Genomic DNA, 54,857 nt, shown 5'->3' with positions numbered 1-54,857 from the left:
ATGGACTACCCCGGATCCATGGCAGCCGTGCGCGCGGTCGCGCGCTACGTCTCCCGGATCCTCGATGAAGGAAACCAGTGACCCAGGACCCCTACGAGATCCTCGGCGTCTCGCGCGACGCGAGCGCCGACGACATCAAGAAGGCCTACCGCCGCCTCGCGCGGCAGCTGCACCCCGACGTCAACCCCGACCCGGAGACGCAGGAGCGCTTCAAGGACGTCTCGCGCGCCTACGAGGTGCTGAGCGACGCCGGCAAGCGGGCGGCCTACGACCGGGGCGGCGACGCCTTCAGCCAGGGCTTCGGCGGTGCCGGCCAGGGCTTCTCGTTCACCGACATCATGGACGCGTTCTTCGGTGGCGGCGCCGCGGCCGGTGGCCAGCAGCGCGGCCCGCGCTCGCGCGCCCGCCGTGGCCAGGACGCCCTGATCCGCCTCGACGTGACCCTCGGCGAGGCGGCCTTCGGCGTCACCAAGGACCTGAAGGTCGACACCGCGCTGCGCTGCGAGGCGTGCGAGGGCCAGGGCACCGCCCCCGGCACCTCGCCCACCACCTGCGAGACCTGCCACGGCCAGGGCGAGGTCGCTGTCGTCCAGCGGTCCTTCCTCGGCGAGATCCGCACGCTGCGCCCGTGCGCGGCGTGCCGCGGCTACGGCTCGGTCATCCCCGACCCCTGCCGCGAGTGCTCCGGCGACGGCCGCATCCGCTCGCGCCGCACGTTGACGGTGAAGATCCCCGCCGGCGTCGACAACGGCACCCGGGTCCAGCTCAGCGGCCAGGGCGAGGTCGGCCCCGGTGGCGGCCCCGCCGGTGACCTCTACGTCGAGATGCACGTCGAGCCGCACAAGACCTTCACCCGCCACGGCAACGACCTCCACACGACGGTCTCGCTGCCGATGACGGCGGCCGCGCTCGGCACCCAGCTCACGCTGCCGCTGCTCGAGGCCGACCTCGCGCCGTCGGAGGAGTCGGAGACCGAGAGCACCTACGAGCTCGACGTGCGTCCCGGCACCCAGTCGGGCAGCGAGCAGGTCATCCGAGGCTTCGGCGTGCCGAGCCTGCGGGGCGGTCGTGGCGACCTCGTCGTCAGCATCGTCGTGGACACCCCGACCCGGCTCGACCCCCGCCAGGAGGAGCTGCTGCGCGAGCTCGCGGCGATCCGCGGCGAGGAGTCGCCCGACGGGCAGGCCGAGGCGCCGCACAAGTCGATGTTCGGCCGGCTGCGCGACGCCTTCCAGGGCTGAGCCGGGGCTGATGTCGCTCCCGGTCCACCTCGTCGAGTCGCTGGCCGACGTCCGCGTCGGCTCCGTCGTCGAGGTGACCGGTGACGAGGCGCACCACGCCGTTGCCGTACGACGACTCCGCGAGGGCGAGCACGTCGTGCTGACCGACGGCCGCGGGACCTCGGTCACCGGCGAGGTCACCTCCACGGGCAAGCGCGTCTTCTCCGTGACGGCCTCCGCCGTCTCCCACGAGGAGCGCCCCGAGCCCGCGATCACCGTCGTCCAGGCCCTGCCGAAGGGCGATCGTGGCGAGCTCGCGGTCGAGGTGCTGACCGAGGTCGGCGTCGACCGGGTGGTGCCGTGGGCGGCGTCGCGCTCGGTCGCGGTCTGGAAGGGCGAGCGGGCGGCGAAGTCGCACGCGAAGTGGCAGGCCACCGCCCGGGAGGCGGCCAAGCAGGCGCGCCGCTCGTGGCTGCCCACCGTGACCCCGCTGGCATCGACCGCCGACCTCGCCGCCGTCGTCGGCGAGGCCGAGCTGGCCGTCGTCCTGCACGAGGACGCCGCCGACCCGCTCAGCGCGATCGACGTACCCACCTCCGGGCGGATCGTGGTCGTCGTGGGCCCCGAGGGCGGCATCGCCCCCGACGAGCTCGCGGCCCTCGAGGCCACGGGCGCCCGCACGGTCCGGCTCGGTGCGGAGGTGCTGCGCACCTCCACCGCCGGCGTCGTCGCGGTCGCCGCGCTGCTGTCGCGCACCGACCGCTGGGCCTGATCACCTCAACCGGCGAGGCAACGGCTACTCGACGACGGTGAACCGACGCGTGTCCGTGGTGAGCGCGCCCGACGGCGTCTGCACCTGGGACATCACGACGTAGTCGCCCGCCGGTGCGTCGGAGAGGTCGAAGGTGGCGGTGAAGGGCACCAGTCCCGCCCCGTCGGCCGCGAGTCGGTCGACCTCCTGGCCGACGACGAAGGTGCCCTCCCATCGCTGGACGCGGGTGGTCACGGTGCCGTCGGTGCCCGAGGCCCGGCCCCGGACAGTCAGCCGGCCCTCGTCGTTGTCGACCTCCAGCCCCTCCGACGGGTCGGAGAGCGACACAGGTGCGAGCACGTCGGCGTCGGGCGCTCCTCTCAACGGCTCCGTCGTCGCGACGCCGAGGATCGTGTCGGTGACCTGCTGCTCGAGCTGGACGTCTACGGGCACCTTGCCGTTGCCGTAGAGCGCCTGGGCTGTGCGGACGAGCTGCTCCAGGGCGAGTCCGGCGTCGTCCTTGCTCATGCCCGCGGGCCGCTCGACCGGGGCGTCGTCGAGGATGACCGTGATCACGTCCGGCTTCGGGATCCACTGCCGGAGCCGGACGCCGGCGGGCCACGCGGAGCGGTAGTCGGGGTCGAGCGCGTCGCCCCGCAGGGCCGCGTCGATGGCGTACAGCACCCCGCCGTCGGGCTCGTCAGTCGGCTGGAACTCCCGGAACAGCCGCGACCCCTCGGCGGTGTCGCCGACGAAGTAGACCGCCACTGGTCCGCCTGCCGGCTCGCCTGCGGGGGCGGTCTCGGACGCTGGTCCCGCGGGATCAGAGCCGTTGGTCTGCGGCGCCCCGCCCGTGGTGAGGGCGAGGGCCGTCACCACCGATGCGGCGAGCAGTCCGGCGCCCCCGGCGGCCCACCACGCCCGGTGCGTACGACGACCAGCGGGCGCGGTGGCGGCCCGGATGGCGTCCAGCCGGTCGCCCGGCTCGATGTCGTCGGCCACCTCGTGGAGGAGGTCGCGGATCAGCTGGTCGTTCATGACGGGTCCTCCCACCAGTCGCCGAGGAGCTCGCGCAGGGCGGCCCTGCCTCGGTGTGCGTGTGCCTTCGTGGCGCCGCGCGAGATGCCCAGCGCGTCGGCGATCTGCGCCTCCGACCAGTCCAGGTAGTGCTGGAGCACGAGGACCTCGCGCTGGCGCTCCGACAGCTGCCTCAGGGCGTCACGTACGGCGTCGCGGCGGGCGCCGCCCACACTGGGCCCGTCGACGGTGCCCTCGCCCGGCGCCGAGGCGCGGACGTGCCTCTCCACGACGGCGCGGTGGCGCAGCGCCGAGCGCGAGCGGTTCACCACGGCCTGTCGCAGGTAGGCGAGCGCCTTGTCGGGGTCGCGCAGTCGCGACCACTTCCCGTGCATCGCGACGAACGCGTCCTGCACGACGTCCTCCGCCGCGGCCTGGTCGTGTACGAGCAGGGCGGAGAGCCGGACGAGCTGGCGCCAGTGGGCGGCGTACAGCTGCTCGACGGCGATGTCCGCGTCGGCACCGACGAGGCTGAGGTGCTCCGCCACGGGAACCCTCCCTCGACGGGGTCTTGTCTGGATGGTCACGCAGTGGGACGCGCCAGGTCGCGTCCCGGTTGACAGCTAGCCGACGTGGATCAGCTTGGTGTCGACGGCCGGGCCGTCGCCCTCGGTGCCGCCGGTCGGGTCGTCGGTCTCGCACTGCACCAGCACGTCGCCGGTGCCCGCGTCGGCGAGCGGGAGCTCGACCTCGAACGGATACAGCTTGTCGTCCATCCAGCCCTCGGACTGGTAGCCCTCGATCGCCACCTCCCGGTCGCCGACGATCAGCCGGCAGGGTCCGGAGGCCTCGAACGAGTTGGCGACACCGGTGACCTTCAGGGTGTCGCCGGTGACCGTGTCGCCCTCCGCGGGCGAGGTGATGTTGACCAGGCTGAGGGTGCGCAGCGGGCTGGCCTGCTCGAACGGCGCGTCCGAGCTCAGCCCGAAGATCCGCGCGTCACCGCCGCTGCGGGTGATCTGCACGGGCGCCCGCTCCTGCTGCACGCCCTGGAGCGTGTAGACGAGCTGCTGGACCGCCAGCTCGGCGCCACGCTCCGTCATGCCGTCGGGGCGCTCGGTGAAGGCGTCCGAGGGGACCTCGACCGTGAGGACGCCGTCGGAGCCGTAGCCGACCGACAGGTCCACCTGGGGCCACAGCGTGCGGTAGTCGGGGTCGTCGGGGGTGCCGGCCGTGACCAGCTTCGCCGCCTCGGTCAGCGGGTCACCGGTGACCTTGTGGAACTCCCGGAACAGCACCGGCTTCCCGCCCGGCCCGTCGCCGACGTAGTAGACGGGCACGACCGCGCCCGAGGGGTCGGAGGTCTCGCTCGGCTCGGCCGGCGAGGTCGGGTCCTGCGTCGGCTCCTGGGACGTCGACGCAGCCGGCTTCTTCGTCGGCTCCTTCGCATCACCGGAGGCCGGCACCGGGTCGTCGGAGGCGCAGGCGGCCAGCGCCAGGGTGCCTGCCAGGAGCGCGGCGGCGCCCGCCCAGCGCCGTACGCGCGCAGGGGTCGGGGAAGGGGGGAAGGTCATGCTGCTCACGGTAGTTGGACGCGTGTCCTCGCCGATCGGTTACACGCCGCGGCGCCAGACCCTAGGCTTGGAGGATGAGTGACACGTCGGACGACTGCGTCTTCTGCACGATCGTCGCCGGGGAGATCCCGGCCGAGGTGCTCGGCAGCAACGACCACGCGATCGCCATCAAGGACCTCAACCCGCAGGCGCCGTTCCACGCGCTGGTGATCCCGCACGACCACCACGAGAACGCTGCCGCCTCGGCTGCCGCCGACCCGGCGAGCATCGGCCACCTGGTCTCGCTGGCCGACGAGGTCGCCAGGGCGGCCGGCAACGCCGACTACCGCCTGATCGCCAACACCGGCTCCGGTGCGGGCCAGACCGTCTTCCACACCCACATCCACGTGCTCGGCGGATCGTCGCGCATGACCGAGTCGCTGATCTGATGCGCCCGCCCCGCGCCGTCGTCGCGCTCCTCGCCGCAGGAGTGCTGGCCCTGTCCGCGTGCAGCGGGTCGGGCGGGTCGGGCGACTCCTCGTCCGACGACCGCGCGACCCAGCCGGCCGAGACGTCGCCGACCGCCTCTGAGGACGCCGAGGCGGCCGCCGAGGGCCACGGCCACTACGCCGAGCCGGCGAAGGCCCGGCCGCTGCGCGCCGGCGAGACGCGTACGACGATCGCGATGCCCGGCAGCTACACCCCGTCGGCCCCCTACGGCACCGGCACCGACGACTACCGCTGCTTCCTGCTCGACCCCGAGCTGAAGAAGGACGCCTGGCTCACCGGCACGCAGGTGCTGCCCGGCAACCCCGACGTGGTGCACCACGTGATCCTGTTTCGGGTCCCGCCCGAGCAGGTCGCCGCTGCGGAGGCCAAGGACGCAGCCGAGGACGGCGAGGGCTGGACCTGCTTCGGTGGCACCGGGCTCGACGCGTTCCAGAACGTCGACGACGCCTCGTGGATCGGCGCCTGGGCGCCCGGCGGCAAGGAGTCGGTGGTCAAGCCGGGCTTCGGCACCCGCCTGGCCAAGGGCAGCCGGATCGTGATGCAGGTCCACTACAACCTGCTCGCCGGCGTCTCGCCCGACACGTCCGCGGCCCAGCTGCGGCTGGCGCCGGGCAAGCGGAGCTACCAGGCGCTGCACACGATGCTGCTGCCCGCGCCCGTCGAGCTGCCCTGCCGCGCCAAGCACGACGACGGGCCGCTGTGCGACCGCGACGCGGCGCTGGCCGACGTCAAGCAGCGGTTCGGCTCCGAGGGCAACACCGCCGACCTGCTCCACGTCCTGTGCGGCACCAAGCCGCAGCCGGGCGAGGTGCAGTCGTGCGTGCGCACCCTCGCCGAGCCGATGACGATCCACGGCGTCGCCGGCCACATGCACCTGCTCGGCCGCTCGATCACGATCGAGGTCAACCCGGGCACGCCCCAGGCGAGGACGATCCTCGACATCCCCGTCTGGGACTTCGACGACCAGGGCAGCAGGCCGATCGACCCGATCCACCTCGACGCCTTCCAGCAGGTCAAGGTCACCTGCCGCCACGTCCAGTGGCTGCGTGACAAGCTGCCCTCCTTCGACGGCCAGCCCGACCGCTACGTCGTCTGGGGCGAGGGCACCACCGACGAGATGTGCCTCGGCATGCTCCAGATCACCCGCCCCTGACGTCCCGCATGTCGTCGTTCCCTTCGTCGGAGGGTGGCGGCAGATTGCTCGGGTGGGCCTCTCGCACGTGCGATGTGCCGCCACCCGAGGCGAGTCCGCGGAGGGTGGCGGCGGACGACATCGGATCGGGGTCCGGGGATGTCGTACGCCGCCAGGGTGGCGGCAGATTGCTCGGGAGGACCTCTCGGACGCGCGATGTGCCGCCACCCGAGGTGAGCCCGCGGAGGGTGGCGGCAGACGACATCGGATCGGGGTCCGGGGGAGTCGTACGCCGCCAGGGTGGCGGCAGATCCCACGTGAGAACCCGCCAGACCCGCGATGTGCCGCCACCCTCCGACGGCAGGCAGCGGGTAACCGGGTGGGCCCGGCGCCACCCGCTCGGTAGCATGGAAGGGCTCTGCCACCGACCCGGAAGGCCGCCCGTCACGGGCATCCATGACTGACACGAACCCACAGGTTCGACCGACCCACACCGTCGTCGTACCCAACAGCATCGACATGGTCTCCGTCCTGGGTCCGGGGGACGAGCACCTCCGGCTGATCGAGCGGGCCTTCCAGGCCGACGTCCACGTCCGGGGCAACCGCATCACGCTGGCCGGCGAGTCCGCCGAGGTCGCGATGGCCGAGCGGCTGCTCGACGAGGTCGTCACGCTCGTGCGCACCGGCCAGGGCGTCACCGGCGAGACGGTCGAGCGGATCATCCAGATGCTGCGCACCGAGACGCAGGAGCGTCCGGCCGACGTGCTGAGCCTCAACATCCTGTCCAACCGCGGCCGCACGATCCGACCGAAGACGCTGAACCAGAAGCGCTACGTCGAGTCGATCGACAAGAGCACGATCACCTTCGGCATCGGCCCGGCCGGCACCGGCAAGACCTACCTGGCGATGGCCAAGGCCGTGCAGGCGCTGCAGGCCAAGGAGGTCAACCGGATCATCCTGAGCCGTCCTGCCGTCGAGGCCGGGGAGCGGCTCGGCTTCCTGCCCGGCACGCTCAGCGAGAAGATCGACCCCTACCTGCGCCCGCTCTACGACGCGCTGCACGACATGGTCGACCCCGAGACGATCCCCAAGCTGCTGGCCGCCGGCACCATCGAGGTCGCGCCGCTGGCGTTCCTGCGTGGTCGCTCGCTCAACGACTCCTTCATCATCCTCGACGAGGCGCAGAACACGACGCCCGAGCAGATGAAGATGTTCCTGACCCGCCTCGGCTTCGGATCGCGCATCGTCGTCACCGGCGACACCAGCCAGGTCGACCTGCCGTCGGGCACCAAGTCCGGCCTCCGCGTGGTCGAGGGGATCCTCGACGGCGTCGAGGACATCTCCTTCTGCCGCCTCACCGGCACCGACGTCGTACGCCACCGGCTCGTGGGCCGCATCGTCGAGGCCTACGAGGTCTTCGACGCCGAGGCCGAGCGCGCCAAGAGCGGTCCGACCAAGGCCCAGCCGAGGAGCCGACGATGAGCATCGAGGTGCTCAACGAGTCGGGCCACGAGCTCGACGTACGCCGTCTCTCGCAGCTGGCGCGGTTCGTCATGGACGAGATGCGGGTCCACCCGCAGGCCGAGCTGTGCATCAAGGCCGTCGACGAGGACACCATCGCCGAGCTCAACGGGCAGTGGATGGAGAAGGAGGGCCCGACCGACGTGCTCGCCTTCCCGATGGACGAGCTGCGCCCCGGCAAGGTCAACGAGGAGCCCGAGGAGGGCGTCCTCGGCGACCTCGTGCTGTCGCCGTCGGTCGCCGAGCGCCAGGGCGTGGAGGCCGGTCACGGGCGCGAGGCCGAGATCGACCTGCTCACCGTCCACGGCATCCTGCACCTCCTCGGCTACGACCACGCCGAGCCCGAGGAGCACGCCGTGATGTTCGGCCTCCAGGACGAGCTGCTCGGCAAGTGGCGCTCGTCCGCGGAGACCGACCCCGAGCCCGTCTGACATGACCGCCGACATCTGGCAGCTCGGGTCGGCGGCCCTGCTGGTCGTGCTGGCCGGCCTGTTCTCCGCAGCCGACGCCGCCCTCAACGGGTTCTCGCGCGCCCGCGCCGAGGAGCTGAGGGCCGAGGGCCGACCCGGCGCCGCGCGCCTGGTCCTGCTCCTCGACGACCCGGCGCGCTACCTCAACACCGCGCTGCTCCTGCGCCTGCTGTGCGAGATCAGCGCCATCGTGCTGGTCGCCACCTGGGCCCGCGACGCCTACCACGGCGACCTGCTGCCGACGGTGCTCACCACGATCGGCGTGATGCTGGTCGTCTCGTTCGTCGCGATCGGCGTCGCCCCGCGCACCGTGGGCCGCCAGCACGACGTGCGGGTCGCGCTGCTCTCCGCCGGACCCCTCTCGCTGGTCACCACGATCCTCGGGCCGATCCCGGCCCTGCTGATCATGCTCGGCAACGCGATCACGCCCGGCAAGGGCTTCAGCGAGGGCCCGTTCTCGACCGAGACCGAGCTGCGCGAGCTGGTCGACCTGGCCGAGGCCTCGGCGGTCATCGAGTCGGGCGAGCGCAAGATGATCCACTCGGTCTTCGAGCTCGGCGACACCATCACCCGCGAGGTGATGGTCCCGCGCCCCGACGTGGTCTACATCGAGCGCCACAAGAACATCCGCCAGACGCTCTCGCTGTTCCTGCGCAGCGGCTACTCCCGCATCCCGGTGATCGACGAGAACCTCGACGACATCGTCGGGATGGCCTACCTCAAGGACCTCGTCCGTCGTGACTTCGAGGCCCCCGACGTGGAGTTCACCCAGCGCGTCGACGAGGTGATGCGCCCGGTCCACTACGTCCCCGACTCCAAGCCCGTCGACGCGCTGCTCAGCGAGCTGCAGGCCCGGCGCCAGCACATCGCGGTCGTCGTCGACGAGTACGGCGGCACCGCCGGCCTGATCACGATCGAGGACGTGCTGGAGGAGATCGTCGGCGAGATCACCGACGAGTACGACGTCGAGGAGGTCGAGGTCGAGCACCTCGAGGGCGGCGCGATCCGGGTGTCCTCCCGCTATCCCGTCGACGACCTCGACGAGCTCGTCGGCTTCGACGTCGAGGACGACGACGTCGACAGCGTGGGCGGCCTGATGGCCAAGCACCTCGGCAAGGTCCCGATCCCCGGCTCCGTGGTCGAGTGCCACGGCCTCCGCCTCGAGGCCGAGCGCGCCACGGGTCGCCGCAACAAGATCGAGACCGTGCTCGTGACGGTGCTGCCGGAGCCCGACGACGACGCCGTCGAGGACGACGCCGCCGCCGGTGTCAGCGCCTCCGGCCGCTGACCAGGACGTACTCCCAGCGCATCCGCCCGGACTCGTCGCGGAACCCCGCCGCGAGGTCGTCGAGGGCCGCGTCGAGCTCCGCGGTCCGCTCCGGCTGGTCGGCCAGTCCCCGGTAGGCCATCAGTGTCGGGCCGTAGTTCTCGCGGAAGTAGGTCCGGAAGTCGGCCGGGCCGGCGAACGCGTCCACGTCGACGTACGCCTTCTCGAGCACGAGGTCCTCGACCCGGTCACCGAGCAGCTCGCGCACGTGCGCCTCGCTGCCCCACAGCGGCGGGGGCTGCACGCCCGCGGGCGGCGGCGGCACGAACTCCTTCATCGTCGCGAAGACCCGGCCGATGAAGCCCTCCGGCGTCCAGGCGACGAGGCCGAAGCGGCCACCGGGGCGCAGCACGCGCACCAGCTCGTCGGCCGCGGCCTGGTGGTGGGGCGCGAACATCACGCCGACCGTGCTGACCACGACGTCGTACGACGCATCGGGCCAGGGCAGCGCCTCGGCGTCGGCGACCGCCCACTCGATGTCGAGGTCGGCGTGCTGGGCGCGGCCGATCTCGAGCAGCTCGGGCGTGAGGTCGGAGGCGACGACCTGCGCGCCGGCGCGGGCGGCCGGGACGGAGGCGTTGCCGTTGCCGGCGGCGATGTCGAGGACCCGCTCGCCGGAGGTGATGCCGAGCGAGGCGACCACGCGCTCGCCGAGCACCGGGATGATCTCGTCGGCGACCCGGTCGTAGTGACCGGAGGCCCACATGGTGCGGTGCTTCTGCTTCAGTGCGGCATCCGCGTCGACGGGTGCCGCAGTGGTGGTGCTGGTCATTCCGTGCTCCTTCCAGAGCTCTCGTCTTCCTGGTGTGTGTGGTGCCGAGAACGCTAGGAAGCAGACGGAGCGCGGACGAGTGAACGATCTGTACCACCCCCCGTCGCAGCGGCGTAACGTGCCGCCATGGGAGCGAGCTACAGCCAGTTCTGCCCCGTCGCCAAGGCCATGGAGCTGCTCGACGAGCGGTGGACGCTGCTCGTCGTCCGTGAGCTGGTGATCGGCAGCGAGCACTTCAACCAGCTGCGCCGCGGCCTGCCGCGGATGTCGCCGACGCTGCTGTCCCGGCGGCTCCAGCAGCTGGTCCGCGCGGGCGTCATCACGCGCGAGGAGACCGACGGGGAGGTGCGCTACCGCCTGACCGAGGCGGGGGAGGAGCTGCGCCCGGTCGTCGAGGCGCTCGGCACGTGGGGCACCCGCTGGATCCCCGACCTCGCCGACCCCGACCTCGACCCGAAGCTGTTGCTCTGGGACATGCACCGCAACGTCGACCACGAGAAGGTCCCGTCGCGCCGGACGGTGGTGGCCTTCGAGTTCGACGACGTCGATCATGCGCTGGCCCGCTGGTGGCTGGTCATCTCGCCGGCCGACGTCGACGTGTGCGACGTCGACCCGGGCGACGAGCCGGTCGCACTGGTCCAGACCTCGCTGCGCACGATGACGGAGGTGTGGCGGGGCGACACGGCCTGGAGCGCGGCGCGCGGGGCGGGCACGCTGCGGGTGATCGCGGGCAGCGACGTCGCCGCCGCCCTGCCGACGTGGTTCCTGCTCTCGCCCTTTGCGGGTGTCCCGCGACCGCTCACTAGGCTGGCGCCATGAACGACCTGTCGGCGGACCTGAGCCCCGAGGACGCCAAGCTGGTGACCCTCGCGCGGGCGACCCGCGCCCGTGCCCGTGCCCGCGAGGGAGCCGCCGTCCGCGACCTCGACGGGAGGACGTACGCCGCCGCGAGCATCCGCCTCACGCACCTGCGCCTCTCGGCCCTCGAGGTCTGCGTCGCGATGGCGATCTCGTCGGGATCCACCGGGCTCGAGGCGGCGGTCGTGCTCACCGACGGCGACCTCGCCGACGTCCGGGCCGCGAGCGAGTTCGCCGGTGGTGGGGTGCCGGTCCTGGTGGGCGACCAGACCGGCAGGATCCACACCCGGTCCACGACGCACGCGACCTGACCTCCATCCTTCGTCACGTGATCCGGTTCACAAGTCACTCGCGACGAGCGGGGACAGCGCGCTAGCGTGGCGAGGTGGGCAAGCCTCTGGGGTGGGACGAGCACGACCGCGGCGTGACGAGGCTCCGGGAGTCGTACGCCGCCCTGCCGCCCGACGCACCCGTCCGTCTGGCCAAGCGCACCAGCAACCTCTTCCGCGGCCGACCCGAGCCCGGGTCGGGCCTCGACGTCAGTGGCCTCGAGGGCGTGATCGAGGTCGACGGCGACGTCGCCGAGGTGCAGGGGATGTGCACCTACGAGCACCTCGTCGAGGCGACGCTGGCCCACGGCCGGATCCCGCTCGTGGTGCCCCAGCTGAAGACCATCACCCTCGGCGGTGCGGTGACCGGGCTCGGCATCGAGTCGACCAGCTTCCGCAGTGGGCTGCCGCACGAGTCCGTGCTGGAGATGGACGTGGTGACCGGCTCGGGCGAGATCGTCACCACCAAGCCGGGCGACGACCTCTTCGACGCCTTCCCCAACTCCTACGGCTCGCTGGGCTACGCCACCCGGCTGCGGATCGAGCTCGAGCAGGTCCCGGCCTACGTCGCCCTCCGCCACGTGCGCTTCGACGACGCGGCGTCGCTGGCCGAGACCATCGCACGGATCGTCGACGAGGGGTCGTGGGCCGGCGAGCGCGTCGACGGCCTCGACGGCGTCGCGTTCTCGCCCGACGAGCTCTACCTGACGCTGGCCCGCTGGACCGACGAGCCCGGCCCGACCAGCGACTACACCGGCCAGCAGGTCTTCTACCGCTCCCTCCAGCAACGGGCCACCGACCGGCTCACGGTGCACGACTACCTCTGGCGCTGGGACACCGACTGGTTCTGGTGCTCGCGCGCGTTCGGTGCCCAGCACCCGCTCGTGCGACGCGTGTGGCCGCGCCGGCTCCGCCGCTCCGACGTCTACTGGAAGCTCGTCGCCCTCGACCGGCGCTTCGGGATCGGCGACCGGCTCGACCGCCGCGCCGGACGACCGCAGGGCGAGCGCGTGGTGCAGGACGTGGAGATCCCCGTCGGTCGCCTTCCCGAGTTCCTCGACTGGTTCGACCGCGAGATCGGCATGCGCCCGGTCTGGCTGTGCCCGCTCCGGCTGCGCCGCGAGGGTGAGGACCGGCCGTGGCCGGGCTACCCGCTCACCAGCGGCACGACCTACGTCAACGTGGGCTTCTGGGGCGTGGTCAACGTCGGGCCCGACGCCCCCAGCTCCCCGCGCAACCGCGCGATCGAGGCCGAGGTCACCGAGCTCGGCGGCCACAAGAGCCTCTACTCCGAGGCGTTCTACGAGCGCGAGGAGTTCGACCGTCTCTACGACGGCGCCAACCTGGCCCGCACCAAGGCGGTCCACGACCCCGACGACAGATTGACCCCTCTCTACGACAAGGTGGTGGGACGACGATGAGCCTCGGCTCCGGCCCGAACCGGGCTACCCCTGCACGCATGTCCATCGGCGACGCCATGGACCGGCTGGTGCGAGGAGGGCTGCCCGTGCGCTTCACGGCGTACGACGGCAGCAGCGCCGGCCCGCCCGACGCGCGCTTCGGGATGGACCTGAAGTCCGAGCGCGGCCTGGCCTACCTGATGACCGCCCCGGGCGACCTCGGCATGGCCCGGGCCTACGTCAGCGGCGACCTCGACCTGCTCGGCGTGCACCCCGGTGACCCGTACGACGCCATGGTGCTGCTCAAGGACCACACCAAGTTCCGGGTGCCGTCGCCCAGCGAGGCCGTCCACATCGCCCGCAGCCTGGGCCTGCAGCACCTCCGCCCGCCGGCCCCGCCGCCACAGGAGCACCTGCCGCGCTGGCGGCGTGCCGTCGAGGGCCTGCGCCACTCGATGCTGCGCGACGCCGGCGCGATCGCCCACCACTACGACGTCTCCAACCGGTTCTACGAGATGGTGCTCGGTCCCTCGATGGCCTACACGTGCGCCCTCTACGAGACCCCGGAGGCCACGCTCGAGGAGGCGCAGGCCGCCAAGTTCGACCTGGTCTGCCGCAAGCTCGACCTCCAGCCCGGGCAGCGGCTCCTCGACGTCGGCTGCGGCTGGGGCACGATGGTGCGCCACGCCGCGCGCGAGTACGGCGTGAAGGCTCTCGGCGTCACGCTCTCGCTCGAGCAGGCGCAGTGGGCCAAGGAGGCGATCGACCGCGAGGGCCTCGGCGACCTCGCCGAGGTGCGCCACCTCGACTACCGCGACGTCGTCGAGAACGGCTTCGACGCGGTCAGCTCGATCGGCCTCACCGAGCACATCGGCGTGCGCAACTACCCGTCCTACTTCGCGCAGCTGCGCGACCGGCTCAAGCCGGGCGGGCGGCTGCTCAACCACTGCATCACCCGGCCGCACAACCGCCGGCAGGAGACGGGTGCGTTCATCGACCGCTACGTCTTCCCCGACGGCGAGCTGATCGGCTCCGGCACGATCATCACCGCGGCCCAGGACGCCGGGCTCGAGGTGCAGCACAGCGAGAACATCCGCCTGCACTACGCCTCGACGCTCCGCGACTGGAACCGCAACCTGGTGGAGAACTGGGACGAGTGCGTCGCCGAGGTGGGGGAGGGCACCGCCCGCGTGTGGGGCCTCTACATCGCCGGCTCGCGCATCGGCTTCGAGCGCGACGAGGTCGAGCTGCACCACGTGCTGGCGACTCGCAACCACGCGGGCGGGCGCTCCGACTTCCCGATGCGACCCGACTGGTGAGTGCTCGATAACGTGACCCCGTGAGCACCCGGGCAGCCCAGTTCCAGGCGCGCGTCGCGCGACGTGAGCCGCTGTCCGACCACCTCGTGAGGCTGGTGCTCGACGGGCTCGACGGCTTCGCCAGCACCGGCGTGCCCGACGAGTGGGTCGGGCTGGTCGTGCCCGGGCAGTTCCAGAGCCGCTACTACACCGTGCGGTCGTGGGACGGCGCCGAGCTGACCCTCGACGTGGTCGTGCACGACGTCGGGCTGGTGACCGAGTGGGCGATGCGCGACTGCATCGGCGACACCGTGACGATCACCGAGCCGAAGGCGTCGTTCGACCCGCCGGCCGGTGCAGGCTGGCTGCTGCTGGTCGGGGACCTCACGGCGATGCCGGCGATCGCCCGCATCGTCGAGGCGCACCCCGACCTGCCGACGTACGTCATGGCGGAGGTGCCGGACGACCTGTCCGGCTACCTCCCCGACACCGCGCAGGTCACCTGGCTCGCGCCGCCCGCCGCCGGGCAGAGCGCGCTCGCCGAGGTGGTCGAGGGCATCGACTGGCCCGAGGGCGAGGGCTACTTCTGGATGGCGGGGGAGTCCGCGCAGATGCGCGCGATCCGCAAGCACCTGATGCGCGAGGTCAAGCTCCCCACCAGCCACTACGACGTGATGGGCTACTGGCGCGCCACCGCCGCCCGGCAGCCGCGCGCGGTCGACCCCGGTCCCATCTGGCGCGCGGGCAAGGCGGCAGGGAAGAGTGACGAGCAGATCTGGGCTGAGTACGACGCGGCGCGGGAGGCGAGCGATGGCTGACAAGGACGACGCGGGCTTCGAGGACGAGGTCGACGGCGAGTTCGACGACGAGGGCGCGCTCGAGGACTTCGACGACGACGATGACGACGAGCTCGACGGCGACTTCGACCTGTCCGGCGTCGCTCCGGCAGGGGCGTTCTACCAGGCGCCTGAGGGCTTCCGGAGCGGCTTCGCGTCCTTCGTCGGGCGTCCCAACGCGGGCAAGTCCACGCTGACCAACGCGCTGGTCGGCCAGAAGATCGTGATCACCTCGTCCAAGCCGCAGACCACCCGCAACGTGGTGCGCGGCATCGTGCACCGCGACGACGCCCAGCTGATCCTGGTCGACACCCCCGGACTCCACCGGCCGCGCACGCTCCTCGGCGAGCGGCTCAACGACCTGGTGCGTACGACGTGGGCCGAGGTCGACGTGGTCGCCGTGTGCTTCCCGGCCAACGAGAAGATCGGCCCGGGTGACCGGTTCCTCGTGACCGAGCTGGCCAAGGTGCGGCGTACGACCCGGATCGCGGTCGCCACCAAGACCGACCTCGTGACGCCCGAGCAGCTGGCGACCCACCTGATGGACATCGCCGCGCTCGGCGAGGAGACCGGGACGACGTGGGCCGAGATCGTGCCCGTGTCGGCGAAGTCGGGCGACCAGGTCGACCTGCTCGCCGACCTGCTGGTCGGGCTGATGCCCGAGGGCCCGCCGCTCTACCCCGACGGCGACCTCACCGACGCGCCCGAGGAGGCGCTGGCCGCCGACCTGATCCGCGAGGCCGCGCTCGAAGGCGTGCGCGACGAGCTGCCCCACTCCATCGCCGTCGTGGTCGAGGAGATGGGCCTGCGCGAGGGGCGTCCCGACGACAAGCCGCTCCTCGACATCGTCGCCAACCTCTACGTCGAGCGCGACTCCCAGAAGGGGATCATGATCGGCCACAAGGGCTCGCGCCTGCGGGCGGTCGGCACGGCTGCCCGCAAGCAGATCGAGGCCCTCCTCGGCACCCCGGTCTACCTCGACCTCCAGGTCAAGATCGCCAAGGACTGGCAGCGCGACCCCCGGCAGCTCCGCAAGCTCGGCTTCTGACCGACCGGGCACTTCGTTCCCGTCCGGCTGGGTGACCGGGCACTTCGTTCCCGTCTGGCTGGGTGAGCGGGCACTTCGTTCCCGTCTGAGCCACCGACCGGGCACTTCGTCCCGGTGCAACTGCCGGGACGAACTGCCCGGTCGGTGGCTCAGACGCGGACGAACTGCCCGATCGGTGGCCGAGACGCGGACCAAGTGCCCGCTCGGCGGCCGAGATGCAAACGAAGTGCCCGGTCGGCGACCCGGACGCGGACGAACTGCCCGATCGGTCAGAGGGAGCGGGCGGCGTCGAGGGCGCGGCCGACGCCGCGCGCCGCGACCTGGAGCGCGGCGACCAGCCGTGGACGGTCGCTCTTGAGCGAGGGCACGACCAGCCCCAGCGCGGCCACGACCTCGCCGCCACGGCGTACGGGCACCGCGACCGAGCAGGCGCCCAGGCTCATCTCCTCGCTGGTCGTGGCGTGGTCGTCGCGCAGCACCTGCCCGAGCTGGCGCCGCAGCCGTCCCGGCTGGGTGACGGTGTACGGCGTCACGCGCGGCAGGTCGGCGAGCACCTCCTGCTGCACCTCGATCGGCGCGTGGGCGAGCAGCACCTTGCCGACGCCGGTCGCGTGCATCGGCAGCCGCGAGCCGACGGTGCTGACCACGGGCACGGAGTCGCTCCCGCGCAGCCGGTCGAGGTAGAGCACCTCGACCCCGTCGCGGACGGCGAGGTGGACGGTGGCGTGGGTGGCGCCGTAGAGGTCGTGGAGGTAGGGCGAGGCGAGCTCGACCAGACCCGCCTGCAGGGGAGCGAGCAGGCCGACGTCCCAGAGCCGGCGCCCGATCACGTAGTCACCCGCCCCGGTGCGGGCCAGCGCGCCCCACTCGACCAGCTCGGCGACCAGCCGGTGGGCCGTCGGCACCGGTAGCCCGGCACGGTCGGCCAGCTCGGTGAGCGTCAGCCGTCGGTGCTCCTCGTCGAAGGCGCCGACCAGGGCCAGCGCGCGGCTGGTGACCGACGCGCCGGGGCTGCTGGAGTTGCCGGCCATGGACGCAGTGTGGCACCGGCTTCCGCTAGACGGAAACGGTGTCGCGCATCTTCGCGGGCACCGTCGCGAGCGCGCCGACGGCGAGCACGGCCGTCACCGCGAAGGCGTAGAAGCCCCACGGGTAGGCGATGCCGGCCGTGACCAGTGCCCCGCCCAGCGACGGACCCACAATCGCGCCGACCCGGCCGACACCGGCGGCCATCCCGAGCGCGGTGCCCCGGATCTCCGGCGGGTAGAGGTGGCCGACGAAGGCGTAGACCAGCACCTGCGCGCTGAACACGAAGATGCCGGCGAGCAGCACGGCGACGTACACCAGCGCGGTGCTCTCGAGCTTGATCGACAGCAGGGCGAGGAACACGGCCGCCAGGGCGAACCACAGAAGTGCGGTCGGCTTGTTGCCACGCGCGTCCGACACCCCGCCGGCGACGAGCAGGCCGATGACCGCGCCGACGTTGAGGGCGAGGAGCAGGCCGATGCCGCCTTCGATCGAGTAGCCCGCCTCGCCCATGATCGTGGGCAGCCAGGTGTTGAGGCCGTAGACCAGCAGCAGGCCGCAGAACGACGCGACCCACAGGCCGATGCTGACGCGGAGGAACGGGCCGCGCACCACCTCGGAGCTGCGGGACACCGGGGCCTCACCCGAGCCGCGCGCCTCGACCGCGCGGAGGTACGCCGTCGACTCGGGGAGCTTGGCCCACATCAGCGGCACGGTCAGCAGGCCCACGATCCCGCCGACGACGAACATCGACTGCCACCCGTGGTCGTCGACCAGCCAGAGCGCGAGCAGCGCGGTGAGCACCGCACCGACGTGGTAGCCGGTCATCGTGCGGGTCACGGCCGACGAGCGGCGCTCGCTCGTCGCGTGCTCGCTCATGAACGCCAGCGCGGTCGGCAGGCAGGCGCCGAGGCCGAGGCCGGCGAGGAACCGCAGCACCGTGAACTGGGTGACGTCCTGCGCAAGCGGCACCGCGAGGGTCAGCAGCGAGAACCAGGTGACGCACCCGATGAGGCTGCGGCGGCGGCCGAACCGGTCGGTGAGCGGGCCGATGGCAACGGCGCCGATGCCGACGCCGACCAGGCCGAGGGTCGCCGCCGTCGTGGCCGACGACGGCGTGAAGCCGAGGTCACCGGTGCCGATCAGGGTCGGGATCACCGCACCGAGCACGACGAGGTCGAAGCCGTCGAGGGCGACCGCGAGCCAGCAGAGGGCGACGGGCCAGCGGGAGCCGGTGGCCGAGGCGGGGCCTGTCGCTAGGGCCGGGGAGGGGGTGGGCATGCACGTGCTCCTTCCGAGGTGCCGGGCGCCGAGTGGCCCGGCCGAGCCCCCACACCGTGACAGTCGTCACTGCACGGCACCGACCTCGTCATTCCGCCCAGCGGAAGCCTCAGGCAGGCACCCAGCAGATCCCGTAGTGCCGTCCGGCGTCCCACTGGTCGGCCGTCGGGATCTCCTGCGACCAACTGAAGTCGAGCGGGTCACCCGCCCGCGCCCGCGCGGCGTCGCGGCACGGCGACTCCATCCGGTCGGCGATCGCCTCGCGCTTGGGCAGCTTGGCCCCCGGGATGTCCACGGTCGCGACCGCGACCCACGAGTGCTTGGCGCCGCAGGTGACCCGCTTGAACGCGGCGGTGCCGGGGGCCGCGGTCGCGCACATCGCGATCGTCGGCGCATCGCCCCAGCCTTGCGTGCGCCGGGGCAGCCGGAGCAGCTTCTTCTCGGAGGCGATCACGACGACGTCGCAGCGGAACCAGTCCGCCCCGGCCTCGGCCCGGTTGGGCCCGGGGGTGAACCACACGGCCTGCGCCATGGTCAGCCGCAGCTCCCGCGGCGTACGTCCGAGGTGCCGTGACAGGCGTGAGGTGCAGGCACTGCGGGCCTGGCGCTGCGCGGCGCGGGAGTCGACGCGGCGCATCTTCCCGGCCTTCGTCTTCAGCTCGAGCCGTCCGACGAGGAACGTCTCCGCGGTGTGCTGCTTCCTGCACGCGATCGGCGCGGTGTTGGCGATCACCGAGACGGCCTGGCGGAAGCTGAGCGCGTGGCACTCGCCGACCTTCGGGCGCGGACCGGGGTCCGGAGGAGTCGTCTCCGTCGGGGTGGGCGAGGTCGACGGCGAGGGGTCGGCGTCGGGGTCGGAGGAGCCCGACGTGCACCCGGCCAGCGCCAGCGTCAGGGCGAGGGCGGCGACGAGGGCCCGGAGCATGCTCATCCCTCCATCACCAGGGCCGCGAGCGTCCCGCCCAGTTCGTACGCCGACTCCTGCTCCGTCTCGCCGACGTCACCCAGCACCTCCAGCACCGGGGCGGCCTGGCGCCAGGGCAGCGCCCCCACGATCGACTGCACCGAGCGCACCGCGCCGGTCGTGTCGTAGCGGCCGTGGACGTAGAGCCCGAACGGTCGCTTGCCACCCTCGGCCGACGCGGCCGACCCGTCGTCGGTGAGCGCGCCACCGGCCTCGAGGAAGATCGTGTCGAAGAAGTGCTTGAGGGCGCCGCTCATGTAGCCGAAGTTCGCCGGCGTGCCGAGCACGAACCCGTCGGCCCGCAGCACGTCGTCGGCGCCGGCCTCCAGGGCGGGCCGGACGAGGACCTCGACGCCCTCGATCGCGTCGTCGGATGCCCCCGCGACGACGGCGTCGGTCAGCGCCCGGACCGATGTGGTCGGGGAGTGGTGGACCACCAACAAAGTGGGCATGACGAGAGCCTAGGAGGCGAGTAGCGTCGCGCGGGTGAGCTTCGAGGTTGCGGGTGAGGCCTACGACCGCTTCATGGGTCGTTACTCCAAGCCGCTGGCGGTCCGGTTCGCCGACCTGCTGGAGGTGTCCGGGGGCCAGCGCGCCCTCGACGTCGGCTGCGGCCCGGGGGCGTTCACGGCCCCGCTGGTCGAGCGCCTCGGCGCCGACCAGGTGTCCGCGATCGACCCCTCGGCGCCGTTCGTCGAGGCCTGCCGCGGCCGGTTCCCCGGCGTCGACGTGCGCCAGGGCGGTGCCGAGTCGCTGCCGTGGGACGACGGCTCCTTCGACGTCGCGGGCGCGTGCCTGGTCGTGCACTTCATGACCGACCCGGTCGGCGGGGTGTCGGAGATGAAGCGGGTGACCAGGGAGGGCGCCTGGGTGGGCGCCACGGTGTGGGACCTCGCCGGGTCGCGCGCGCCGATGGCACCGCTGTGGACCGCCTTCGCCGAGGTCGCTCCGGAGACGCCCGACGAGACCGACTTCCAGGGCGGGTCGCGCGAGAGCCTCCTGTCGATCATGGAGGGCGCCGCGCTGCGCGACGTCGAGGTGGGCGAGCTGGCGGTCACCGTCACCCACCCGACCTTCGACGAGTGGTGGCAGCCCTACCTCCACGGCGTCGGGCCGGCCGGCGAGGCCGTCGCGTCGCTCGACCCCGATCGACGCCAGCAGGTCGAGCAGACGCTGCGGCGCAACCTCGGCGACGGCCCGTTCGACGTCACCGCGGTGGCCTGGGCCGGTCGCGGCCGCACCTGACCGCCCGTCTCATCCAGCGGGAGACCCGGAGCGCGCGCGACGCATCGGGGCTACTCTGGTCGGGTCATGATGTGCAGCCTCCTCCTTCGCCGCCGCAACGAGGCCTAGTCCCGGCCCCCTCGTTGCGGAGTGTGGCGCGTGCCGGTCGCCCCTTCAGCAGACCGAGGACACCATGACCAACCTGAGCAACACCGCCAACCAGCAGGGCACGAGCCCGATGCCGTTCGCGCGCTACACCCCGTTCGTGCCCGTCGACGTGCCCGACCGCACCTGGCCGACGAAGAAGGTCGAGAAGGCGCCGCGCTGGCTCTCCACCGACCTCCGCGACGGCAACCAGGCGCTGATCGACCCGATGACGCCGGCCCGCAAGCTCACCATGTTCGAGCTGCTGGTCTCGATGGGCTACAAGGAGATCGAGGTCGGCTTCCCCAGCGCCAGCCAGACCGACTTCGACTTCGTGCGCAAGCTCGTCGAGGAGGACCGGATCCCCGACGACGTACAGATCTCGGTGCTGACGCAGGCGCGTGAGGACCTCATCGAGCGCACCATCGACTCGCTGGTCGGCGCGCCCCGCGCGACCGTGCACCTCTACAACGCGACCGCCCCGCTCTTCCAGCGCGTGGTCTTCAACGTCACTCCCGACGAGTGCCGCAACATCGCCGTGCGCGGCACCGAGATGGTGATGAAGTACGCCGAGGAGCGGCTGGGCCGCATCGTGGGCAGCCAGGACTTCGGCTACCAGTACAGCCCGGAGATCTTCACCCAGTCCGACACCGACTTCGCGCTGAGCGTGTGCGAGGCGGTCTCCGACGTGTGGCAGCCCGAGGCCGGCCGCGAGATCATCCTCAACCTCCCCGCCACGGTCGAGATGTCGACGCCCAACACCTATGCCGACCAGATCGAGTACTTCGGCCGCGGGCTGACCCGCCGCGAGCACTCCGCGATCAGCCTGCACCCGCACAACGACCGCGGCACCGCGGTCGCGGCGACCGAGCTGGCGCTGATGGCCGGCGCCGACCGCGTCGAGGGCTGCCTGTTCGGCCACGGCGAGCGCACCGGCAACGTCGACCTGGTCACCCTGGGCATGAACCTGTTCAGCCAGGGCATCGACCCGCAGATCGACTTCGCCCTGAATGGTGATGGGATCGACGAGATCCGTCGCACGGTCGAGTACTGCACCAACCTGCCCGTCCACCCGCGCCACCCCTACGCGGGCGACCTCGTCTACACCGCCTTCTCCGGCTCCCACCAGGACGCCATCAAGAAGGGCCTCGAGGACCTCGACAAGCGCGCCGCCGAGCAGGGCATCGACGTGCGCGACATCGACTGGGAGGCGCCGTACCTGCCGATCGACCCCAAGGACGTCGGGCGCACCTACGAGGCCGTGATCCGGGTCAACAGCCAGTCCGGCAAGGGCGGCGTGGCCTACGTCCTCAAATCCGAGCACAAGCTCGACCTGCCGCGGCGCGCGCAGATCGAGTTCAGCCGGGTCGTGCAGCAGCACACCGACACCGAGGGCGGCGAGATCACGCCCGAGGAGATCTGGACCGTCTTCCGCGGCGAGTACCTCGACCGCGAGACCCCGCTCAAGCTCAACTCGGTGCACACCTCCAGCGCGGCCGGCGAGAAGGACCAGCTCACCGTCGGGGTGTACGTCGACGGCGAGCGCCAGGAGCTGACCGGGCAGGGCAACGGCCCGATCGCCGCCTTCGTCGACGCGATCTCCGCGGTCGGCCACGACGTCCGCGTCCTCGACTACGCCGAGCACGCGCTGTCGGCCGGTGGCGACGCCATCGCCGCCGCCTACGTCGAGTGCGCGGTCGGGGAGAAGGTGCTCTGGGGTGTCGGGCTCGACGCCAACATCGTCACCGCGTCCCTCAAGGCCGTGATCAGCGCCGTCAACCGCGCCTGAGGTTCCTACCCTCCTCAGCGCGCCCGCACAGCCGGTGCACAGGTTGCGGCCGCACCGTAGGGCCATGACAACCCTCGACGCCGCCCGGGTCCCGCACCCGGCCCCCGTGCGGGCCACCCGGGCGCACGCCGACCAGCTGGTGCGGACCGCGTCCACGGCGCTGCTCGGCGGCGCCCTCGTGCTCGTCACCGCCTGGTGGGCGTCCGACGGCGGCGTCACGGCCCTCGGGTCCTGGGCCACCTCGCTCACCTCGGTGGGGCAGTGGACGGGCCTGGTGGCGTCGGTCCTGCTGCTCGGGCAGGTACTGCTGATGGCTCGGGTGCCGCTGCTGGAGGCATCGTGGGGCCAGGACCGGCTGGTGCACCTGCACCGCTGGATCGGCTTCTCGTCGTTCACCCTGATGATGGCGCACATCGTGCTGGTCACGTGGGGCTACGCGGCCGGCCAGCTGCTCCAGACGCCCGCGATGCTCTGGCAGCTGGTGCTCGACAGCCCCGGCATGCTGCTGGCCGCTGCCGGCACCGTCGCCCTCGTGATGGTCGTGGTCACCAGCTTCCGGGCCGCGCGGCGGCGGCTGCGCTACGAGTCGTGGCACCTGATGCACCTCTACGCCTACCTCGGCGTCGGGCTCGCCCTGCCGCACCAGCTCTGGACGGGCGCGAGCTTCGTGTCCTCGCCCGGCCGCACCCTCTTCTGGTGGACGGCGTGGGGCGCGACCGCGGCCACCGTCCTCGTCTGGCGGGTCGTGCTGCCCTTCGCCCGCACGCTGCGCCACGAGCTGGTGGTCCACTCGGTCGTCCGTGAGGGCCCCGGCGTCGTGTCGGTCCACCTCACCGGTCGCGACCTGCACCTGCTGCGGGTGCACCCCGGGCAGTACTTCAACTGGCGCTTCCTCGACCGCCCCGGCTGGACCCGCGCGAACCCGTACTCCCTCTCGGCCGCTCCCGACGGCCGCAGCCTGCGGATCACCGTCAAGGACGCCGGCGACGGCAGCGGCGCCGCGGCCGGACTCGTGCCCGGCAGCCGGGTCGCGGTCGAGGGCCCCTACGGCCGGCTCAGCCCGCGGGTGCACACCGGCCGGAAGGTGGCCCTGATCGGTGCCGGCGTCGGGGTGACCCCGCTGCGCTCGCTGGCCGAGGGACTGGCGTACGCACCGGGCGACGCCGTGCTGCTGCACCGCTGGACCGCCGAACCGCTCTTCGCCGCCGAGCTCGACGCGCTGCGCACCAGCCGCGGCCTGCAGGTCGTCGACCTCCCCGGACCGCGCCGGCACCCCGAGTCGTGGCTCGGCCACGCCCCGGACGTCGACGACACGACCGTCCTGCACGGCTGGGTGCCCGACCTCGCGGAGCGCGACGTCTGGATCTGCGGCCCCGAGCCCTGGGCCGATGCCGTACGACGCTCCTGCCGCGCGCTGGGCGTGCCGGCCCGGCGCATCCACGTCGAGAGCTTCGGGTGGTGAGCGGGATGCGGCGCATCATCGGCTGGGCCTCGACCACGGTCACCCTCCTCGTCCTGCTCTTCGGCTACCACACGTCCACCTCCTCCACCGTCGCCGGACAGGTCGCCGACACGGTCATCTCCTCCGGCACCGTCGCCGGCTCGGGATCGGGTTCGGGCACCACCACCTCCGGCAGCGGATCCTCCGGATCCTCGGGATCCAGCGGCTCGTCGGGGACCTCGGGCTCCTCGGGGTCCGCCACCCAGGTCACCGGCTCGGTCGTGCAGACCCGGTACGGCCCGGTCCAGGTGCAGCTGTCGGTGAGCGGTGGCGAGGTCACCAGCGTCTCCGTCCTGCAGTACCCCGACGGCGACCCGCGCAGCTCGCAGATCAGCAACTACGCGCTGCCTGTCCTGGCCGACGAGACCGTGTCGGCGCAGAGCAGCTCGATCGACATGGTCAGTGGCGCCACCTTCACCAGCTCGGGCTACATCCAGTCCCTGCAGAGCGCGCTCGACCGGGCCGGGCTGTGACCGCCACGCTCGGCACCACCCGACAGGTCGTCCACGTGATGGGGATGCCCGTCAGCCTCGCCCTCCGCGGGCGGCACGCTGCCACCGCGGCCGGTGAGCGGGCGTGGCTCGAGGCCGTCGCCACCCTGCGCGACGTGGACCGCGTCTTCTCGACCTACCGGGCCGACTCGCACGTCAGCCGCCTCGACCGCGGCGAGATCGGGCTCTCCGAGTGCCCGCCCGACGTGGCCGAGGTCCTCGCGATCGGCGAGCTGGCGCGGGTGCAGTCGGGCGGCGCGTTCGACGTACGCCGTCCGGACGCGTCCGGCCGCCTCGTCCTCGACCCGAGCGGCGTGGTCAAGGGGTGGGCCGTCGAGCGGGCCGCGCGCAGCCTGGTGCGACTGGAGGACACCGACGTGTGCCTCTCGGCCGGCGGCGACATGGTCTGCCACGTCGCCGACCCCGCCCGCGACCCGTGGCTGGTCGGCATCGAGGACCCCCACGACCCCAGCCGGGTCGTCGCGCGGGTGCCGGTGCGACAGGGCGCGGTGGCCACGTCCGGCGCTGCCCACCGCGGCGCGCACATCGTCGACGCCCGCACCGGCGTCGCCGCGACGGGCGTCGCGCAGGTCACCGTCGTCGGCCCCGACCTGACGTGGGCCGACGTCGACGCCACGGCGGCGTACGCCCTGGGCGCGGGCGCGCTCGCCTGGCTCAGCACCCGTCCCGGGCGCACCGGCCTCGTGGTCTGGGACGACGGGCGGTGCGAGACGTTCGGCCGCGCGGGCTGATCCGGCGCTACATTCGGCTCATGCTGGTGAGCGAGCGGATCGGGCAGTTCTTCTTCGAGTCCGACGGTGGGCGCGACCGGCTGGAGTACACCGAGTACGGCTCGGGCGACCAGTGGGTGGTGCTGCTGCACGGCCTGCTGATGCCGCGAAGGATGCAGCAGCCGCTCGCCCGCGCCATGGCTGCGCAGGGCCTGCACGTCGTGACGCTCGACCTGCTCGGGCACGGCCGGTCCGACCAGCCCGCCGACCCGCTCGTCTACTCGATGACGGCGTTCGGGCGGCAGGTCGTCGCGCTCCTCGACCACCTCGGCGCCGAGCAGGCCGTCATCGGTGGCACGTCGCTGGGCGCCAACGTCTCGCTGGAGGTCGCGGTCATCGCGCCCGAGCGGGTCAAGGGACTGATCGTGGAGATGCCGGTGCTCAACAACGCGCTGGTCGCCGGGATCCTGGCCTTCGTCCCGATCATGCTGGCCGCGCGCTACCTCCCCTTCACCGCCAACTCGCTGCAGAAGCTCTCCCGCTCCGTGCCGCGGGGGATCGTGCCGTTCTGGGCCGGCATCGGGCTCGACACCGTCGACCACCGCGCCGACTCGATGTCCTCGCTCCTGCACGGCGTCATCTTCGGCCGGCTCGCGCCCTCCTCGCGGCTGCGGCGCCAGATCCAGGCGCCCGCGCTCGTCGTCGGCCACCCCATCGACCCGATCCACCCGTTCGTCGACGCCGACATGCTGGCCGCCGAGCTGCCGCACGTGCGCTTCGAGCGGGCCTCGTCGATCCTCGAGTGGCGCTTCCGTCCCGAACGCCTCACCAGCGCCGCGTCGGACTTCGCCCTCGACTGCTGGGCGACGACGGCGACGCCCAGGGCGTCGCGCGCCCGGAAACGCTGACGCCGCCGCCCGCGCGTGGCGGGTGCGTGGTGGAGAATGGGCGGGTGCCCCTCTACCGCGACGAGGCGGTCGTGCTGCGCACCCACAAGCTGGGTGAGGCCGACCGCATCATCACCCTGCTGACGCGTCAGCACGGGCGCGTGCGCGCGGTCGCCAAGGGCGTCCGTCGTACGACGTCGCGCTGGGGTTCGCGTCTCGAGCCGTTCACCCACGTCGACCTCCAGCTCGCGGAGGGCCGCAGCCTCGACGTGATCACCCAGGCCGAGACCATCGACCCGTTCCACGCGCGGCTCGGTCTCGACTACGACCGCTACACCGCCGGCACCGTGATGCTGGAGACCGCCGAGCGGCTCGTCACCGAGGAGAAGGAGCCGTCGGTCCAGCAGTTCCTGCTGCTCGTCGGCGGCCTGCGCGCGATGTCGGGCGGCGAGCACCCCGCCAAGCAGGTCCTCGACTCCTACCTCCTCCGCTCCCTCGCCGTCGCCGGCTACGCCCCCTCCTTCGACCACTGCGTGCAGTGCGGCGTCGAGGGTCCGCACCGGTTCTTCAACCCCTCCGCCGGCGGCGTGATGTGCGCCTCCGACAAGCTCCCCGGCTCCGCGACCCCTGCTCCGGAGACGGTCCGGGTGCTCGGCGCGCTGCTCGTCGGCGACTGGCCGGTCGTGCACGCCGCCGACCCGCGCCACCTCCGCGAGGCCAGCGGCCTGGTCTCGGCCTACCTCGCCTGGCACCTCGAGCGCGGCCTGCGCTCGATGGCCTACGTCGAGCGCTGACGTCGTGCACGTCGCGTTCTTCCGCAACCTCAACCTCGGCCAGCCCCGCAGCCCGAGCCGCGCCCAGCTCGTCGACGCCTTCGAGGCCGAGGGTGCGACCGGCGTGCTGAGCCACCAGGTGAACGGCACCGTCGCCTTCGTAACCGCGGGTGACGCGCAGCGCCTGGCCAGCGCCGTCGCGAAGCGCCTCACCCCCGTGTGCGCGTACGACGACGTGGTGCTCGTCCGCCCGCTCGACTGGCTCTCCTCCCTGGGCCTGGACGCGCTGCCCGACGGGTGTGAGCTGACGCTGTTCGACGGCTCGTTGCCGTTCCCGGAGACCGTGCCGTGGAGCCCGGGCCCGGAGGTCACGGTGCTGGCCGCAGACGGCGGCCACGCGATCGTGCAGAACCACGTCGAGCGTCGCAGTCAGGGCACCCGCGTGATCGAGTCGCTGCTCAGCGTGCGCGCCACGTCTCGCGGCGTCGGCACCGTGCAGCGCCTGCTCGCCCGGCTCGGGTGAGCGCCGAAACACCTTTGCCGTCCGGCGCGCGGGCGCGACACGATGACGACGTGTCTTCCTCCGATGCCATCGGCCTCGTCTGCGCCGCGCTCGACCCCGTCATGGTCGCGGCGGGCTTCCAGGCCGGGCAGGGCGGGACGACCCCCGCAGACGAGGGCCAGGTCATCTACTGCGCCGGGCACGACGAGTTCAGCGAGCGCTATCCGTCGCTTCCGCAGGCGCACCAGCAGGAGCCCGGCGGGACCTGCGTCGACCTCGTGCTGGACGTGTGGCCCGGCGGGCGCCTCGGACGCATGGATCTCGAGGCAATGTCGCTCGCGGCGACCCTGCGCCACGTCGGGCTGACCGAGGACGGCGACGCGGTGGAGGCGGTGGCCGGTGTCCCGGTTGCCGACGCGCTGCCGGTGGTCGCGGCCGCGCTGGAGCGACTCCTCGGCTGAGTCGTCGCCTCACCGAGTCGCTGCGGTCATACTCGGACCATGGGCTGGGCGAAGGTGGCTCTCGTGAGCGGGGTGCTCGTGGTCCTCGGCGCGTTCGGCGTCGGGACCGAGGTCTCGCGCAGCGCCACGATGGCCGACCACGTCCAGCACTGCGGCTCGGCGATCTCGGCGTCCTGGCTGGTGTCGGGCACGCCTGAGGTGACGACCCACCCGGATGCGGAGGAGCGGGCGGCTGCCGCCGCCTGTGCGCCGGTCATCCGGCAGTCGCAGCTGCTGGTGCTGACGGCGATCGGGCTCGGGGGCCTGCTGGCAGTCCTCGGCGCGACGGCGCTGCGTCCTCCCGTCGGCCTCGGCCGTCCGCGGCAGCCGGCCCACGCGTAGCGGATCTGCGTCCGGACGCAACCAGACCGGCTCGGGAAGCGTCACTAGGTGTGGTGAGGCCCATCGGCCGCGCCCGCCCGCGCCGAGCCCTACCGACGAGACGAGACCTGATGCCGGACGAACCGACGACGCCGACTCCCACGAGGACGCGTCGACGTACGGTCCTGCGGGTGGTCCTCGTCAGCGCCCTGGTGCTGGCCCTGGTCACCGGTCTCGGCACCTGGCTCTGGATCCGGCACCTCGACGGCAACATCGAGACGGGCTCCCTCGACGAGCTCGGCCCCGGTCGACCCGAGCGGCAGTACACCGGCAACGGCAAGCCACTCAACATCCTCGTGATGGGCAGCGACACGCGCGCGGGGAAGGGCAACCACATCGACGGGGAGGCGGGAGCCGGCGGGTCGGACACCACGATCCTCGTGCACCTCTCCGCTGACCGGAGCCGGGCGTACGCCGTCTCGATCCCGCGCGACTCGATCGTCGACCGGCCCGCCTGCAACGGCGGGGAGACGCCCGCCGAGACCGACGTCATGTGGAACGACGCGTTCACGGTCGGTGACGAGCTCTGCACGGCCGACCAGTTCGAGCAGGCCACCGACCTCCTGCTCGACCACTACGTCGTCATCGACTTCAACGGCTTCGGCGAGATGGTCGACGCCGTCGGCGGCGTCCCGGTGTGTGTGCCCGAGGACGTCGTCGACCGGAAGAACGGCATCTTCGTCCCCGAGGGTGACCCCTCGCTGCTCACCGGCGACCAGGCCCTCGACTACGTCCGGGCCCGCTACGTCGGTGCGTGGGAGGACCAGAACGACCTCTCCCGCATCCGGCGCCAGCAGGAGTTCATCGGTGCCCTCGTGCGGAAGGTGAAGTCGACGGACACGCTCACCCGTCCGGACAAGGTCGTCCGATTCCTCGAGGCCGCCACCCGGTCGCTGCGGACCGACGAGGACCTCGGGTCGGTGACGAAGATCGCCCGGATCGCCCTGCAGCTGCAGGACATCGGCCTCGACCGGATCCAGTTCCTCACCGTCCCGACCGAGTACTTCCCGTCGGACTCCGAGTTCCGCGGCAAGGTCCGCTGGACGCCGGAGGCCCAGCGGATCTGGGACCTGCTCAACCACGACGAGGAGCTGCCGGCAGACCTGCTCGGTGACGGCGCCGTCGACGCGGAGGGGCCGGACAAGCAGCCGGACCCGCCGAAGGGCACGCCGAGCGGCAGCCCCAACACGCCGGCTGACCCGGGCGCGGGCGCCGACGAGGAGCAGGTCTTCGGCGTCTGCGCGTGACCAGCACATTTTGGGGAAACTGCCGAGTAGCCCCGAATGGTCGCGGCGGAGCCATACCCGTCCCACGCGGAGCCTCGTTGGGCCCGTAGCAGCCCGAAGGGCCAGGTCCGGCCCGGGCGAGAGCGGTCCCGGAGGCGATCACCATGACGAAGCAGGCAGTCCCACCAGCCCGGCGACGCCGTGCGTGGCGTACGACGTTCCTCACCGGCGCGGTGCTCCTGCTGTCGCTGTCCGTCAGCCCCGGTGCTCGCGCGGACGAGGGCGACGGTCTCCTCGGCGGGGTGGCGGAGGTCGTCGGAGGTGTGACCGACCCGGTCGTCGAGCCTGCCGTCGAGGTCGCGCACTCCGCCGTGCCGCAACCGGTGCAGCAGGCCGCCGCACCGGTCGTCGAGCAGGTCGTGCAGCCGGTGGTGTCGCACGCCGAGCAGGCCGTCGCGCCCGTGCCCGGTGCCGACCGGGTGACGCAGCCGGTCGTGAAGGCCGCGGAGTCCGTCGTACGTCCGGCCGGGCGACCGCGCGAGCAGGGCGGGTCAGGCACGGGCGAACCGACCGCCGGGACGCACGCCACCCCGTCCGCCACTCCGGCCGACGGTCCGGTGAGCACCGGCGCTGCACAGGACAGCTCGACCTCGGACGGGACGCGGCACGGGGACGGCCCCTCCGGGTTCGCGCCCTGTGACGGCTTGAGCGACCTGCCTCCGCGCGGGACGGCGACGCCCGGGTCCGCCCGGGAGCCTGGCCAGGCCGCGGTGATCGCCTCGTCGTCCGACGTGGAGGTCCTCGCTGCGGAGTCGGACGCCGACGACCGCTCGGGCAGGTCCGACCCGCGCCCACGGCAGGCGCCGCTCACCGACGTCCCGTGGTTCGACTCGACGGGCAGCGGGCTCGGCGCGCGGGGCGGCTCGATCACGGTCCCCGTGCTCAGCGGCCTCGTCGGGCTGGTCGGGATGCTCCTCCTCGGCGTCGCGCTGGTCCGGTCGAGGCAGCACGCCTGACGCGCGGCCCCGTCCGCCTAGGCTGTCGCTCGTGAAGCGACAGGTGAGACCGCCGACGCCGCACCCGAGCGGCGCGACACCCCCGCCGGTGCCGAAGGACCTCGTGCCCGAGCACGTCGCGATCGTCATGGACGGCAACGGGCGCTGGGCGAAGGAGCGCGGGCTGCCGCGCACCAAGGGGCACGAGCAGGGCGAGCACACGCTCTTCGACGTCGTCGAGGGCGGCATCGAGATCGGCGTGAAGGCGATCTCCGCCTATGCGTTCTCCACCGAGAACTGGTCGCGCTCGCCCGACGAGGTGCGCTTCCTGATGGGCTTCAACCGCGACGTGATCCGCCGCCGCCGCGACGAGATGCACGAGCTCGGCGTGCGCGTGCGCTGGGCCGGCCGCGCACCGCGACTGTGGAAGTCGGTGATCAAGGAGCTCCAGGTCGCCGAGGAGATGACCCAGGACAACGACGTCCTCACCCTCACCATGTGCGTCAACTACGGCGGCCGCGCCGAGCTCGCCGACGCCGCCCGGGCGATCGGCCGCGAGGTCGCCGCCGGCCGGCTCAACCCGGACAAGATCGACGAGAAGACCTTCGCCCGCCACCTCTACGTCCCCGAGCTGCCCGACGCCGACCTGATCTGGCGCACGTCGGGGGAGCAGCGGCTCTCGAACTTCATGCTCTGGCAGGCCGCCTACAGCGAGATGGTCTTCACCGACGTGCTCTGGCCAGACGTCGACCGGCGCCACCTGTGGTCCGCCATCGAGACCTACGCCAGTCGCGACCGCCGCTACGGCGGCGCGCTGCCGAACCAGGCGCAGACCTGACCTCCTAGCGGCAGGCCGGGCAGGTCCCGAAGATCTCCAGCGTGTGGCTGAGGTCGGCGTAGCCGTGCTCCTGCGCGATGGCGTTGGTCCACCGCTCGACCGCGGGCCCCTCGACCTCGACCGTGGCGCCGCACGTGCGGCAGACCAGGTGGTGGTGGTGCGTGTCGGAGCAGCTGCGCCAGATGGCCTCGCCGTCCTCGTTGCGGAGCATGTCGACCTCGCCGGCGTCGGCGAGCGTGGACAGCGTGCGGTAGACCGTCGCCAGCCCGACCGAGTCGCCCTGCTCCTTGATCAGGTCGTGGATCTCCTGGGCGCTGCGGAAGTCGTCGAAGCCCGCCAGGGCGGCCGCGACGGCGCGCCGCTGGCGGGTGGGCCGGACGGCCGGCCGCCCCTCAGGGTCGTGGTGGTCAGTGCTCGTCATAGTGCTCTCCGTGTACGGCGTGCCGGTGGCCGTCGTGGACGTAGTCGACGTGGTCCTCGTGCGGGACGGCGGGGTGGCCGCAGTCCTGGCCGTGCTCGTGTGGGTGCTCGTCGGTGACCGTGTGGCTGCCGTCCTCGACGCTGGGGAACGGCGAGAGCAGCCGGCGCCGGCGCCGCAGCCAGACGCCGATCGGCCAGGTCGAGGCGAACATCGTCAGCGCCAGGAGCACGATCGTCGGGCCCGGAGCCACGGTCGCCCGGAAGGACAGGGCCGCACTCAGCAGCAGCCCGCCGAGGGCGGCGAGGACGCCGACGACCATCGCGCCCGTGAGCGTCGTACGGAACGAGCGGGCGAGCTGCTGCGACGTCGCGACCGGCACCACCATCAGGGCGGAGACCAGGAGCAGGCCGACGGTGCGCATCGCGACGGTCACGGTGACCGCCGCGAGCACCGCGACGAGCAGGTTGTAGGCGCGGACCCGCAGCCCGGCGACGCGCGCGAAGTCGGCGTCGCTGGAGACCGCGAACAGCTGGGGGAGCAGGCCGAGCGTCGTCACCAGCAGCACCACGGTGAGGCCGAAGGTGAACCACACGTCGCCCGCCGAGATGCTGGTCAGCGAGCCGAAGAGGTACTCCTGGAGACGGGCCGCGCCCTGCCCGGCAAGGCCGGTGATCAGCACGCCGCCGGCGAGGCCGCCGTAGAAGAGCAGGGCGAGCGCCACGTCGCCGTTCGTGTGCCCGCGCTCGCGGATCACCTCGATCAGCGCGGCGCCGAGCACCGCGACGACGACCGCGGTCCACGTCGGCGACGCGCCCGTCAGCAGGCCGATCGCGACACCGGTGACCGCGACGTGGCCGATGCCGTCGCCGAGCAGCGCGAGCCGGCGCTGCACGAGGAACGTGCCGATCGCCGGCGCGGCCAGCCCGGTCAGCAGCGCCGCGATGAGCGCGCGCTGCATGAAGGGCAGGGAGAGGAGGGAGAGGAAGTCGCTCATCGTCCGCCTCCGAGCTCGTCGAGGGGGGAGCCGACGTGGGGCACGTGGTCGTGGGTGCCCGCGGTCGGGTGGTGGTGGTCGTGCCCGTTGCCGGCGTCGAGGGCCGGGCCGGAGTACGCCACCCGCCCGTCGCGCATCACGACTGCCCGGTCGATCAGCGGCTCCATCGGGCCGAGCTCGTGGGCCACCAGCACGATCGTCGCGCCGCGGGACTTCAGCACGCGCAGGGCGTCGGCGAGGGCGCGCTGGTTGGACAGGTCGACGCCGGCCGTCGGCTCGTCGAGCACCAGCAGGTCGGGCTCGCCGGCGAGGGCCCGCGCGATCAGGGCGCGCTGCTGCTGCCCGCCGCTGAGCTGGGAGATGCCGTACGACGCCCGGTCGGCCAGGCCGACGACCTCGATCGCGTCCGCGATGGCCTGCTTGTCCTGGCCGGACAGCGGCAGGAACCGCCGACGGCGGGTGATCCGGCCGGACGCGACGACCTCCCAGACCGTCGACGGCACGCCGCTGCTCGCGGTGGACCGCTGCGGCACGAAGCCGATCCGCTGCCAGTCACGGAAGTCGGCGTACGGCGTCCCGAACAGGCTCACCGACCCGGAGGTCAGCGGAACCAGGCCGGTGATGGCGCGCACGAGGGTCGACTTGCCGGAGCCGTTGGCGCCCATCAGCGCGAGGAACTCGCCGGGCGCCACGGTCAGGTCGATCCCGCGCAGGATCGGCCGGCCGCCGATGGCGACCGCTCCCTGGCGGACCTCGACGGGGGCGACGAGCCCGGGGCTCACTGGCATGCGTTGGCCTTCCTCAGCGCATCGAGGTTCTCACCCATGAGCGAAAGGTAGTCCTGGTCGGCCGTCTCGTCGGAGAGGCCCTCGATCGGGTCGAGCACGGCGGTCTCCAGCCCGAGGTCGCCGGCGAGCGAGTCGGCCATCTTGCTGCTGGCGAGCCGCTCGGAGAAGACCGTGGTGATGCCGTCCTCCTCGATCAGCTCCTGCAGCCGCGCCAGGTCGGCGGGCGTGGGCTCGGCGTCGGGGGAGAGGCCGGCGATCGACTCGAACTGCAGGCCGTAGCGCGCGAGGTAGGAGAAGGCCTCGTGGCTCACCACGGTGGTGGTGCGCTCGCAGGTCGCGAGCCCGGCGGCGTACTCCTGGTCGAGGGCCTCGAGGTCGCCGCGGAGGTCGGCGGCGTTCTGCTCGTAGGTCGAGGCGTGGTCGGGGTCGAGGTCGGCGAGCTGGGCGGCCACCGCGTCACCGAGATCGGCCATCAGGAGCGGGTCCTGCCAGAAGTGCGGGTCGAGGTCGCCGTGGTCGTGGCCGGCCTCCTCGTGCTCGTGGTCGTGCTCGGAGGCGGGCATCAGGTCGACCACCTCTGCGGCGTCGACGATCGCGGCGTCGGGGGCGTTGGTGTCCACCGTCTCGTCGACGGCCGGCTGGAAGCCGTGCTCGAGGACGACCAGGTCGGCCCGCGCGACCTCGGCGCTCTGCTTGATCCCGACCTCCAGGTCGTGCGGCTCGGTGCCCGGACCGGTGAGGTTCTCCACCGTCCACCCGTCGCCCGCCACCCGGCCGGTCACCCACGCCAACGGGTAGAACGCCGCGACGGCCGAGCGACCATTCCCGGAGTCGGCGGCTGACCCGCCGCAGCCCGCAAGGAGGAGGGCTGAGGCGAGGGTCGTGGCGAGGGCGAGGGGCCGAGTGGCGGACAACATGAGAACGATTCTCACCACTGTTGAGAACCATTGTCAAACGTGGGACGTAGTCCAGTGGCAAACGGCTGCCCTTGCGAGCCTTCGGCGACCGTTCGTCACTGGACTACCCCGGCCTTAGGCTGGCGACCGTGCTCGTCGTCACCCGCCTCCGTACGCCGTCCGCCGATGTCGCCGCCGAGAGCGAGCTGCGATCCGGGCTGCTCGTCGCGCTCGGGATCCTCGCGAGCAAGCCCGGCTACGTCGGGGGCGAGGTCGGCCGCAACGTCGACGACCCGACCCTGTGGGCGCTGACCACGCGATGGGAGAACGTCGGCTCCTACCGGCGCGCGCTGGGGTCGTACGAGGGCAAGATGCACATCCAGCCGCTGATGGTGCACGCGCTCGACGAGCCCAGCGCGTACGAGGTCGTCGAGGAGGGGACCGACCTCAACGAGGCGCAGCCCCGGTCGTTAGGCTGAGCGCTCGCGCACACCGAGCCGGCAGCCAGCCGGCCCGACCAGAAGGAAGCTCCACCGTGGCCAAGCCTGCTCCGACCGCCCTGGACAACGTCGTCTCCCTCGCCAAGCGCCGAGGTTTCGTCTACCCCTGCGGTGAGATCTACGGCGGCACCAAGTCCGCGTGGGACTACGGCCCGCTGGGCGTGGAGCTCAAGGAGAACATCAAGCGCCAGTGGTGGAAGTTCATGGTCACCCGGCGCGACGACGTCGTCGGCCTGGACTCCTCGGTCATCCTGCCCACGCGCACGTGGGAGGCCAGCGGCCACCTCAGCACCTTCAGCGACCCGCTCGTGGAGTGTCAGTCCTGCCACAAGCGCTTCCGTGAGGACCACCTGCAGGAGGACTACGCGGTCAAGAAGGGCATCGACGACCCCGACACGGTCGACATCAACGACTCGGTCGCCTGCCCCAACTGCGGCACCCGCAACGCGTGGACCCCGCCGCGCAACTTCAACATGATGCTCAAGACCTACCTCGGCGTCATCGAGGACGAGTCGGGCCTGCACTACCTCCGCCCCGAGACCGCGCAGGGCATCTTCCTCAACTTCGCCAACGTGGTGACCTCGAGCCGCCAGAAGCCGCCCTTCGGCATCGCCCAGATGGGCAAGAGCTTCCGCAACGAGATCACGCCGGGCAACTTCATCTTCCGCACCCGCGAGTTCGAGCAGATGGAGATGGAGTTCTTCGTCAAGCCCGGCGAGGACGACGAGTGGTTCCGCTACTGGATCGAGGAGCGCACCAAGTGGTACGTCGACCTCGGCATCAACCCCGACAACCTGCGCCACTACGAGCACCCGCAGGAGAAGCTGTCGCACTACTCCAAGGGCACCACCGACATCGAGTACCGCTTCGGGTTCTCCGGTCGTGACTTCGAGGAGCTCGAGGGCATCGCCAACCGCACCGACTTCGACCTCAAGCAGCACAGCGAGTACTCCGGCAAGGACCTGTCCTACTACGACCAGGCCAACGACGAGCGCTACCTGCCCTACGTCATCGAGCCCGCCGCCGGCCTCACCCGCTCGCTCATGGCGTTCCTCATCGACGCCTACACCGAGGACGAGGCGCCCAACACCAAGGGCGGCGTGGACAAGCGCGTCGTGCTCAAGCTCGACCCGCGCCTGTCGCCGGTCAAGGTCGCCGTGCTCCCGCTGAGCCGCAACGCCGACCTCTCGCCCAAGGCCAAGGCGCTCGCCGCCGAGCTCCGCGAGAACTGGAACGTCGAGTTCGACGACTCCGGCGCCATCGGCCGCCGCTACCGCCGCCAGGACGAGATCGGCACCCCGTTCTGCGTGACGGTCGACTTCGAGACCCTCGACGACAACGCCGTCACCGTCCGCGAGCGCGACACCATGTCGCAGGAGCGCGTCAGCCTCGACGGCATCTCCCAGTACTTCGCCGCCAAGCTCCTCGGCTGCTGAGCTCCTGGCGCTCGATCCGAGCGCGCGGGGCGGAGGACTCCTGGATGATCGGTCTGCTTCCCGGGCGGTCGAGGTGCGAGCGCCAGCGAGCCTCGAAACCACGTCGATCCGTGGCGCAGCGTGCCCAGCGGGCGTCACTATGTGGTGATGCGCACCCTGCTCCTCACGACGGTCCTGGCGCTGTCGCTGGCCGGGTGCGCGGGATCGGAGCCGGAGGCCGACGACGAGCCGACGAGCGCCGCGACCACCGCCGTCGACGAGGGCACCGCACCGGGCACCGACCTGGCGTACGGCGACTCCGCGACCCTCGTGTGGAAGCCGACCTCAGAGCTGACCGGCGAGCTCGAGCTGAGCGTTGACGCGGTCGCCGAGCAACGGCGGTCGGTCTTCGACGGCTGGACGACCGACGAGGCGATGGAGACCGCCCGGCCCTACTTCGTCACCGTCAGGGTGACCAACGCGGGGGAGTCCGACCTCGGTGGGCAGGTCGTGCCGCTCTACCTCCGCGACGACCGCGGCACGCTCGGCGCCCCGTGGACGCTCGGGGGCGACTTCACCGCCTGCCAGAGCGGCCCGCTGCCGGCGCCGTTCGCGTCGGGCGAGAGCGCGGAGCTGTGCCTGGTCTACCTCGCACCCGACGGCGCGAAGGTCGAGGACCTGGTGTTCGAGCCGACCGAGGGCTACGACCCGATCAGCTGGACCGGCGACGTCGCCACTCCCGCGAAGCAGAAGCCGCGCACCGGGAGGAAGCGCGGCTGATTTGGGGAGGGCGCGACACCGGTTCGACAATGGAGCCATGACTGCCCTGCCCGACTCCCTCACGCTGGGGTCGCTGCGCGTGGACACCCCGGTGGTGCTCGCGCCGATGGCCGGCATCACCAACGCGGCCTACCGCCGGCTGTGCGCCGAGCAGGGTGCCGGGCTCTACGTCTGCGAGATGATCACCAGCCGCGGACTCGTCGAGCGCGACGAGACCACGCGGAAGATGCTCGTCTTCGACGACCTCGAGACCACCCGCTCCGTCCAGCTCTACGGCACCGACCCGGTCTACATCGGCAAGGCCGTGGAGATCCTCTGCGCCGACTTCGGCGTGGCGCACGTCGACCTCAACTTCGGCTGCCCCGTGCCCAAGGTGACCCGCAAGGGCGGCGGGGGAGCCCTGCCGTGGAAGCGCGGCCTGCTCGGGGAGATCCTCGAGCACGCGGTCGCCGCCGCGACGCCGTACGACGTCCCGGTGACGATGAAGACCCGCAAGGGCCTCGACGACGACCACCTGACGTACCTCGACGCGGGCCGGATCGCCCAGGAGACCGGTGTCGCGGCGATCGCGCTGCACGGCCGCACCGTCGTGCAGGCCTACTCCGGCGAGGCCGACTGGGACGCGATCGCCGCGCTCGTCGACCACGTCGACATCCCGGTCCTCGGCAACGGCGACATCTGGGAGGCGGCCGACGCCCTGCGGATGGTCGAGCAGACCGGCGCCGCCGGCGTCGTCGTCGGTCGCGGCTGCCTCGGCCGCCCGTGGCTGTTCCGCGACCTGGCCGCCGCGTTCCACGGCGAGGACGTGGCCACCCTCCCGACCCTCGGCGAGGTGAAGGCGATGATGCGCCGCCACGCCGAGCTGCTCTCGGAGCACATGGGGGAGGAGCGGGGCTGCAAGGAGTTCCGCAAGCACATCACCTGGTACCTCAAGGGCTTCCCGGCCGGTGGCGAGCTGCGCCACCAGCTGGCCCTCGTCGACTCGCTCGCCTCGCTCGACGTGCTGCTCGACGGCCTCGACGGCGACGCCCCGTTCCCCGAGCGGGAGCTCGGCACGCCGCGCGGTCGGCAGGGTGCCCCGCGCAAGAAGGTGGTGCTCCCCGACGGGTGGCTGGACGACACCGACGGGCGTGGATCGCACCTGCGCGAGGACGCCGACGAGACCACCGGAGGCTGATCCTCCACGAGGCAGGCGGAGCCTGTCGTCGTACCCACGATTCCGTGTCGGGTGAGCCGAAACACGCCGATTTTTACTTGGGGAGATTGGGACACCGCGGAAATCGTGTGCTTCACTCGATGATCGCGCCGACGTGGGCACGAGGCTTCCCCTGGCATTTCCTCGTGGATCGGCGCAGTCCCCCGTCAGCAAGTGCAAAGGATCAGCGCTGTGGCTCAGCATCGCCACAAGCGGGAAACCCCTGCTACCCGTAACCCCCGTTCCCCCCGAATCCCCCGTTCCGTCCAGGTCTCCGCACCGCTCGCCGTCGTGGCGACGCTGTCCGCGGTGACGATGGGCGTCCTGTCGGCCACGCCCGACTCGGGCTCCGACCTGCTGGCCGCGTCCAGCTCCAGCCAGTCGATCGCCAACGCCAGCGCCCTGTCGCGCCGCGGCGAGGCGACGGTGTCGCGGTCCCAGATCCGCACCGCCGCGAAGGCCGAGTCGGCCGCGCGCAACGACCTCCTGGTCGACAAGACCGCACGGCGCCTGGCCAAGAAGGTCGGCGACCAGCTCTGGACGACCGCCGACCTCAACCTGTGGGACGGCCCGAGCGAGAAGGCCGACAAGCTCGGCGTCATCGACGCCATCAAGCAGGTCTCCGTGACCGGTCGCGAGCAGGCCGGCCGCACGCAGGTCGTCATCGACGGCCAGTCGCGCTGGGTCACCAGCGCCTACCTCGCCGAGGACAAGCCGGAGCCCGGTCCGTCCATGGGCGGCGCGTGCACCAACGGCACGACCGCCAGCGGCGGCGACGCCAACATCCAGGCGGTCCACGAGGCCGTCTGCGCCAACTGGCCCAGCATCTCCACCTACGGCACCCTCCGCGGTGGCGGCGGTGACCACCCGCTCGGCAAGGCCGTCGACATCATGGTCAGCGGCTCCGTCGGCTGGGACGTCGCGGAGTTCGTCCGTGCCAACGCGGCGGCGCTCGGCGTCACCTACGTCATCTACTCCCAGCACATCTGGTCCGTGGAGCGCTCCGGCGAGGGCTGGCGCGGCATGTCCGACCGTGGGTCGACGACGGCCAACCACTACGACCACGTGCACGTCTCGGTCTACTGACCGATCTCCGTCGGACAGCGTCCTCGGTGCTCGCTAGGCTGACCGGCCGATGAGCATCGAGGACCTGTACGACGACTCGGCGCGCGAGCGCCTGGTCGCCGAGCCGCCGAAGCGGGTCGACGCGCCCGTCCGGCTGGCGTTCGAGCGCGACCGGGCACGCGTCGTCCACGCGGCGGCGTCGCGCCGTCTCGCGGCCAAGACGCAGGTCGTCGGTCCGCAGACCGACGACTTCGTCCGCAACCGGCTCACGCACAGCCTCGAGGTCGCCCAGGTCTCGCGTGACCTGGCCCGTGCCCTCGGCACGCACCCCGACATCGCCGAGACCGCGGCGCTGGCCCACGACCTGGGTCACCCGCCGTTCGGCCACAACGGCGAACGGGTGCTGGCCGAGCTGAGCGCCGACTGCGGCGGCTTCGAGGGCAATGCCCAGACGCTGCGTCTGCTCACCCGGCTGGAGTCGAAGACCTTCGACGCCGACGGCCGCTCGGCGGGGCTCAACCTCACCCGGGCCACCCTCGACGCCTGCACCAAGTACCCCTGGCCCCGCTCCGACGCGACCGGTCCCCACGGCGTGCACGCCGACGGCACCCCCCGGGTGGTCGTGAAGTTCGGCGTCTACGACGACGACCGGCCGGTCTTCGACTGGCTGCGCGTCGGCGTGGAGGGGCGTCGGCGCTGTCTCGAGGCCCAGGTGATGGACCTCGCCGACGACGTGGCGTACTCCGTCCACGACGTCGAGGACGGCATCGTCGCCGGTCGCCTCGACCTCACCCGGCTCGACCGCGACGCGCTCTGGGAGACGGTGCGCTCGTGGTACCTCCCCGGCACCGACGACGCCGCGCTCGACGAGGCCCTCGCCGGCCTGCGCGCCGTCGGCAGCTGGCCCCGGACGCCGTACGACGGCTCGCGCCGCAGCCTCGCGGCGATCAAGAACCTCACCAGCGACCTCATCGGCCGGTTCTGCGGCAGCGTCCAGGAGTCGACCTTCGCCGCCGCCGACGGCGAGCCCCTGGTCCGGCACCGCGCTGACCTCGTGGTGCCGACGGCGACCGAGGTCGAGATCGGCGTGCTCAAGGGCATCGCGTCCCTCTACGTCATGCAGGCCGACGACCGGGTCTCGCTGATGAAGCGCCAGCGCGAGCTCGTCGCCGAGCTGGTGGAGGGACTCTGGGCGCGCGGCGCCGATGCCCTCGACCCCGTCTTCGTCGAGGACTGGGACGCCGCGTCCGACGACCCCGCCCGGCGCCGGGTCGTGATCGACCAGGTCGCCTCGCTCACCGACGCCAGCGCGGTCACCCGCCACGCAGCGCTGACCGCCTCATAGGGGGCTGACCGCCTCATAGTGGGTCGAGTAGCCGAGCGAGGAACGAGCGAGGCGTATCGAGACCGATCAGGGCAGGTCGCCCTGCGGGTAGGGCTGGTCCTGCAGCGCCACGTTGTCGGGGTTGAGCTGGTCCTCGAGGTCGGAGCGGTGGTGGCCGTTGCTCGACGGCGTCACCTTGTCGGCTGCGGTGCTCGCTGCGGCGGCGACCTTGTCCTTGACCACCGGAGCCTTCTCCCTCGCCAGGTCGGCGGCCTGGTGCGCCTTCTCCTGCACGCGCGGGTCGTCCTTGACCCGGGTGGCGGCCTTCTTGATCTGCTCGTAGCGCTCGCGTCCGGCGCGGGTGCCGAGCACGTAGCCGGCGGCGAGGGCGAGCAGCAGGGGCAGCTTCTTCATGGTGGATCCTTCCGGTGGGTCAGCGGGTGCGGCGCAGGCGCCAGGCGACGAGGACGAGGGCCATCGCGACGAGCGACCCGGCAGCGGCGACGACCTCGGGGCGCGGCGCCCCGGTGTCGGTCGTGGCCGCGTCCTTGAGGTCGGCGACCTTCTGCTGGGCCTGGGACTTCACGTCGAGCTTGGCGGCGAGGTCGTCGACCGTGCCGGCGAGCTGCTCGCGCTGGAGGGCGATCTCCGCCTCGAGCTCCTCGGGCGTCTTCTGGTCAGGCATGGTGGTCCCCCTTCACCGTGGCGATGTCCTCCTTGAGCCCGTGGATCGCGCGCTCCGGGGCCGGTGGGGCGGCCTCGGTCACCTTGTTCTTCCCGACCAGGCCGGCGATCGCCGCGGCGACGAGGAGGACGACGGCGACGACGAGCGCGGCGAGCCACGCGTCCACGACGGTGGCCAGGCCCAGGATGGCGGTCGTGATGAGCGTCGCCAGCGCGAAGAAGCCGAGGAGCCCGGCGACGCTGAACATGCCGATCCCGACGCCCGCGCGCTTCCCCTTCTGGGCGACCTCGGCCTGGGCCAGCCGGATCTCCGAGCGGACGAGCTCCGGGATCTGCTGGGAGAGCTGGTGGACGAGTGCCCCGAGGGTCTGACCCTCTGGCGCTCCGTGCTGAGCGGTCATGTCTCGACCTTCGCAGACGCCCGAGCGCACCACCAGCGCCGTTCCCCCCAAGGGGTGCAGCGACGATGTGGAGACTCCGGCGCGGCGGTGGGTGCCCGCCCGTAGACTCCCGGGCGTGGCAGGCCGGATTCGCGACGACGACATCGCCGAGGTGCGCGAGAAGGCGCGCATCGACGACGTCATCTCGGGCTATGTCACCCTCAAGCGCGCCGGCGGCGGGTCGCTGAAGGGCCTGTGCCCCTTCCACGACGAGAAGACCCCGTCCTTCAACGTCAACGCCTCGCGCGGCTTCTTCCACTGCTTCGGCTGCGGGGAGGGCGGCGACGTCATCGCGTTCCTCATGAAGGTCGACGGCCTCACCTTCGGCGAGACCGTCGAGCGCCTCGCGGAGAAGTACGGCGTCCAGCTCCGGCGCGAGGACGGCGACGACGAGCCGGTCCGCCCCCGCGGCCCGGCCCGCGGCCGGCTGATCGAGGCCCACAAGGTCGCCCAGCAGTTCTACGCCGAGCAGCTCGCCGGTGCCGACGCCGTCGTGGCCCGGCAGTTCCTCGACCAGCGCGGCTTCGACCAGGCGGCGGCCGAGACCTTCGGCGTCGGGTTCGCGCCCCGCGACGGCGAGGCACTGACCCGCCACCTGCGTGGGCGCCGCTTCACCGACGAGGAGAGCGTCGCCGCCGGGCTCGTCGCCCTCGGCCGCTCCCACTACGACCGCTTCCGCGGCCGGCTGGTGTGGCCGATCCGCGAGGCCAACGGCGACACCATCGGCTTCGGTGCCCGCCGGATCTTCGACGACGACCGGATCGAGGCGAAGTACCTCAACACCTCCGAGACGGCGATCTACAAGAAGAGCCAGGTGCTCTACGGCATCGACCTCGCCCGCACGGCGATGAAGGACGCCCAGCAGGCCGTCGTCGTCGAGGGCTACACCGACGTGATGGCCTGCCACCTCGCCGGGGTGAAGACCGCGGTCGCCTCCTGCGGCACCGCCTTCGGCACCGACCACGCCCGCGTGCTGCGGCGCTTCCTCGGCGACCACAACGAGACCAGCGGCGAGGTCATCTTCACCTTCGACGGCGACTCCGCCGGCCAGAAGGCCGCCATGAAGGTGCTGGAGAGCGACCAGGTATTCGCCTCGCAGACCTACGTCGCCGTCGCGCCCGAGGGCATGGACCCGTGCGACCTCCGGCTCAAGGAGGGCGACGAGGCGGTCCGCGAGCTCGTCGCCAAGCGCCAGCCGCTCTACCGCTTCGCCCTCGACAACATCCTCACCCGCTACGACCTCGACCGCGCCGACGGCCGGGTCGACGCGCTGCGCGACGCGGCCGGCCTGGTGGCGAGCATCCGCGACAAGACCAAGGTCGAGTCGTTCTCCCGCGAGCTCGCCCACATGGTCGGCGTCGACGTCGACGAGGTGCGCGGGGAGGTACGCCGCGCGGCCAGCCGCCCGGCGCGCACGGAGGATCGTCGTACGACCCGGGCGGCGGAGGCGCCGCAGCCGCAGGAGCCGGCCCGCCCGGCGCTGCCCAGCCTGTCCGACCCGCGCTTCATGATCGAGCGCGAGCTGCTCAAGCTCGTCATCCAGCACCCCGCGGGCGTCGGGCGCACCACCACCCACGTCACGACCAGCGACTTCACCCACCCGACCTTCCAGGGCGTCTGGGAGGCCGTCACCGCGGCCGGCGGGCCGGCCAGCGCCGCCGACGACCCCGGCTGGGCCAACCGTGTCCGTGGGGCCGCCAGCGAGGGTGCCGTGGTCGCGGCGATCACCGAGCTCGGCGTGGAGCCGGTGCGCGGCACCTCCGACCCCAACCCGACCTTCGCGGTCGCCTACGTCTACCGCCTCCAGGAGCTCACCACGTCCCGCCGCATCGCCGACGTCAAGGCGCGCCTGCAGCGCACCAACCCGGTCGACAACGCCCTCGACTACAACCGCATGTTCGGTGAGCTGGTGATGCTCGAGCAGCACCGCCGCAAGCTGCGCGAGGGTGCCGTCGGCCAGCCCGGGGGACAGTCATGAGCCCGCTCCCGGGGCGGGCCCGCACGCCCGACGTGGACGTGCCGCGCGGCGAGAAGGTGCTCGCCGCCGCCACAGCAGCCGACGGCACGGTGCTGGCCGGCACCCGCGACGCCTTCTACGTCGTCGTCGACGGGGAGATCCGCCGGGTGCCGTGGGAGCAGGTCGAGGCCGCCGACTGGGACCGCGACACCGACACCTTCCGTCTCTCCGAGGTCGGCACCTGGGGCGAGCAGCGTCCGGTGCACACCGCGACGCTCACCGAGCCCGGGCGGCTGCTCGAACTGGTCCGCGAGCGGGTCACCGCGAGCGTGGTGCTGCAGCGCCACGTGCCGGTCGGCGGGCGGCGTGGGCTGCGCGTCATCGCCCGCCGCGCGCCGGCGGGCCGCGGCGGCATCCAGTGGGTCTACGAATACGACGAGGGTGTCGACCCCGACGACCCCACCGTCCGCGCCGCGGCGCGCAGCGCCCTGGAGGCGATGCGGCGCGACGTGGGACTGCCCTGATTTCACCAGTGGTGTCCCGGCTTGCTAAGGTTTCGCCTCGCTGCACAAGCGATCCCCTGTAGCTCAACTGGCAGAGCATTCGGCTGTTAACCGGAGGGTTGTTGGTTCGAGTCCAACCGGGGGAGCCAGAGACGGGCCCGAGGCACCACGCCTCGGGCCCGTCCGCGTTCCGGGCATGAGGTCTTCTTGAGCCCTGCTTGATGTCGAGGCAACACGGGTCGGTCTAGATTCCGGGCCGTCCCATCCCCGCCCCGGTGGAGAGTCCGCCATGGCACGCTCCAAAGCCTCGGGTCGTACGCTCACGCCTCAGCGCGTCACCGGCACCGGCGCTCGCCGCCGTCGGCTGGCGCCGACACTCATGCGCGTGGCAGTCACCCTCCTCGTCACCGCTCCGGTCGTGGTGCTGGCCACGGCTCCCGACCGTGTCGGGTCGAACCCGTGGGAGCGCGTCTCGCTCGTGACGAGCCTCGCGGCGGCTTCGTTGCTGCTGGTCGCCTTCGTGCTGCCGAGCCGGCTGCGCGCGATCACCACCTACCTCGGCGTCGAGCGGGTGCTCCGCAGCCACCGACTGCTCGCGCTCGTCGCCGCTGCCCTGGTCGTCATCCATGTCGCGTCGGTCCTCGGCCACGCCGGACCCGGGGTGCTCGACCTGCGCACGGCGCCACCCCGCGTGTGGGCGGCGACGGTGGCGACCCTCGCCCTGCTGGCGATGGTCCCGCTGGCGATGACGCGTCGCAAGCGCCGCCCGCGCTACGAGGGGTGGCGCTTGCTGCACGTCGCCCTCGGAAACCTGGTCCTCTTCGGCACCGCCCTGCACGTGTTCTGGCTGCACGACCTGACGTCCTACCGGTGGGGCGCGGCATGGTTCGCGGGGCTGCTGGTGGGGCTGCTGCTGCTCACGGCCTACCGGTGGATGTGGAGACCGTGGCGCTCGCACCAGACGGCCTACGTCGTCGACGAGGTGCGCGTGGAGTCAGCGAGTGCGGTGACCGTGGCTGTGCACGCGGACGGGCACGCCGGCGTGGACTTCCGCCCGGGACAGTTCGCGTGGTTGAAGCTCGGCGAGTCGGCGTTCGTGTTCGAGGAGCACCCGTTCACCATCGCGTCGGCCGCGACGCGTCCGTGGCGCAAGGAATTCACCGTCAAGGCCCTGGGTGACTTCAGCGAGATCCTGGCAGGTCTCCGGCCCGGCAGGAGGGTCCACCTGGACGGCCCCCATGGCGCCTTCACCCTCGACGGGCTGCGTTCCGACGGCTTCGTGTTCGTGGCGGGTGGCGTGGGCATCACCCCCATGCTGAGCATGTTGCGCACGATGGCCGATCGTGGCGATCGTCGACCCGTGCTGCTGGTGGTAGCGGGTCGCACGGCCGACGACCTGCTGCACCGTGCCGACCACGAGCATCTCGGACAACGGCTCGACCTGCGCCTGGTGGAGGTCCTCGAGGAGCCGCCCGAGGAGTGGGACGGCGAGGTGGGGTGGCTTACCCGCGACGTCCTGGCCTCGGCCCTCCCGGGCAGACGTGGTCGGGCGCACCTGGACTACTTCGTGTGCGGTCCCGGCCCGATGGTCGCCGCGGCGACCCGGATCCTGGAGGACGACTGGGGCGTCCCCGACCGCCGCATCCACACCGAGCTCTTCGACGTGGTCTGAGAGAAGGGCCCGAGGCATCACGCCTCGGGCCCTTCGCCGTCTCCGCACGCCGTTGTGCGAGGGCGACCCGGGAACCCCATGCCACGCGCCCGGGCCGCGTGACCCCACTGTGCGCCGCCCACGTTTCCGCCCGGGGCTGCTCCCGGTTGCCGTGACGTAACGCTTCCGCCCGGCCCTGTGAACTGTGCGTTACACCGCCGGGTACGACGCCCGCGCTGCGCAAGGGTGGTCGCATGAGCGCGGACCTGATCCCCGGCACGATCGACCACGCAGGCTTCGTCGCGCGCCCGGACGGCACCGTGGTGGGTGACGACGGCGCGTCCGGGGCGCTCGCCGCCGCGCTGCCGTACACCGGCCGCCTGGCCCGCCGGATGGGCGAGCTCGTCGAGGCGGGCGACCTCCGCGCGCTCGAGGCGATCGGGCTCTCGCGCCTGACGGTGGGCGTCACCTGGACACCCGCGGGGGAGGGCACCTACCGGGCACAGGTCACGCCGCTCGAGGCCCGCGCGGTGCCGCACTACATGGTGGTCGGGGCGGTCGACACCGCGGCCGCGCTGAACCACTGCCTGGAGCGCATCCTGACCCTCGACGGCGTCCGCTGGAGCTCGGTCGTCACCGCGGGCTCGCGCGTGATCGCGGCCCGGGGCGAGGGCCAGGACCTGCACCACCTCGCCGAGGTGGGCAACCGGATGCTCGGCATCCTCCGCTCGCTCGAGGACCGGCACACGACGGGCTTCCTGCGGCTGCGCTTCGAGCAGGGCGCGCTGATCGGCGCGTCCCTCGGCCGCCACGCCCTGGTGACGTACGCCGACCGCGCCGGCGACGACGAGCTCGTCGCGATGATCGACGAGGTCCGCGCGGTGCTGGCCGGTCACGACCTGGCGGCCGTCACGACGGAGTTCGACCCCGACGCCCGGGAGCCGGAGCCCGCGGTCGAGACCGTCGAGCCCGAGCCGGTGGCCGCCCCGCCGCTCGTCGGCGCCCGCTTCGCCGGTGCCGGTGAGCGCGCGCCCCGCGCGCCTCGCCGGTCGCGCTTCCGCTCCCGCTGAGCGGCGGCTCAGCCCCAGCCGAGCGGGAAGACCTCGAACGTCGTCGCGTGGGTGACGCCGAGCCCCTGGCCGCCGGCGCGCAGGATCCCGTCGAGGAACTCCTCGGGGTCCCAGCCCTCCCAGCCGAGGCCGTCGATGTAGGCCTTGTGCTCCTTGAGCGAGTCCACACCGGCGTCGAAGGTCTCGGTGACGTCCACCGCGTGCGTGGCCTGCGGCGAGTTCGCCGCCCACACCGCGCGCACGCCGCCCCACGGCTCGAGGCCGTCGGTGAGCTGGTCGGGGAAGATCCACCGGTTCCCCGCATCCCGTACGGCGTCCAGCAGGGCCCGGCCCACCGCGATGTGATCGGCCTGGTTCAGGTTCGTCCCACCGAAGGTGTCACGGAAGTTGATGGTCGCCGCGATGTCCGGGCGCTGCTCGCGCACGACCTGGGCGATCGCGGCCCGCAGCGCGACGCCGTACTCCAGGACGCCGTCGGGGAGCCGCAGGAAGACGACCTCGTCGACGCCGACGACGCCCGCCGAGGCGATCTCCTCCGCCTCACGGGCGGGACGGCACTCGTCGGGGTGCATCCCGTCGATGCCGGCCTCGCCGCTGGTCACCATGCAGTAGACGACCTTCTTGCCCTGCCCGGTCCAGCGCGCCACCGCGGCCGCGGCGCCGTACTCGATGTCGTCGGGGTGGGCCACCACGAAGAGCGCGGTCTGCCAGTCCTCGGGGAGGGGCTCGAAGCTCGGAGGGTTCGCCATGGGCCGAGCATGGCACTCGCCCGGGGCCCTGTCTGCCCCGGGACGAGCCGCGCGCTAGGCCATCACGCCGACGGACTGCGGTGCGAAGCCCGGGAAGACCTGGGCGACGCTGACGCCGAACCGCCGGGTGACGACCTCGGTGAGCACGCTGCGGTAGTCGGTGGTGACCAGCAGGTCCCCGTCGAGGGTGTTCTGCAGGCCCGGCCACGAGCCGTAGTACTTCCCGCCCTTCACGCCCGCGCCGGCCACGAACATCACGTTGCCGAAGCCGTGGTCGGTGCCGTAGTTGTCGTTCTCCTTCACCCGGCGGCCGAACTCGCTCAGCGTCACGAGCGTGACGCGCGAGGCGTCGGGGCCGAGGTCGGTGAAGAAGGCGGCGATCGAGCTGGCCAGGTCGCCGGCGTTGCGCCTCATGTCGCCCCAGTCGACGGTGCCGAGGTCGGTGTGCATGTCCCAGTCGCCCTGGTCGACGGTGATGACCTCCGCCCCGACGCCCGAGCGGACGATGCGCGAGACGTCGGAGAGCGCCTTGCCGAGGGACGACCCCGGGTAGGCCGTCGCCGGCGTGCCGGCCGCGGTGTCGCGTGCGGCGCCGAAGGTCTCGGCGCCCTCGATCGCGTCGCGGACCGCCTTGCTCATCGGCCCGCTGCCCTGCCAGGCGTGCTTGAGGGAGGCGAGGCGACGCCCGTCCTCCTCCGTGCCGGCGACCTTGGCGCTGTCGACCCGCGGGACCACGAAGGCCGGCTCGGCGCCGAACAGCGACGTCGGGATCTGGTTGCCCATGGCCGTGCCCTGCAGCGGCGAGGCGCCGGGCAGCTGGCCGAGGAGCCGGTTGAGCCAGCCGTTGCGGGCGGTCGAGCCGGGGGCCGCGTCCTCGATGGCCTCCATCGCCGCGAAGTGCGAGCGGTTGGGGGTCGCCATACCGGTGGCGTGGACCGCGGCGAGCGTGCCGGCGTTCCACATCGGCACCAGCGGAGCGAGCGCCGGGTGCAGGCCGAACATCGCGTCGGGCACCAGCAGGGAGGCCTGCGGGATGCCGATGCGCGGGCGGGCGGCGTAGTAGTTCGGGTCCGCGTGCGGCACGACGAGCGAGAGCCCGTCTGCGGCGCCGCGCAGCGACAGCAGCACCAGCACGGAGCCGGTGCCCGCGAGGCGGGACTGGGCGCTGCCGGTGACGGCGTACGCACGGGTGGTGCCGCCCAGACCTGGGCCGAGGGCGACGGCGCCACCCGCGAGGAGCGTGCCGCCGAGCAGGCTGCGCCGGCTCAGGGCGAGGCGCGCCTCGTCGTAGTCGGGGCAGCCGCAGGCGCGGGTGGTGGGAGTGGTGGGGCCGGAAGTGGGGCTCTGTGAAGTCATGTCAGCACGCCAGGTGGTCGGGGGAGTCGAGGACGGCGGCGAGCAGCCGTGGGAAGCCCCACTGGTAGAGGCCGTGCTCGCGGTCGATCTTTTCCTTGGGCTTGCACCCGGTGGCCAGGCTGGCCGTGGTCACCAGGCCCTTGGTGGCCGGCTTGTGGAGCAGGTCGCGGCTCACCTCGTCGACGAGGTCGGCGAACCTGATCGGCTTCTTCGCCGGCACCCACGCGCTCGGCTTGCGGTAGTGGAGGTCGACCTTCGGCCACCAGCCGCCGGCCATGGACCAGTGCATCGACATGGAGCCGAGCGCCCGGGAGGGCGAGGCCCAGATGTCGTTGCGGACGGGCGTGCCGTCGGGCCGCGGCCACGCGTGCGGCGAGAGGCCGAGCCCCTGGGCCTGCCAGAGCATCGCGTAGATCCCGGAGTCGTCACCGCTGGGCTTGTCGACGCGCACGCCGAGCGCCCGGTAGGTCGCCACGACGTCCTCACTGGGGTCGCGCAGCTTGTCGCCGGCCGAGGAGCGGAACTCCTTGCTCGCGACCAGCGCGCGCAGCACCGGCACGATCTCGGTGTCGTTCTTGAGGTAGACCTTCGCCAGCCGGTTGACCAGCGACTGCGGCGGGTCGTCGCGCACGAACTTGGTCGCCAGCCGCTCCGCGATGTGGCGCGCGGTGAGCGGGTGGTGGGCGAGGTACTTCAGGTAGTCCTTGGTGAGCTTGCGCCCGTCGCCCTTGCCGTTCTTGTCGCTGAAGCCCTTGACCTTCACCCGACCGCGGTAGTGGTCCTCCTTGACGTAGGACGCGGCCCACGTCTCCCAGAGGTCCACGTGCCAGCCGGTGAGGATGCGGGCCGACGCCTTGACGTCGTCCTCGCTGTAGTTGCCGGCGCCGAGGGTGTGCAGCTCGAGGAGCTCGCGGCCGAGGTTCTCGTTGGGAGCACGCTTGGTCGAGGTCGCGGCCGACAGAAAGATCAGCATCGCCGGGTGGGTCGTGGTCTCGACGAGCATCTCGTCGAAGCGGCCCAGGGCGTGCTTGCGGATGGTGTCGCCGTAGTCGACGCGCCAGGTGAAGTGGGCGTCGCCGCTGACCGGGACGTGGAGCATGCCCTCCCAGAACTCGGTCATCTTCTCGAGGACCGGCCGGCGGGTGCGGATGCGGCGCACGAGCAGCCAGCGCCCGTAGTCCTCCATGACCTGCCAGCCGCCGCGGATCTCCTTGACCTGGCGCTGCCAGAGGTCGGACGGCTTGCGCTCGAGGTCGGGCCACCAGCGTCGTACGGCATCGGCGTCGCCGTCGGGGAACGACCCCGGACGGGTGAGCTGCTGCTCGAACCACGCCGACGCGCCACCGGCACGACGTACGTCCTGCGCGAGCCGCTTGTCGACGCCGTAGCCGAATCGCGTGACGAGATGGCGCTGCGACGGGGTCAACAGCTCCTGCTTGTTCTTGGCCACCGAGGGTCCTCCCACTCCCGAGACGCCGAACACTGTCCCACGCCCGGAGCCGGACACGAAGTCGAACTCGTATTTCATTTGCCGCAGGCTCCTGACCTGCGATCCCATCGCCCGGTGGACATCCAGGAGCTGGACACGACCGACCCCGCCGCCCTCCGGGCCTGGCACGAGGTGATGGAGCAGGCGGTGCGGGCCGACCGGCCGCACGCGCTGCTCGCCACCTACGAGGCCTTCGAGGTGACCGCGACGGCGCCGAGCACCTACTACTCGCGCACGTGGCTCCAGGCCGTCGAGGGCGCGGAGGTCGTCGGCGTCGCCGAGCTCGAGCTGCCGCTGCAGGAGAACCTCGACGTCGGCTGGTGCGAGGTCAGCGTGCTGCCCCAGCACCGGCGCCGCGGCGTCGGCCGCGCCCTGTGGGACGCCGTCGCGGAGCGTGGCCACGCCGACGGCCGCACGCGGCTCGGGGGAGAGGTGAGCGTCGACCTCGCCGTCGCCGGGGCCGGGTACGCCTTCGCCACGGCGCTGGGCGCGGTCGAGAAGCACCACGAGGACCACCTCCTCGCCGACCTGCCTGTCACCTCCACGGCCATCGACCCGGCCTACGAGCTGGTCGCCTGGCAGGGCCGCTGCCCCGACGAGCACCGCGCGGCGTACCTCGCCATGCGCAACCAGATGAACGCCGACGTCCCGACCGGTGAGCTCGACCTCGAGGCCGAGGTCCTCGACGACGCGCGCCTCGCGTCGTCGGAGGAGCGCCTGATGAAGGCGTACGACGTGCGCGTGGCCGCTGCCCGCCGCCGCTCCGACGGCGTGTTCGGGGGCTACTCGCTGCTCTTCGTCCCGCACGGCGCGGACTACGGCTGGCAGGACGACACCCTCGTCATGCCGGAGCACCGCGGCCACCGCCTCGGCGCCGCGCTGAAGTCGGCCAACTACGCCGGGCTGCCCGCCACGATCACCTCGGTCCACACCTGGACCGATCCCCAGAACACGGCCATGCACCACACCAACACCGCGCTCGGCTTCCGCGTCGTCGAGCACATGTACGAGGTCGAGGCGGTCATCGCCTAGGGTGCGCCCCGAGGGGCGGTAGCTCAGTCGGTCAGAGCAGAGGACTCATAATCCTTGGGTCGTGGGTTCGAGCCCCACCCGCCCTACGAGCGCGAGGCTCAGCCCTCGCCGGCGATCAGGTAGTGGTCGTCGAAGCGCTGGAGCTGCAGGCGCACGCTCTGGGTGTCCTTCTCGCCCGAGCGGAAGACGTAGTCGACCGTGTAGCCGACCGTCAGGTCGGAGGGGTCGCTCTGCACGTCGGCGAGCTTGGCCGAGCGGACGGTGCCCCACCAGCCGATGTAGCCCTGGTAGCCGCCGCTGGCCTGCTGGAACTCCGGCGTGAGCTGGTCGAATGCCGCGCGCGGGTCGCTGGTCACCGTCGAGAGGTAGGACGTGATGAAGGCGTCCATCTGCTGCCGCGTGTCCTCTGCCGATAGCGGAGGGGAGGAGCTCGGGGTCGTCTGCGAGCTGGTCGCGGAGCTGGTGGTCTCGTCGTCGGGAGCGGCCACGGGGGTGCCCCGCCCGGCCCACATGTACGCCGCCACGACCGCCGCGACGGCGAGCACCGCCGCGAGGGCGATCCAGGCGTAGCGCGCCCGGCTTCGGTGCGGCTGCTCCGGCACGGGCGCCGGAGCGGTGCGCACGGTCGGCATCACGCCGGTGCGCTCGCTGCCGTTGGCCACCGGCGCTGCCGTCGGCGTGACGGTGGAGCGCTGGCCACGGGCCAGGCGCGCGAGCTCGTCGCGCACCTTGTGCATCGGCCAGCGGTTCTCCGGCTCGCGGGTCATCATCACCGACAACAGGCCGGCCATCGGGTGGTCCTCGGGCAGCCTCGGCGGGTCCTCGTGCACGATCTTGTAGAGCGCGCCGATCAGGTTGTCCCCGACGTCGTACGGCGGCCGGCCGGTGACCGCGTGGTAGGCCGTGGCACCGAGCGACCACACGTCGCTGGCGGGCGTGGCGGACGAGCCCGAGGCGACCTCGGGCGCCAGGTAGGCCGGTGAGCCGGTCACGAGCCCGGTCTGGGTCAGCGAGGCGTCCTCGGCGGACTTGGCGATGCCGAAGTCGCTGAGCTTGGCGACGCCGTCGGAGACGAGGATGTTGCTGGGCTTCACGTCGCGGTGCACGATCCCCGCCTCGTGGGCCTCGGCCAGCGCATCGGCCGTCTGGCCGAGGTACGTCGCCGCCTCGGCCACGTCGAGCGGACCGGTCGCGCGGACCATCTCGCTGAGCGTGCGCCCGTCGACGTACTCCATCACCAGCCAGTGGACCTCCGCCTCCTCGACGAGGTCGAAGACGGAGACCACGTGGGGGTGGTTGAGGGCCGCGGCCAGGCGCGCCTCGCGGCCTGCGCGCTCGAGCGCGACGTGCTCGCCGGGGAGGATCCCGATGCGCTTGATCGCCACGGTGCGACCCAGCACCTCGTCGTGCGCGAGGTGCACGGTCCCGGAGCCGCCTCGACCGATCTCCCGCTCGAGCGTGTACCTGCCTGCGATCACGTGCCGTACCTCCTCCTGCCTCGCCCTAGGCTAGTGCCCGTCCACCAACCCGCCTCACCCGAAGGAATCCACGTGACGACCCCGAATGTCCTCGACGAGCTGGAGTGGCGCGGCCTCGTCGCCCACTCCACCGACCGCGACGCGCTCCGCGCGGCGCTGGGCGAGGGGAGCGTCAAGTTCTATGTGGGCTTCGACCCGACCGCGCCGAGCCTGCACATGGGCAACCTGGTCCAGATCCTCACCGCGCGGCGGCTGCAGGAGGCCGGGCACACGCCGTACGCCCTCGTCGGCGGCGCCACGGGCATGATCGGCGACCCGCGCGACAGCGGTGAGCGCACGCTCAACTCCCTCGACATCGTCAAGGAGTGGGTCGAGCGCGTCCGCGCGCAGATCGAGCCGTACCTCTCCTTCGAGGGCGCCAACGCGGCCACGATGGTCAACAACTACGACTGGACGGCCTCGCTCTCGACGATCGACTTCCTGCGCGACATCGGCAAGCACTTCCCGGTCAACCGGATGCTCGCCCGTGACGTGGTGAAGACGCGCCTCGAGGCCGGCATCAGCTACACAGAGTTCAGCTACATCCTGCTCCAGTCGATGGACTACCTCGAGCTCCACCGCCAGCACGGAGTCACGCTCCAGTTCGGCGGCTCCGACCAGTGGGGCAACCTCACCGGCGGCGTCGAGCTGATCCGTCGCGCCGACGGAGGCAAGGCACACGCCTTCGCCACGCCGCTGATCACCAAGGCCGACGGCACCAAGTACGGCAAGACCGAGGGCGGCGCCCTGTGGCTCGACGCCGACATGCTCTCGCCCTACGCCTTCCACCAGTTCTGGCTCAACGCCGAGGACGAGAAGGTGGTGGAGCTGCTCAAGGTATTCACCTTCCTCACGCGTGAGGAGATCGAGGACCTCGAGCAGCAGACGGCGGAGAAGCCGTTCCTGCGGGCGGGTCAGAAGCGCCTCGCCGACGAGGTGACGGCTCTGGTGCACGGCCAGCACGAGGTCGAGCAGGCCAAGGCCGCGGCCGCGGCGCTGTTCGGCGGGGGAGACCTGGGCGCGATCAAGCCCGAGACCCTGGGTGCCGCGCTCCGCGAAGCAGGGGGTACGACGCTCCCGGCCGGCGAGCTGCCCGGGATCCTCGACCTCCTGGTCGCCTCCGGGCTCGCCAAGAGCAAGGGGGAGGCCCGGCGCACGGTCGCCGAGGGCGGTGCCTACCTCAACAACGTGCGCGTGGAGGACGTCGAGCTCCAGCCGACGCACGCCGACCTGGTCGCCGGTTCGTGGCTGGTCCTCAGGCGCGGGAAGAAGAACTTCGCGGGCGTCGAGGTGGCCTGACGGCTGGGTCGTGTCGGGCGGGCAACGGCCCGTCCGACACGCCCCACCCGTCACAACAGGCCTCTGACCTGCGAAAACGCTGATGTGCTCGCGGTCACACCGTCTCGATTTGCGCGTTGTCATGAGTACGCATACTGTTCTCTCTGTCGCCAGGGAGCGGCGGGGAGCAAGACCGGTCAGGTCGGGCTCCCGGCCCCGGGCAGGACAACCCGAAGCGGTCATCGGTCACGGTGACACCACCGGGTCAGAGCGAAACCGCCCGCGATTTGCGCGGACAGAAAGTCGCTCGCTGCGTTTGACCAGTTGCCTCACGCAACCGAGATCCTCACCGGATCGCGATGTGGGTGCGTCTGATTTTTGAGAACTCAACAGTGTGTTTGATTAGTCGACGAATTAGTTTGTTATGCCCCGTTGACATCATGTTTGCTTCACCGCCT

At 72.1% G+C, this 54,857-nt stretch carries 58 protein-coding genes and 2 tRNA genes (1 of these 60 running past the window's edge); 41 read left to right on the top strand and 19 right to left on the bottom strand.

The features are described 5' to 3' along the window. The 3 genes in view from hrcA to J2X46_RS00290 are tightly spaced (at most 10 nt apart) and all read left to right on the top strand, a layout consistent with a single transcriptional unit that may run on beyond the window. Positions 1-81, top strand: the final stretch of a protein-coding gene (gene hrcA / locus J2X46_RS00300; protein WP_310245455.1) for a heat-inducible transcriptional repressor HrcA. It extends 942 nt beyond the left edge of the window; the window shows 81 of its 1,023 coding nt (coding positions 943-1,023); its start codon lies beyond the left edge, outside the window; the stop codon is at positions 79-81. Next, positions 78-1,241, top strand: coding sequence for a molecular chaperone DnaJ (dnaJ, locus tag J2X46_RS00295; protein WP_310245453.1), 1,164 nt, complete (start codon positions 78-80; stop codon positions 1,239-1,241). The genes hrcA and dnaJ overlap by 4 nt, the downstream gene beginning before the upstream one ends. 10 nt (positions 1,242-1,251) lie before the next feature. Then, on the top strand, positions 1,252-1,992 hold the full coding sequence (locus J2X46_RS00290) for a 16S rRNA (uracil(1498)-N(3))-methyltransferase (protein WP_310245451.1): 741 nt from the start codon (positions 1,252-1,254) through the stop codon (positions 1,990-1,992). 24 nt (positions 1,993-2,016) lie between these two features. On the opposite strand, the gene J2X46_RS00285 is transcribed toward J2X46_RS00290, so the two are convergent. From J2X46_RS00285 to J2X46_RS00275, 3 genes are all read right to left on the bottom strand, one after another. Next, positions 2,017-3,009, bottom strand: coding sequence for a GerMN domain-containing protein (locus J2X46_RS00285; protein ID WP_310245449.1), 993 nt, complete (start codon positions 3,007-3,009; stop codon positions 2,017-2,019). Next, positions 3,006-3,536, bottom strand: coding sequence for a SigE family RNA polymerase sigma factor (locus J2X46_RS00280; protein ID WP_310245448.1), 531 nt, complete (start codon positions 3,534-3,536; stop codon positions 3,006-3,008). The genes J2X46_RS00285 and J2X46_RS00280 overlap by 4 nt, the downstream gene beginning before the upstream one ends. Positions 3,537-3,611: 75 nt before the next feature. Further along, positions 3,612-4,562: a Gmad2 immunoglobulin-like domain-containing protein gene (locus J2X46_RS00275; protein WP_310245446.1), complete on the bottom strand. Its 951-nt coding sequence runs from the start codon at positions 4,560-4,562 to the stop codon at positions 3,612-3,614. A gap of 74 nt (positions 4,563-4,636) precedes the next feature. On the opposite strand from J2X46_RS00275, the gene J2X46_RS00270 reads away from it, so the two are divergent. The 5 genes from J2X46_RS00270 to J2X46_RS00250 all read left to right on the top strand — a co-directional run bounded on the left by J2X46_RS00270 (position 4,637) and on the right by J2X46_RS00250 (position 9,462). Further along, positions 4,637-4,990 carry an HIT domain-containing protein gene (locus J2X46_RS00270; RefSeq protein WP_310245444.1) on the top strand — a complete coding sequence of 118 codons (354 nt, stop codon included), beginning with the start codon at positions 4,637-4,639 and terminating at the stop codon, positions 4,988-4,990. After that, positions 4,990-6,204: a hypothetical protein gene (locus J2X46_RS00265; RefSeq protein ID WP_310245442.1), complete on the top strand. Its 1,215-nt coding sequence runs from the start codon at positions 4,990-4,992 to the stop codon at positions 6,202-6,204. The genes J2X46_RS00270 and J2X46_RS00265 overlap by 1 nt, the downstream gene beginning before the upstream one ends. 435 nt (positions 6,205-6,639) lie before the next feature. Further along, entirely contained in the window at positions 6,640-7,665 is a 1,026-nt protein-coding gene (locus J2X46_RS00260; RefSeq protein ID WP_310245438.1) for a PhoH family protein, read from the top strand. Beyond that, a complete protein-coding gene (gene ybeY / locus J2X46_RS00255; protein WP_310245437.1) occupies positions 7,662-8,135 on the top strand; it encodes an rRNA maturation RNase YbeY in 474 nt (157 codons plus the stop codon). The genes J2X46_RS00260 and ybeY overlap by 4 nt, the downstream gene beginning before the upstream one ends. A gap of 1 nt (position 8,136) precedes the next feature. Beyond that, the gene (locus J2X46_RS00250; protein ID WP_310245435.1) at positions 8,137-9,462 is read left to right on the top strand and encodes a hemolysin family protein; all 1,326 of its coding nucleotides are present in this window, start codon (positions 8,137-8,139) and stop codon (positions 9,460-9,462) included. On the opposite strand, the gene J2X46_RS00245 is transcribed toward J2X46_RS00250, so the two are convergent. Continuing rightward, positions 9,443-10,273 carry a class I SAM-dependent methyltransferase gene (locus J2X46_RS00245; protein WP_310245432.1) on the bottom strand — a complete coding sequence of 277 codons (831 nt, stop codon included), beginning with the start codon at positions 10,271-10,273 and terminating at the stop codon, positions 9,443-9,445. The two genes, J2X46_RS00250 and J2X46_RS00245, sit on opposite strands and share 20 nt — an antisense overlap. A 126-nt stretch (positions 10,274-10,399) precedes the next feature. On the opposite strand from J2X46_RS00245, the gene J2X46_RS00240 reads away from it, so the two are divergent. The 6 genes from J2X46_RS00240 to era all read left to right on the top strand — a co-directional run bounded on the left by J2X46_RS00240 (position 10,400) and on the right by era (position 16,042). Further along, a complete protein-coding gene (locus J2X46_RS00240) occupies positions 10,400-11,092 on the top strand; it encodes a helix-turn-helix domain-containing protein (protein ID WP_310245430.1) in 693 nt (230 codons plus the stop codon). Continuing rightward, a complete protein-coding gene (locus J2X46_RS00235; protein WP_310245428.1) occupies positions 11,089-11,442 on the top strand; it encodes a cytidine deaminase in 354 nt (117 codons plus the stop codon). Before J2X46_RS00240 ends, J2X46_RS00235 begins: the two co-directional genes overlap by 4 nt. 74 nt (positions 11,443-11,516) lie before the next feature. After that, a complete protein-coding gene (locus tag J2X46_RS00230) occupies positions 11,517-12,881 on the top strand; it encodes an FAD-binding oxidoreductase (protein WP_310245426.1) in 1,365 nt (454 codons plus the stop codon). 38 nt (positions 12,882-12,919) lie between these two features. After that, positions 12,920-14,179: a class I SAM-dependent methyltransferase gene (locus tag J2X46_RS00225; protein ID WP_310245423.1), complete on the top strand. Its 1,260-nt coding sequence runs from the start codon at positions 12,920-12,922 to the stop codon at positions 14,177-14,179. Between the two features lie 20 nt (positions 14,180-14,199). Beyond that, entirely contained in the window at positions 14,200-14,976 is a 777-nt protein-coding gene (locus J2X46_RS00220; RefSeq protein ID WP_310245421.1) for a siderophore-interacting protein, read from the top strand. Then, entirely contained in the window at positions 14,969-16,042 is a 1,074-nt protein-coding gene (era, locus tag J2X46_RS00215) for a GTPase Era (protein ID WP_310245419.1), read from the top strand. The genes J2X46_RS00220 and era overlap by 8 nt, the downstream gene beginning before the upstream one ends. A 269-nt stretch (positions 16,043-16,311) precedes the next feature. On the opposite strand, the gene J2X46_RS00210 is transcribed toward era, so the two are convergent. The 4 genes from J2X46_RS00210 to J2X46_RS00195 form a co-directional block, all read right to left on the bottom strand. Further along, the gene (locus J2X46_RS00210; protein ID WP_310245416.1) at positions 16,312-17,073 is read right to left on the bottom strand and encodes an IclR family transcriptional regulator; all 762 of its coding nucleotides are present in this window, start codon (positions 17,071-17,073) and stop codon (positions 16,312-16,314) included. A 25-nt stretch (positions 17,074-17,098) separates the two neighbouring features. Then, complete coding sequence (locus tag J2X46_RS00205; RefSeq protein ID WP_310245414.1) at positions 17,099-18,349, bottom strand: aromatic acid/H+ symport family MFS transporter; 1,251 nt, start codon at positions 18,347-18,349, stop codon at positions 17,099-17,101. A 109-nt stretch (positions 18,350-18,458) separates the two neighbouring features. Further along, positions 18,459-19,280: a septum formation family protein gene (locus J2X46_RS00200; RefSeq protein ID WP_310245406.1), complete on the bottom strand. Its 822-nt coding sequence runs from the start codon at positions 19,278-19,280 to the stop codon at positions 18,459-18,461. Then, positions 19,277-19,765, bottom strand: coding sequence for an NAD(P)H-dependent oxidoreductase (locus J2X46_RS00195; RefSeq protein WP_310245404.1), 489 nt, complete (start codon positions 19,763-19,765; stop codon positions 19,277-19,279). Before J2X46_RS00195 ends, J2X46_RS00200 begins: the two co-directional genes overlap by 4 nt. 34 nt (positions 19,766-19,799) lie before the next feature. Here J2X46_RS00195 and J2X46_RS00190 point away from each other — a divergent pair, with 34 nt between their 5' ends. The 13 genes from J2X46_RS00190 to J2X46_RS00130 all read left to right on the top strand — a co-directional run bounded on the left by J2X46_RS00190 (position 19,800) and on the right by J2X46_RS00130 (position 31,295). Next, positions 19,800-20,558 (top strand): class I SAM-dependent methyltransferase, encoded by a 759-nt coding sequence (locus J2X46_RS00190; RefSeq protein WP_310245403.1) that lies wholly within the window; start codon positions 19,800-19,802, stop codon positions 20,556-20,558. A 172-nt stretch (positions 20,559-20,730) separates the two neighbouring features. Beyond that, complete coding sequence (leuA, locus tag J2X46_RS00185) at positions 20,731-22,470, top strand: 2-isopropylmalate synthase (protein ID WP_310245400.1); 1,740 nt, start codon at positions 20,731-20,733, stop codon at positions 22,468-22,470. Positions 22,471-22,534: 64 nt separating this feature from the next. Next, positions 22,535-23,932, top strand: a complete 1,398-nt coding sequence (locus J2X46_RS00180; RefSeq protein WP_310245397.1) for a ferredoxin reductase family protein — start codon at positions 22,535-22,537, stop codon at positions 23,930-23,932. Between the two features lie 5 nt (positions 23,933-23,937). Continuing rightward, positions 23,938-24,444 carry an FMN-binding protein gene (locus J2X46_RS00175; RefSeq protein WP_310247304.1) on the top strand — a complete coding sequence of 169 codons (507 nt, stop codon included), beginning with the start codon at positions 23,938-23,940 and terminating at the stop codon, positions 24,442-24,444. Beyond that, positions 24,441-25,214, top strand: coding sequence for an FAD:protein FMN transferase (locus J2X46_RS00170; RefSeq protein WP_310245393.1), 774 nt, complete (start codon positions 24,441-24,443; stop codon positions 25,212-25,214). The genes J2X46_RS00175 and J2X46_RS00170 overlap by 4 nt, the downstream gene beginning before the upstream one ends. Before the next feature lie 20 nt (positions 25,215-25,234). Then, positions 25,235-26,101, top strand: a complete 867-nt coding sequence (locus J2X46_RS00165; protein WP_310245390.1) for an alpha/beta fold hydrolase — start codon at positions 25,235-25,237, stop codon at positions 26,099-26,101. A 44-nt stretch (positions 26,102-26,145) separates the two neighbouring features. Continuing rightward, the gene (gene recO / locus J2X46_RS00160; RefSeq protein WP_310245388.1) at positions 26,146-26,874 is read left to right on the top strand and encodes a DNA repair protein RecO; all 729 of its coding nucleotides are present in this window, start codon (positions 26,146-26,148) and stop codon (positions 26,872-26,874) included. Positions 26,875-26,878: 4 nt separating this feature from the next. Continuing rightward, the gene (locus tag J2X46_RS00155) at positions 26,879-27,376 is read left to right on the top strand and encodes a DUF1697 domain-containing protein (protein WP_310245386.1); all 498 of its coding nucleotides are present in this window, start codon (positions 26,879-26,881) and stop codon (positions 27,374-27,376) included. A 50-nt stretch (positions 27,377-27,426) separates the two neighbouring features. Then, positions 27,427-27,816 (top strand): hypothetical protein, encoded by a 390-nt coding sequence (locus J2X46_RS00150; RefSeq protein ID WP_310245383.1) that lies wholly within the window; start codon positions 27,427-27,429, stop codon positions 27,814-27,816. A gap of 39 nt (positions 27,817-27,855) precedes the next feature. Then, positions 27,856-28,197, top strand: coding sequence for a hypothetical protein (locus J2X46_RS00145; protein WP_310245382.1), 342 nt, complete (start codon positions 27,856-27,858; stop codon positions 28,195-28,197). A 110-nt stretch (positions 28,198-28,307) separates the two neighbouring features. Further along, a complete protein-coding gene (locus J2X46_RS00140) occupies positions 28,308-29,483 on the top strand; it encodes an LCP family protein (protein WP_310245379.1) in 1,176 nt (391 codons plus the stop codon). A gap of 143 nt (positions 29,484-29,626) precedes the next feature. After that, positions 29,627-30,478 carry a hypothetical protein gene (locus tag J2X46_RS00135; RefSeq protein WP_310245377.1) on the top strand — a complete coding sequence of 284 codons (852 nt, stop codon included), beginning with the start codon at positions 29,627-29,629 and terminating at the stop codon, positions 30,476-30,478. Positions 30,479-30,509: 31 nt separating this feature from the next. After that, a complete protein-coding gene (locus tag J2X46_RS00130; RefSeq protein WP_310245375.1) occupies positions 30,510-31,295 on the top strand; it encodes an isoprenyl transferase in 786 nt (261 codons plus the stop codon). Positions 31,296-31,299: 4 nt separating this feature from the next. Here the strand turns inward: J2X46_RS00130 and J2X46_RS00125 are convergent, their stop codons facing one another. Genes J2X46_RS00125 through J2X46_RS00110 form a run of 4 tightly spaced genes read right to left on the bottom strand, consistent with a single transcriptional unit; the run spans position 31,300 to position 34,415 of the window. After that, entirely contained in the window at positions 31,300-31,716 is a 417-nt protein-coding gene (locus tag J2X46_RS00125) for a Fur family transcriptional regulator (RefSeq protein WP_310245372.1), read from the bottom strand. Continuing rightward, positions 31,703-32,710, bottom strand: a complete 1,008-nt coding sequence (locus J2X46_RS00120; RefSeq protein WP_310245370.1) for a metal ABC transporter permease — start codon at positions 32,708-32,710, stop codon at positions 31,703-31,705. Before J2X46_RS00120 ends, J2X46_RS00125 begins: the two co-directional genes overlap by 14 nt. Further along, the gene (locus tag J2X46_RS00115; protein ID WP_310245368.1) at positions 32,707-33,498 is read right to left on the bottom strand and encodes an ABC transporter ATP-binding protein; all 792 of its coding nucleotides are present in this window, start codon (positions 33,496-33,498) and stop codon (positions 32,707-32,709) included. Before J2X46_RS00115 ends, J2X46_RS00120 begins: the two co-directional genes overlap by 4 nt. Beyond that, positions 33,489-34,415: a metal ABC transporter solute-binding protein, Zn/Mn family gene (locus tag J2X46_RS00110; protein ID WP_310245366.1), complete on the bottom strand. Its 927-nt coding sequence runs from the start codon at positions 34,413-34,415 to the stop codon at positions 33,489-33,491. Before J2X46_RS00110 ends, J2X46_RS00115 begins: the two co-directional genes overlap by 10 nt. A gap of 128 nt (positions 34,416-34,543) precedes the next feature. Between J2X46_RS00110 and J2X46_RS00105 the strand changes: the two genes are divergently transcribed. The 6 genes from J2X46_RS00105 to J2X46_RS00080 all read left to right on the top strand — a co-directional run bounded on the left by J2X46_RS00105 (position 34,544) and on the right by J2X46_RS00080 (position 40,694). Continuing rightward, on the top strand, positions 34,544-34,873 hold the full coding sequence (locus J2X46_RS00105; RefSeq protein ID WP_310245362.1) for an antibiotic biosynthesis monooxygenase: 330 nt from the start codon (positions 34,544-34,546) through the stop codon (positions 34,871-34,873). A gap of 56 nt (positions 34,874-34,929) precedes the next feature. Beyond that, entirely contained in the window at positions 34,930-36,330 is a 1,401-nt protein-coding gene (locus tag J2X46_RS00100) for a glycine--tRNA ligase (RefSeq protein WP_310245359.1), read from the top strand. 147 nt (positions 36,331-36,477) lie between these two features. Then, positions 36,478-37,089 (top strand): hypothetical protein, encoded by a 612-nt coding sequence (locus J2X46_RS00095; protein WP_310245357.1) that lies wholly within the window; start codon positions 36,478-36,480, stop codon positions 37,087-37,089. A 37-nt stretch (positions 37,090-37,126) separates the two neighbouring features. Continuing rightward, a complete protein-coding gene (gene dusB, locus J2X46_RS00090) occupies positions 37,127-38,266 on the top strand; it encodes a tRNA dihydrouridine synthase DusB (protein WP_310245355.1) in 1,140 nt (379 codons plus the stop codon). A 309-nt stretch (positions 38,267-38,575) separates the two neighbouring features. Then, on the top strand, positions 38,576-39,370 hold the full coding sequence (locus tag J2X46_RS00085; protein WP_310245352.1) for a hypothetical protein: 795 nt from the start codon (positions 38,576-38,578) through the stop codon (positions 39,368-39,370). A 49-nt stretch (positions 39,371-39,419) separates the two neighbouring features. After that, positions 39,420-40,694 carry a deoxyguanosinetriphosphate triphosphohydrolase gene (locus J2X46_RS00080; protein WP_310245350.1) on the top strand — a complete coding sequence of 425 codons (1,275 nt, stop codon included), beginning with the start codon at positions 39,420-39,422 and terminating at the stop codon, positions 40,692-40,694. A 66-nt stretch (positions 40,695-40,760) separates the two neighbouring features. Here J2X46_RS00080 and J2X46_RS00075 read toward each other — a convergent pair whose 3' ends face one another. From J2X46_RS00075 to J2X46_RS00065, 3 genes are read right to left on the bottom strand one after another with little or no spacing between them, the layout of a single operon-like run. Next, positions 40,761-41,087: a YtxH domain-containing protein gene (locus J2X46_RS00075; protein ID WP_310245347.1), complete on the bottom strand. Its 327-nt coding sequence runs from the start codon at positions 41,085-41,087 to the stop codon at positions 40,761-40,763. Positions 41,088-41,106: 19 nt separating this feature from the next. Beyond that, positions 41,107-41,358, bottom strand: a complete 252-nt coding sequence (locus J2X46_RS00070) for a DUF3618 domain-containing protein (protein ID WP_310245345.1) — start codon at positions 41,356-41,358, stop codon at positions 41,107-41,109. After that, the gene (locus tag J2X46_RS00065; RefSeq protein ID WP_310245343.1) at positions 41,351-41,758 is read right to left on the bottom strand and encodes a phage holin family protein; all 408 of its coding nucleotides are present in this window, start codon (positions 41,756-41,758) and stop codon (positions 41,351-41,353) included. Before J2X46_RS00065 ends, J2X46_RS00070 begins: the two co-directional genes overlap by 8 nt. A 115-nt stretch (positions 41,759-41,873) precedes the next feature. On the opposite strand from J2X46_RS00065, the gene dnaG reads away from it, so the two are divergent. The 5 genes from dnaG (at position 41,874) to J2X46_RS00040 (ending at position 46,978) form a co-directional block, all read left to right on the top strand. Further along, a complete protein-coding gene (gene dnaG / locus J2X46_RS00060; protein WP_310245341.1) occupies positions 41,874-43,775 on the top strand; it encodes a DNA primase in 1,902 nt (633 codons plus the stop codon). Next, positions 43,772-44,278 carry a hypothetical protein gene (locus J2X46_RS00055; protein WP_310245338.1) on the top strand — a complete coding sequence of 169 codons (507 nt, stop codon included), beginning with the start codon at positions 43,772-43,774 and terminating at the stop codon, positions 44,276-44,278. Before dnaG ends, J2X46_RS00055 begins: the two co-directional genes overlap by 4 nt. A 52-nt stretch (positions 44,279-44,330) precedes the next feature. Continuing rightward, positions 44,331-44,406: transfer RNA gene (locus J2X46_RS00050), tRNA-Asn, on the top strand. Between the two features lie 236 nt (positions 44,407-44,642). Beyond that, complete coding sequence (locus tag J2X46_RS00045; protein ID WP_310245337.1) at positions 44,643-45,929, top strand: ferredoxin reductase family protein; 1,287 nt, start codon at positions 44,643-44,645, stop codon at positions 45,927-45,929. Between the two features lie 233 nt (positions 45,930-46,162). Further along, on the top strand, positions 46,163-46,978 hold the full coding sequence (locus J2X46_RS00040; RefSeq protein WP_310245336.1) for a hypothetical protein: 816 nt from the start codon (positions 46,163-46,165) through the stop codon (positions 46,976-46,978). A gap of 8 nt (positions 46,979-46,986) precedes the next feature. Here J2X46_RS00040 and J2X46_RS00035 read toward each other — a convergent pair whose 3' ends face one another. From J2X46_RS00035 to J2X46_RS00025, 3 genes are read right to left on the bottom strand one after another with little or no spacing between them, the layout of a single operon-like run. Further along, complete coding sequence (locus tag J2X46_RS00035) at positions 46,987-47,727, bottom strand: PIG-L deacetylase family protein (RefSeq protein ID WP_310245335.1); 741 nt, start codon at positions 47,725-47,727, stop codon at positions 46,987-46,989. Positions 47,728-47,781: 54 nt separating this feature from the next. Beyond that, the gene (locus J2X46_RS00030) at positions 47,782-49,083 is read right to left on the bottom strand and encodes a DUF1501 domain-containing protein (protein WP_310245334.1); all 1,302 of its coding nucleotides are present in this window, start codon (positions 49,081-49,083) and stop codon (positions 47,782-47,784) included. 1 nt (position 49,084) lies between these two features. After that, positions 49,085-50,611 carry a DUF1800 domain-containing protein gene (locus J2X46_RS00025; RefSeq protein WP_310245331.1) on the bottom strand — a complete coding sequence of 509 codons (1,527 nt, stop codon included), beginning with the start codon at positions 50,609-50,611 and terminating at the stop codon, positions 49,085-49,087. A 36-nt stretch (positions 50,612-50,647) separates the two neighbouring features. On the opposite strand from J2X46_RS00025, the gene J2X46_RS00020 reads away from it, so the two are divergent. Together J2X46_RS00020 and J2X46_RS00015 are read left to right on the top strand one after the other, a co-directional pair. Further along, positions 50,648-51,604, top strand: a complete 957-nt coding sequence (locus tag J2X46_RS00020; protein ID WP_310245328.1) for a GNAT family N-acetyltransferase — start codon at positions 50,648-50,650, stop codon at positions 51,602-51,604. Between the two features lie 12 nt (positions 51,605-51,616). Then, a tRNA-Ile gene (locus tag J2X46_RS00015) sits at positions 51,617-51,690 on the top strand. Positions 51,691-51,702: 12 nt separating this feature from the next. Here the strand turns inward: J2X46_RS00015 and J2X46_RS00010 are convergent. Further along, complete coding sequence (locus J2X46_RS00010) at positions 51,703-53,082, bottom strand: serine/threonine-protein kinase (RefSeq protein WP_310245326.1); 1,380 nt, start codon at positions 53,080-53,082, stop codon at positions 51,703-51,705. Positions 53,083-53,154: 72 nt separating this feature from the next. On the opposite strand from J2X46_RS00010, the gene tyrS reads away from it, so the two are divergent. Then, positions 53,155-54,420: a tyrosine--tRNA ligase gene (gene tyrS / locus J2X46_RS00005; RefSeq protein ID WP_310245323.1), complete on the top strand. Its 1,266-nt coding sequence runs from the start codon at positions 53,155-53,157 to the stop codon at positions 54,418-54,420. The last annotated feature ends 437 nt before the right edge of the window (positions 54,421-54,857 follow it).

Origin of the sequence: Nocardioides sp. BE266 (assembly GCF_031457855.1) — a bacterium.
Taxonomy (GTDB): domain Bacteria; phylum Actinomycetota; class Actinomycetes; order Propionibacteriales; family Nocardioidaceae; genus Nocardioides.
The sequence above is the reverse complement of the archived record's forward strand: the minus strand, read 5'-3'. Positions and strand labels throughout refer to the sequence as shown.

Coding starts and splice junctions, on each gene's coding strand:
- J2X46_RS00145 (WP_310245382.1), top strand. CDS start 27,856: ATGGGCTGGGCGAAGGTGGCTCTCGTGAGCGGGGTGCTCGTGGTCCTC.
- J2X46_RS00200 (WP_310245406.1), bottom strand. CDS start 19,280: ATGAGCATGCTCCGGGCCCTCGTCGCCGCCCTCGCCCTGACGCTGGCG.
- dusB (WP_310245355.1), top strand. CDS start 37,127: ATGACTGCCCTGCCCGACTCCCTCACGCTGGGGTCGCTGCGCGTGGAC.
- J2X46_RS00225 (WP_310245423.1), top strand. CDS start 12,920: ATGTCCATCGGCGACGCCATGGACCGGCTGGTGCGAGGAGGGCTGCCC.
- era (WP_310245419.1), top strand. CDS start 14,969: ATGGCTGACAAGGACGACGCGGGCTTCGAGGACGAGGTCGACGGCGAG.
- J2X46_RS00070 (WP_310245345.1), bottom strand. CDS start 41,358: ATGCCTGACCAGAAGACGCCCGAGGAGCTCGAGGCGGAGATCGCCCTC.
- J2X46_RS00245 (WP_310245432.1), bottom strand. CDS start 10,273: ATGACCAGCACCACCACTGCGGCACCCGTCGACGCGGATGCCGCACTG.
- J2X46_RS00140 (WP_310245379.1), top strand. CDS start 28,308: ATGCCGGACGAACCGACGACGCCGACTCCCACGAGGACGCGTCGACGT.
- J2X46_RS00205 (WP_310245414.1), bottom strand. CDS start 18,349: ATGCCCACCCCCTCCCCGGCCCTAGCGACAGGCCCCGCCTCGGCCACC.
- J2X46_RS00210 (WP_310245416.1), bottom strand. CDS start 17,073: ATGGCCGGCAACTCCAGCAGCCCCGGCGCGTCGGTCACCAGCCGCGCG.
- J2X46_RS00270 (WP_310245444.1), top strand. CDS start 4,637: ATGAGTGACACGTCGGACGACTGCGTCTTCTGCACGATCGTCGCCGGG.
- ybeY (WP_310245437.1), top strand. CDS start 7,662: ATGAGCATCGAGGTGCTCAACGAGTCGGGCCACGAGCTCGACGTACGC.
- J2X46_RS00035 (WP_310245335.1), bottom strand. CDS start 47,727: ATGGCGAACCCTCCGAGCTTCGAGCCCCTCCCCGAGGACTGGCAGACC.
- J2X46_RS00055 (WP_310245338.1), top strand. CDS start 43,772: ATGAGCCCGCTCCCGGGGCGGGCCCGCACGCCCGACGTGGACGTGCCG.
- J2X46_RS00260 (WP_310245438.1), top strand. CDS start 6,640: ATGACTGACACGAACCCACAGGTTCGACCGACCCACACCGTCGTCGTA.
- J2X46_RS00065 (WP_310245343.1), bottom strand. CDS start 41,758: ATGACCGCTCAGCACGGAGCGCCAGAGGGTCAGACCCTCGGGGCACTC.
- leuA (WP_310245400.1), top strand. CDS start 20,731: ATGACCAACCTGAGCAACACCGCCAACCAGCAGGGCACGAGCCCGATG.
- J2X46_RS00275 (WP_310245446.1), bottom strand. CDS start 4,562: ATGACCTTCCCCCCTTCCCCGACCCCTGCGCGCGTACGGCGCTGGGCG.
- J2X46_RS00120 (WP_310245370.1), bottom strand. CDS start 32,710: ATGAGCGACTTCCTCTCCCTCCTCTCCCTGCCCTTCATGCAGCGCGCG.
- J2X46_RS00095 (WP_310245357.1), top strand. CDS start 36,478: ATGCGCACCCTGCTCCTCACGACGGTCCTGGCGCTGTCGCTGGCCGGG.
- J2X46_RS00135 (WP_310245377.1), top strand. CDS start 29,627: ATGACGAAGCAGGCAGTCCCACCAGCCCGGCGACGCCGTGCGTGGCGT.
- J2X46_RS00235 (WP_310245428.1), top strand. CDS start 11,089: ATGAACGACCTGTCGGCGGACCTGAGCCCCGAGGACGCCAAGCTGGTG.
- J2X46_RS00075 (WP_310245347.1), bottom strand. CDS start 41,087: ATGAAGAAGCTGCCCCTGCTGCTCGCCCTCGCCGCCGGCTACGTGCTC.
- J2X46_RS00080 (WP_310245350.1), top strand. CDS start 39,420: ATGAGCATCGAGGACCTGTACGACGACTCGGCGCGCGAGCGCCTGGTC.
- J2X46_RS00180 (WP_310245397.1), top strand. CDS start 22,535: ATGACAACCCTCGACGCCGCCCGGGTCCCGCACCCGGCCCCCGTGCGG.
- J2X46_RS00110 (WP_310245366.1), bottom strand. CDS start 34,415: ATGTTGTCCGCCACTCGGCCCCTCGCCCTCGCCACGACCCTCGCCTCA.
- J2X46_RS00285 (WP_310245449.1), bottom strand. CDS start 3,009: ATGAACGACCAGCTGATCCGCGACCTCCTCCACGAGGTGGCCGACGAC.
- J2X46_RS00240 (WP_310245430.1), top strand. CDS start 10,400: ATGGGAGCGAGCTACAGCCAGTTCTGCCCCGTCGCCAAGGCCATGGAG.
- J2X46_RS00265 (WP_310245442.1), top strand. CDS start 4,990: ATGCGCCCGCCCCGCGCCGTCGTCGCGCTCCTCGCCGCAGGAGTGCTG.
- J2X46_RS00250 (WP_310245435.1), top strand. CDS start 8,137: ATGACCGCCGACATCTGGCAGCTCGGGTCGGCGGCCCTGCTGGTCGTG.
- J2X46_RS00290 (WP_310245451.1), top strand. CDS start 1,252: ATGTCGCTCCCGGTCCACCTCGTCGAGTCGCTGGCCGACGTCCGCGTC.
- J2X46_RS00030 (WP_310245334.1), bottom strand. CDS start 49,083: ATGACTTCACAGAGCCCCACTTCCGGCCCCACCACTCCCACCACCCGC.
- J2X46_RS00125 (WP_310245372.1), bottom strand. CDS start 31,716: ATGACGAGCACTGACCACCACGACCCTGAGGGGCGGCCGGCCGTCCGG.
- J2X46_RS00040 (WP_310245336.1), top strand. CDS start 46,163: ATGAGCGCGGACCTGATCCCCGGCACGATCGACCACGCAGGCTTCGTC.
- J2X46_RS00175 (WP_310247304.1), top strand. CDS start 23,938: ATGCGGCGCATCATCGGCTGGGCCTCGACCACGGTCACCCTCCTCGTC.
- J2X46_RS00165 (WP_310245390.1), top strand. CDS start 25,235: ATGCTGGTGAGCGAGCGGATCGGGCAGTTCTTCTTCGAGTCCGACGGT.
- J2X46_RS00115 (WP_310245368.1), bottom strand. CDS start 33,498: ATGCCAGTGAGCCCCGGGCTCGTCGCCCCCGTCGAGGTCCGCCAGGGA.
- J2X46_RS00195 (WP_310245404.1), bottom strand. CDS start 19,765: ATGCCCACTTTGTTGGTGGTCCACCACTCCCCGACCACATCGGTCCGG.
- J2X46_RS00025 (WP_310245331.1), bottom strand. CDS start 50,611: ATGAAATACGAGTTCGACTTCGTGTCCGGCTCCGGGCGTGGGACAGTG.